Consider the following 52,238-nt stretch of genomic DNA (forward strand, 5'->3'; position numbering starts at 1 on the left):
AGCTAACTGAGCTTTTAAGCATAAATGATCCGACCAAAACGCAGGATCAAAAAAATGAGCTACTTAAAATAATGGATAAAATTTTAAGTGACTACCGCAAAGAGCTAAACATGGCACTTACTAGCCAAACGCTGCTTGAGAAGCAAAATAGCCTTGGCAAAAATACAAATAATTCTGTAAATTTAAGCTCTGTCTTAAATGAACTTGGACTTGCATAAATTCTGGATTTAGGCCACTTGCCTAGATCCAAATTTCTACTTTAAACTCTAAATTTGAAATTTAATATTTTTATCTTAGAAGTTAAATTTAATCTAACGCTGGTTTTTGCTTTGTTTTATCGTTTTTGAGCTTATCTTTTTTAGCTTCAAACTCAGCTATGACATTAGGATCTGGGAATAAATAGCCATCTTCAACCATTAGATCAACGGCCTTTTTAAATGTCGGCAACGCACTTTGCGCACCAAAGTAGTAGTAAGGCTTTTTAGGATCTCTTGCTAAAACACCTATGGTGTAGCTGTTGCCTCTTGTGTCGTTTACGAAGCCAAAAAACGAGCCGTTATAGGTGTTGCTATATCCGCCTTTGCCAGAAGCGATGTGTGCGGTGCCAGTTTTTCCACCTATCTCAAGACCTGGTGTAAATGCCTTTAAGCCAGTACCTTTTTCAACTGTTTTTATCAAAATTCTCTTCATTATCTTTGCGGTCTCTTGCGAGATGACCTGAGCTGGCTCTGCTTTTGGCAGATCGTAGCGCTTGCCGTTTCGCTCAAGATATGCCACCATGTGCGGCGTCACCTCGATGCCTTTGTTGTTAAAGGTGTTATAAGCTTTCAAAAGCTGCATAAATGTCGCTTGAAGGCCGTATCCGTAGCTAACTGTCGCTTTATAGGTCGATGAGTTTAGCTTTGTAACTGTTGGCATCATACCCACTTGCTCGTATGGCAGGTCGATACCAGTCTTTCTTGAAAAGCCAAAATTTAAAAGTCCCTGATAAATTTGTGGGCCATTTAGTCTATCTACTAGCTGGATCATACCGATGTTTGAGCTGTGCACGATGATGTCTTCAGCACTCATAAAAGGCTCTGGGTGGGTATCCTTGATGATCCTTTTGCCAAGCTGATATCGGCCGTTGTATGTGTTTACGAGCTCAAAAGGATTAACTTTTTTTTCTTGAAGCAGTATGGAGAAGATAAATGGCTTAAAAACTGAGCCAACCTCGTACGCATACTCGCTTGCAGTAGAATTTAGCGCGCTATAGTCTTGTTTTCTGATGTTTGAAGGATCATATCTTGAGCTAGAAGCCAGCGCTAAAATTTCACCATTTTTGCTATTCATTATGCAGATGATTAGCTCTTTTGCGTCTAAAAATTCACGTTTTTCGTCTAAAATTTGCTCTAACTTGGTCTGAAATTTTAGCGGTATAGAGAGCACTGCGTTGTAGCCATCGACCCTTGTTGCTAAATTTGAGTCGCTAGTTAGGATTATATTGTTGCCGATATCGCGTGGGCCAAGGATTTTGGCATTTTGTATCGGAGCTAGGTAGTCCTCATAGTATCTCTCAAGCCCTTTTACGCCTTTACTTTTGGTAAGTGCGTCACTTTCTGTTTTGCTCACGTAGCCAATAGCTGGTGTAAGAGCGTCTTTTGACATAAATTTGCGGTTTTGACCACTCTCCATCACGCGCATGCCTTGAAATGATGCAAGGCCAGTTTTTGGGTCAAGATATGAAATTAAGATACCCTTGCGGTTTAGCTTTCTGGAAAGCTCTTGAAGATAGGTAGCGCCCTTTGCGTCGATGCTGTAAGAGAGCGTGACAAGCCCTTTTGTGCCGTTTATGATCTTTCTTACTTTATTTGGATCGTCACCGCTGTAAAGCGAGTAGAGCTTGATAAACATCTCTTTTTTGTTTGGGTCGATGTTTCTGGTGTCAAGCATCACTTTGTAGAGTTTTTGGCTTGATGAGATGCTAAAGCCGTCTTTTGTGACGATGTTGCCGCGGATCGCGGTATTTACGTCGCTTGTTTGAAGCTTAGGAAGCTTTCGCTCGATGCTCGCTCTATAAAATATAACAAGCACAAAGATTGAAATTCCAAAAGTAATTAATAAAAAGAGTATGGTTATTTTTGATTTTCTGGAATTCATTCAATGGCTTAAATTTGCGTTCTTGAAATTTCTTTGTATGCGCTTAGCGCTTTGTTGCGAATTTCTAGCATAAGCTTCATGCTAGTCTCTGCTTTGCCTATCGCGATAGCTGCTTGGTGCAAGTCTTTTACTTCGCCAGTTGCAAGGTCTGCGATGGCTTTATCGGCGTTTATTTGAACCTTGTTTAGCTCTTTTAAAGAGTCGTTTAATGCGTTTTCAAAGCCGCCTTCTTCGCCTGCTTTTGCTATTTTGTTTGAATTTTCGTTTTTATTTAACTTATCTAAATTTATACTATTTATCATTATGCTTGTCCTGAAATAAGTGATATCGCACTTTGTGCTATTGTTTTTGCGTTTTGAAATGACGCTACATTTGCTTGATAAGCCCTTGTCGCCTCGAGTAAGTCAGCCATCTCGATGACTGGGTTTATATTTGGAAATGCGACGTAGCCATTTGCATTTGCGTCTGGGTGGCTTGGGTCGTATTTTAGCTGAAAGTCCTTGTCGTCACGCACCACTTTATCTACGATCACGCTAGTTAGGGCAGGGTGAGCGTTTTTGGGTGAGCTTGGGTCATCGAGTGGATTTTCATAATCAAGCAGACTTTGTGAGTTTTTAAGTTGATTGTTTAAAATTTTATCAAAGTTCATCTCTTTAAAAATGACCTCTTGCCTTCTGTAAGGGCCGCCCTCAGCCGTTCTTGTGGTTTGAGCGTTTGCTATGTTTGAGCTGATGACGTTCATTCTGAAGCGTTGCGCGCTTAGTCCGTATCCGCTAATATCAAAATCATTTAAGTATGACATCATCTCTCCTAGTTCTTAGCACTTGCGTCTATTACGCTTTTAAAGATATTGCCCTGAGCCTTGTAAGCGCTATCAAGGGCGTTTATCATAACTGTGTTTTTGCCCATTTCTGTTGTCTCAACATCAAGATCAACCGTGTTTGCGTCATTTCTAGCCATGTGACCATCACGCAAGAAAATTTGAGCTGTGTCGCTTTTTGGAAAATCAACCGCAGCCATGTGCGCTTCGTTTGTTTTAGCTAAATTTAGTTTTTTGCTCTCTGAAACGTTATAAATTTCATTTGCTTTTTCTCTTAAAACATCTTCAAATCTTACATCCCTAGCCTTGTAAAATGGTGTATCAACATTTGCAAGGTTGCCAGAGATGAGCTTTTGGCGTAGTTCTCTGCCTGCAAGGGCTGATTCGACTAATGGGCTAGATTTTGATCTATCTAAAACAAACATTTAAAATCCTTATAAATTTTCACATTTTTATAAGCAAATGATGTTCCAAATATAAGGCAAATTTATTTTGTTTCATAAATTTTTGCCAAATCTTCTTTCATTTTTGTGACTTTTATGCCGCCAAGATAGTATTTTACTCCGTATTGTCCGCTATCTACGTCTGTTAAAATTTGATATTCGCCGTTTTTTATCACCACCTTAAAAGGTAGTGCGATCTCATGTTTGTATTCAATATCTCTTACGATCTGCTCGGCAAGTCTATCATTTATCTTTTGATCGTTTGTTATGAAGTAGTAGGCATTAAATTTTTGCATAAATTCATGCAAAACATACTCATTTGTGACATTTTCAAAGTGGGTTAGTCCGATTAGTGTAAATTTATCTTTGTTTTCAAGCTGATATTTTGTAAGTTCAGCCGCCTCTTTTTGGCAAGGCGGGCAAAATGTGCCAAAAATGTCGATCATTAAAACCTTATTTTCATCATTTTTGATAGCAAAGCCGTGATCTTTTCTAACCAAAGTAAGCTCCTTGCCGCTTACATCTACAAGTTTGACCTCTTCATTTGGGCTAAATTCTTTAAAATTTGCATTGCTGCTCTCATCATCGCCGCAACCAAAAAAAGCAAATAAAGCGATTATTAAAACGAGTAAATTCTTCATCTTATCCCTTAAACATATCTTTTTATGGCAGCTCTTGCCTCTTTGTCTGCCTCGCGTCTTTTTAAAGTCTCGCGCTTGTCGTGTAAATTTTTACCTTTTGCAAGGGCTAGCCTTGCTTTTACGATGTTTTTATCGCTTAGATAAAGTGCTAAAACAACCAAAGTAAGCCCATCTTGTGAGACTTGACCGAAAATTTTATCGATCTGCTTTCTATGCATCAAAAGTTTTCTGGCTGCTCGCTCATTTGGACGAAATGCGCTGTGTGTGGTTTCAAGATAGCTGATATGGGCGTTTAGTAAGAAAAGCTCACCCTTTATGACGCGCACAAAGCTATCTTTTAAATTTGCTCTGCCAGCCCTTAGAGCCTTGACCTCGCTGCCTTTTAGCACGATGCCAGCCTCAAAGGTCTCAAGTATGCTAAAGTCGTACAAAGCTTTCTTGTTTTTCGCTAGATCTTTTATCAAAATTTTACCTTTTATTTTACGCTAAATACGCTACTGCCGCTGCCGCTTAGAAATTTATCCCTAAACTCATTCATCTGTGGATAGAGCTTAAAGCATGGGGCAAAAAGATCGTTTAGCTCCTCGTTTTTATAAATTTCAAGTAGCTCTTTGCTCTTTAAATTTTGCATCTTTTTTGCAGCATTAACGTCTATGTATTGTAAGAAATTGCTTCTAAATTCTTGATAAACCATCGGTGTGGAGCAAAAAACATTTGGCGTGAAGATATTTAAATTTGGCACTTCATCGTCAAATTCTTCTATGGTCTCGCCTATGCCGCTTACATTTGCTGCCTTGTAGCCACTTACAAAAAAGGCCACATCTGCGCCGATTTTGGAGGCTATTTGCATCAAATTTTCACGTTTTATATTTAAATTTAGCTCGTCATTTACCATAAGTAAAAAAGTGGCGGCGTTTGAACTGCCTCCTCCTAGACCAGCACCTATTGGGATTTGTTTGTTGATGATGATTTTGTGAGAGCTAAAAAACTCATCTAGCTCATTTGAAAAGCCAGCTCTTTTTAGCTCGTCTATCGCTTTTTGGATGATGTTATCTTTTATCTCTTTGTTGTCGCATTCGATAGCAAAAGAATTTGACCTTTCAAAATAAATTTCATCAAAAAGCTGCTCGCAAAGAACAAAACGTGACAAAATTTCGTGGTAGTTGCCTCTGGTGCCAACTACCTTCAAAAATACGTTGATCTTTGCAAAGCTTTTCATTTCTCGATTTTTTTCGCAAGCTCGTGGATATCGGCTTCGCTTGCTTTTTTAGTGGCGTGGATATTTTCGTTTTTAATATCGTTTGCCAGCTCGCTTCTTAGTATCATTGTGTTGCGCGGGGCCTCGATACCAAGCTTAACGGTGCTTTTTGAGATACTTACTACGACGACTTTTATATCGTTACCTAGTAAAATTTCTTCGTTTTCTTTTCTTGCTAAGATTAACATTTTTCTACCTTGTTTAAAGTGTAATTTATAGTATCATCCATGATTTGGATTACGCTCATAAATTTATCATAATTTAGCAAATAAATTCCTTGTGTTTGTGTTTCAAAATCGTTAATTTTTAATTTCTTGCCGTCTAGTATGTTTGCAATATCCCCAAAATACGTATTTTGCTCAATATTTAAAAAATTGCAAATATTTAAAAATTTTTCATTTTCATAGCGAAATTTACCCTCGCTTACCCTCTTTAATGAGCTTAAAGTTACATTATAACCAACTTTTTGCCCAAAAATTTCTGCATAAGAGCGGATGTAACTCCCCTCACTTACACTTAAACGAATTGTCAAAAAAGGGTGTGAGTAGTTTAAAATTTGGCTTTCATAAATTTCCATAGTTTCTGGTTTTAGCTCAAACTCTTCACCGCTTCTTGCTAGCTTGTAAGCTCTTGTGCCATTTACATGTTTGGCGCTAAATTTAGGCGGGACATAGCTTATCTTGCCTATTAGCTCGGCTCTAATGGCTTCAAGTTTTTCTAAATTTAGCTCTTTTACATTTGAAATTTCTATGATATTTTCATTATCCATGCTTGGACTGCTCGCCCCAAGCCAGATCGTCGCCTCATAGACCTTTGGGCTTTTGTCTAAAAATCTAAAAAATTTCGTATATGAGCCAAAAGCGACTATCAGACAGCCGCTCGCAAATGGATCAAGCGTGCCTGAAAATCCAGCCTTTTTAACGCCATACTTTCTCTTTAGTCGTCCTAAAAAGTGGTTTGAGCTCATGCCAGCTGGCTTATTTGCCACGAAAATGGCGTTCATACGGCCTTTTCCACGAAGCTTGACATGATCTCTCTTACATTGCCACCAAAATTTATAGTAAGTTTAAACTCTTTTTTGATCTTGCTAACTGCACTCACCCTGCCGATACCAAAAATTTTATGTTTAACAAGGTCGCCTTTTTTAAATTCATTGCTCTGTTCGATAACCAGCGAGCCATGCGTGATACCGCTCTCGCTTAAAAATCTACTCTTATTTAACCTCGTACGCTGACCTTTGTAAAAGCGCGAATTTGCAAAGCTTAGGCTAAGTGTCCTCTTAGCTCTTGTTATCGCCACGTAAGCGAGCCTACGCTCCTCCTCGATGTCGCTACCGTCGCCAATGAGCGGGAAAAATCCCTCTTCAAGGCCGATCACAAAAAGGTGCTCAAACTCAAGCCCCTTGCTCGCATGCACGCTCATGATGCTAATAGCCTCGTCGCTAATGCCGTCTTGCTCGCTTGTTAGCGTGATCTCGTTTAAAAACTCTTCTAGATCAAAGCTTGGATTTTGCTTGATCTGATCTTTTAAAACAGCGTAAAACTCGTCGATGTTCGCCGCTCTTTCAGCACCATCTGGCAAGCTCTCGTAGTATTTTTTCACGCCAAATTTAGCTTCAAATTTATCTATGAGGTCAAAAACTGAGCTACTTTCTTGAAGCTCTTTTAGGTTGTTTGCAAACTCAAGAAGGGCTGATTTTACCTTTTTACTAAAGGCTTCATCGTTATCAGAGATGTTTGAGATCGCCTCGAAAATTGAAATTTTACCCTCAAAGGCCATTTTCTCAAGCTTATCAAGGCTTACTTTGCCTAGTCCTCGCTTTGGGCGGTTGATGATGCGTCTTATTGAAAAATCATCATTTGGATTATTTATAAGTCTTAGGTAGCTTATGATATCTTTGATCTCGGCTCTTTCGTAAAATTTAACTCCGCCTACCATTTTATAGGCGATCTGCTCTTTGTTTAGCCCATCTTCAAGCGAGCGCGAGAGAGCGTTTATGCGGTATAAGATAGCGATATCTTTTGCCTGCACGCCTTTGCTTAAAAGCTCTTTTATATTTTTTGCGATCTTACCAGCCTCGACGCTCTCATCAAAGCTTTCTATCAAATTTACAGCCTCGCCTTCGCCCTTTGTGCCTACAAGCTTCTTGCCAAGACGGTTGCGGTTATGATCTATCAGTTCGTTTGCAGCCTTTAGTATCGCCTCGCTTGAGCGGTAGTTTTTCTCAAGTCTGATGATCTTTACGTTGCTAAACTGATCTTTGAAATTTAAGATATTGTCTATCTTTGCACCGCGCCAGCCATAAATACTCTGGTCATCATCACCCACCACGCAGATGTTTTCGTGGCATAGACAGAGTTTTTTTAGCAGTCTATACTGAAGGTCGTTTGTGTCTTGATACTCATCGACCATTATGTATTTGTAGCGGTTTGAAATTTCTTTAGCAAGATCTTCGTTTTCGTCTAAAATTTTATATGTAAGCCCCAGTAGATCGTCAAAATCAACAAGGTTGTTTACCTTTAAATAGTCTTCATATTTTTCATAAATTTGCGCTGCTTGCTTATAAAAGTTGTCCTTGCTCTTGTCAAATGAGGAGAAATTTGCGTTTTTATAAACCTCTTCGACGCTTAAAAGTGAGTTTTTATAGTTTGAAATTTCACTTGATAAAATCGCCGTGGCAACTGGACTTTCAAAACTTTTGATGATGCGCTTTTTGTCGTCTGTGTCGATTATGACGAAGTTGTTTTTTCTGCCAAGCTTTTCTATGTAGAGCTTTAAAAATAAAAGTCCAAATTTGTGAAATGTGCAAAGAAGCGGCGAGTAGTTTTTGCCGCTTTGGCTTAGCATCGCCATGGCTCTGCTGCGCATCTCGTTGGCGGCTTTGTTTGTAAAAGTAAGAGTTAGCGTGTTTGCAGCGTCTATGCCGACCTCGCCGATGAGATAGGCAAGCCTAGTCGTGATAGTCTTTGTCTTGCCACTGCCAGCACCTGCTAGTATGAGCATCGCACCATCTATGTGGGTGGCTGCTTCGCGCTGGGCTTCGTTTAAATTTGATAGTAAATTTTCCATTTTTCGCTTTTTAAATTTTCTTTTGATTTTAGCCAAAAATGCTTAAAATTACTATCTTTTCTTAAATATATCTTTATTTTTTGGGTTTTGTAAAAAGACTGAGGCTGATTTTTTAGCGTGATCGACTTGTTTTTCTTTTGGCTTGTGGATAGAGAAATTTACAAGGATCGGGCTATTTTCAACCAAAATTTGAACTACTGCGCCAAGTGGAAATGATACCACTGAGGCAAAATTTTCACTGCCAAAGCCAGCCTCAAAGCTAAGCTCATCTTGCGTTAGCCTCGCACTTTCAAGCGTGTAGCCACCAAGTGAGAACATAATGACTGGCATGCTAAAGCTCCTACTTATCTCATCTGGCAAGCTAGGCTCAAAGCTAACTAGTGGTAAATTTGCCATAACTGAGAAATTTAGCCCCTTTTCAAGTAAAAAATCAATGCACTCATAGACGTGCATATTCATCAAAAGTGCAAATTTCTCATCGTCTAAAATTTCGTCTAACATCTTAATCCTTTGAAATTTCTAAAAACTCATCTACTAGTTTTTTGACCTCGTTTATGCCTATCTGCCAGAAATTTTTATCATCTATGTCAAAGCCAAATTTACCAACAAGCTCCCTTGGGCTGAGGCTCCCACCAAGGCTCAAAAACTCGGTGTAAATTTCGACAAAATTTTTACATTTGCCGCTTTTATAAAGCCCAAAAAGTGCAAGCACAAGAAGCTGCGCGTAAGAGTAGGCGTAGCAGTAAAATGGCGTGTGGATGAAGTGCGGGATGTAGCTCCACCAAATTTTGTAGTAGTCATTTAGCGTGACACTTTTGCCAAACATCTTTTTGCTCTCTCTTAGCCAAATTTTATTTAGCTCATCTAGACTGATCTCGCCTTCATGTGCGTGCACAGCTCGCTCAAATGTGGTGAAATTTATCTGGCGGTAAAGCGTGGCAAATATATCCTCGATCTTGCCAGCAAGCAGCGAAATTTTCTCTTTTTTGCTAAGGTTTTCTTTTACGTGGTCAAAAACTAGCATCTCGCAAAAGACTGAAGCCGTCTCAGCCGTGGTTAGCGGAGTGTCTGAGTTTAGGTAGCTTACGCTATATGATAGCTTTTGATGCACGGCATGGCCAAGCTCATGAGCCAGTGTAAAAAAGTCTCTTCGCTGATTTGTGTGATTTAGCAAAACATAAGGGTGCGTGTCGCTTGATCCAGAGTGAGAAAACGCGCCACCTCGCTTGTTTGGCGCTGGATAAACGTCGATCCAGCCGTCACTAAAGGCGCTTTTGGCTATATCTCCAAATTTAGGTGAAAATGTCCCAAACGCCTTTAAAACTATCTTTTTACACTCATCAAATTTATACTCACCTTCGCTGCTAAGAGGTGCGTATCTATCGTAGTCATAAAGCTTTTTAAGGCCTAAAATTTCTCTTTTGCGCTCGTAAAATTTAGAAACTAAATCAAAATTTTTCTCAGTTACGGCAATTAGCGAATCAACGCTTTTTTTACTGATTTGATTTTCAAGGTGTCGTGGCTCTTCAGGAAGCTTGAAATTTCGCAGCTCGCAGCTCGTTTTTAGATCGGTTTTTATCATATTATATATATAGCCAAGGAGGTGCTGGTGCTTGCTAAGCTCGTTTGAAAGGCTTTTGGCGGCTAGTTTTCGCACGCTTTGGTCGCTCTCATGAAGCTTGGCTAAAATCTCTTCTTCGTTTAAAAGCTCGCCTTTAAATTTAAACCTCATCTTGCTCATGCTCTCATCAAAAAGCCTTGAAAAGCCCTCAGCTCCGGTGCTTGCCGTGCGAAGCAAGACTCTCTCTTCGGCAACGCTTAGCTGGTGCGGTTTTGCTTTGGCGAGGTTGCTTAGATAGTAGCCATATTTTTTAGAGCTTTTTATGATCTCTTCTTGCTTTTTAGGTCTAAACTCATTAAATTTGATCTCAAAAAATATCAAATTTTCATTTGCTTTTGTCGCTATCTCATCGATCTTTGCGTAGAATGCGCCCTTGCTTGTATCTTTGGCAAAATTTAAAAAAGCGTAAGTCATTACTTTTGAAATTTTAGCTATCAAATTTTCATATTCGCCAAATGCTTTTAAAAACTCGTCTGTTTTTAATTTTTCATAAATTTCTAGGTATTTATCTTTAAATTTCTCGCACTCTTTTTGTAAATTTAGTGCGTTTTGCTCGCACTCTTTTTCGTTTGCAAAAAGTGCTTTTAGATCCCAAATTTGCATATTTATCCTTTAAATTTTTGGGACATTTTACAAAAAAATGGATAAAAGTAAAATTTCAGCCAAAATTTAGCTGAAATTTTACTGAGGATTATTCTGAAGTCTCTGAGGCTACGGCTGTAAAAAGCACGTCTGATGAGCTATTTAGCGCGGTTTCAACTGAGTCTTGGATAACACCTATCGTAAAGCCAACTGTGACAAACTGCATAGCGATGTCATTGCCAATGCCAAAAAGTCCGCACGCTAATGGCACTAGAAGAAGTGAGCCACCAGCGACGCCAGATGCGCCGCATGCGCCAAGGGCTGAGATGAAGCAAAGAAGAAGCGCATCGCCAAATGTAACTGTGATAGATGGGATAGAATTTACCGCAGTAAGCGCTAGGATGCTAATAGTAACTGCTGCACCACCCATGTTTATGGTGGCTCCTAGTGGGATAGAGATCGAGTAGAGCTCCTCTTTTAGTCCAAGCTTTTTGCAAAGCGCCATATTTACAGGGATGTTTGCAGCTGAGCTTCTTGTAAAAAACGCTGAGATCGCGCTCTCTTTTAAACAGATCATCACAAGTGGATAAGGATTTTTCTTTGTTAGTGCAAAAACCATCGCTGGATAGACGATAAATGCCACTACAAGCATCGCTCCAACAAGAACTAAGATCAGTTTTAGATATCCTGCAAGTGCCTCAAATCCAGTGTCATGAATGCTGATAGCAACCATACCAAAGATACCAAACGGAGCTAGTCTGATGATAAATTTAACGATATGAGTTACGCCGTCGCTTATATCTTTAAATACTTTTTTGGTTTCAGCTGTGGCATATCTCATAGCGATACCACCACCTATAGCCCATGTGATAATGCCTATGTAGTTACCATTTGCTAGGGCAGTTATTGGGTTTTCAACCATTTTATAAATAAGATCTTTTAATACGTTTGTGATGCCTTGTGGGGCAGACATATCAGCACTTTGCAGACCTTTTAGCGGTATCTCGATAGGAAATAAAAAGCTTGCAATGACTGCCACAACAGCTGCTAAAAAGGTGCCAACAAGGTAGAGCGTGACGATCTTTTGCATGCCTTTTGTATGACCAAAATCTTTTAAAATGATAGAGGTTGCAACTAAAACAAATACAAGAATAGGCGCGATCGCTTTTAGAGCGCCTTTAAATAAATCTCCTAAAACTGAAGCCGAAGCAGCGATAGAATCGGCCGAACTAGCCTTTTCTTTAGCCTCATCAAGCTGTTTTGCTTCATCTTGGCTAAGACGAGTTTTTATAACTTCATCTACGCTTAAGCCACTCTCTTTTTGGATGGTTTGAATTTTAGCTGAGATTTGGTTGTAAGGGGCTGCTTGATAATGTGTGTAAAAGCCAACTAGGGCACCTAGGACGATACCAACTAAAATTTGAACGATCAAATTTCCGTCGGCGTATCTTCTTGCAATGTTTTTAAACATATTCATTTGACACCTTAATAAATTAGTTTTTTGTTGATTCTAGCTAAATGATTTTTAAATATAAAGAAATTTAAAAAGATTAATTGGCTTTTTATATAGATTTGTTACAATTGCACGAAAATTTAACCAAGGAAAAGGACTAAAATGTATCTATTTACTTCTGAAGTTGTAAGTCCAGGTCATCCAGACAAATGCGCTGATATCATCGCTGATAGCATTGTTGATACTATCTTAACGCAAGATCCAAATGGACGCGTCGCAAGCGAAGTTTTTGTCGCTGGAAAAAACATAGTAATAGGCGGAGAGATAAACTCAAAGGTAAAACTCTCTTATAAAGACTACGAAAAGATCGTAAAAGACGCTCTTGCGCATATTGGATATGACGGAAAGAGCAACTTTACAAAAGAGCAGTGCTTGCACCCAGATGATATCGAGGTCAAAGTCTGCTTAAATCAACAAAGCCCAGATATAAATCAAGGCGTTGATCAAAGTGATGGCGAGATCGGAGCAGGTGATCAAGGCATCATGTTTGGCTTTGCAAGCTGCGAAGCGAAAGAATTTATGCCAGCAGCTATAACTTATGCAAGAATGCTTTGTGAAAAAGTATATAAATTTGCCAAAGCAAACCCTGATAAACTTGGCGTTGATATAAAAACTCAAGTTACGATTGATTACGGTAGCAAAGATAACTTTGAAAACTGCAAGCCTCAAAGCATCCACACTATCGTCGTCTCTGCACCTTGCGTAGAGAGCATGAAGATAGAAGAGCTTCGCGCACTAATTCAAAATTTAATAGACGAAACCGGACTTCCAAAAGAGCTATATAATAAAGAAAAAACGATCATTTATATAAATCCAACAGGCAGATATGTAAATCACAGCTCGCTTCACGATAGCGGCCTAACAGGCAGAAAACTAATAGTTGATAGCTTTGGTGGATATAGCCCGATAGGCGGTGGCGCTCAGTCAAGTAAGGACTACACAAAGGTTGATCGTAGCGGACTTTACGCAGCGCGCTGGATAGCTAAAAATATCGTAGCAGCTGGCCTTGCTAAAAAATGTATCGTTCAGATAAGCTACGCAATAGGCGTTGCAAAGCCAACTTCAGTTAGCGTTGATACTATGGGAACTCACGCAAACGGCGTAAATGATGACATGCTTTCAAATTTTGTAAGCGAGCATTTTTCTCTAACACCTCGCTGGATAACAAATAAATTTGGTCTTGATAAACCAAGCAAAGAGACATTTTTATATGCAAAAGTAGCTGCAAAAGGTCAAGTGGGAAATGCAAAATATCCTTGGGAAAAGCTTGATGCGGTTGATACCTTTAAGGCTTTATTAAAAAAATAATCAAAAAAGTGGCTTTATCTAAAAAAGCCACTTTAAATTTCTTTTAAAACTCATCCCAAAATGCTTTTTTGGGCTTTATGATCTCGCTTTTTGAACCATTTACGCTATGATAGACCGCTTTATTATATTTTGTAGCAAGATGTTTTATTAGCACTCTTTGAAGCACAGGTTCGCTACTTGGCACAAACCAGCCGTTGTTTGTGATGGCCACAACAACGTCAAATTCGCCTTTATAGAGCTCCTCTCTTGTCGCTTCATAGCAGATAGCGTTTCTGATTTTAACTCCGTCTATCTCATAGTCGCTAAAATTTTCAGCCTTCTTAAAGTCGCTAGCTCCGCCAAAAAATAGCTTATTTACCGCATCTTGCATAAATTTTGGCAAAGGAATTTCTTCTCCAAATGGCACTAAAAATTTCTTATCCATTCGCCTAAGAGTGCCATCTTGAAACAAAAATGCAGAGTTATAAATTTGCTTATTTTCATAGGCAAGTGCGCCAGCTACGATGGTTATCTTTTTTGAAAGCTCTTTTAGCTCATCAACAAGCAGTGGTTCATTTGTCATAAATAGTGGAAACGCACTCTCGGGCAGCACGATGAGGCGTTTTTGCTCAGCTATGGCGCTGCTTATCAAGTCTAAATTTTCATTTGTAAATTTCATGCGCAAGCTTTTATCCCAGCGCACTCTTTGAGCGACATCGGTGTTTATTAGTTCCACGTCAAATGGCAGAGTCTTTGCCTCGCTACTTTTAAACTGCAAAGCGGCGATCAGACAGATAAAAGCTAGGATAAATTTTAAAAATTTATTATTTAGACTCAAAGAAATGGCTGTTAAAAATATAAATATAAGCCCTCTAGTATTTGGCTCAAAAGCGCCTAAAACAAGCGTTGCTTCAAGGTTAAACCAGTTAAAGCCAAATGGATGCACGTAGCTTATTAAAAATAACAAAACGGCTCTTAGTGCTATAAAGCTTGGAAAAGAGGCTATCCAAAATAAAAGTCCATAAACAATGGCTACAAAGAGGATGACAAATGGTATAAGCCAGACAAGCTCGTAGTAGATAAAGCTAAAGCCGATCCAGTAAAACCACAAAATTCCAGTGAAAAAGCCAGCCGCAAAAAAGCCAGCTCTACTTAAATTTATGATGATGTAAATTCCAGCTAGCGTGAGAAAAGGTGAGATGAAATTTAAAATTTGATTTTCTGCCATAGCTAAAAAAATGAAATTAGAAAGCAAAAAAGCACCGACAAAGGCTTTTATTATAATTTTAGTGCTAAAATGTCCGTTTAAAAATCTTACAAATAAGGAAATCCATGCAAAACGCTGATTTTTTAACATCATTACTACCTCTTGTTGTGCTTTTCGCCATATTTTACTTTTTGGTTATCAGACCTCAACAAAAACAACAAAAAGCCCACGCAGCAATGCTTGCAGCTCTTGACAAAGGCGATAAGATAGTAACTAATGGCGGACTTATATGCGAAGTGATTAAAGCCGAAAATGATTTTATCAAAGTTAAACTTAACGATGATGTAATCGTTCGTATAGCACGCGAGTTTGTAGCTAAAAAGATCGAAGATAAATAATGCGTAACGCAAGAGTTACATATAGGCTGATTATCTTAATATTAGCCTTGATTTTTGGTTTTGGCTTTTCGGTGCCATCTTTTTTTCAGACTCAAAGTGGAGCTAAAATTTCATTAGGACTTGACCTTCAAGGCGGTCTTCATATGCTTCTTGGTGTTGAAACTAACGAAGCCATCCACTCTAAGATCAAGTCAATCGCTGGAAGCATAAATTATTATGCTAAAAAAGAAGATGTGCTTATTGATAAATTTAAGATAAAAGAAGATAGTGTTGATTTTGCGCTGCTTGATAGTGACGAGGCTCCAAAAGTTGATAAGGCACTTGCTGAGATAAAAGGGCTTGATATCAAAAAAGATGGTCTAAACTATCACATCACTCTAACAGAGCAAGAGAGGATTGATACGATCGAGTATGCGATCTCTCAAGCTGTTGAGACCATTAGAAACAGACTTGATCAGTTTGGTCTAGCTGAGCCAACAGTCGCTAGACAGGGTAAAGACAATATCCTAGTCGAACTTCCTGGCATAAAGACTGAAGAAGATGAGCAAAGAGCGAGAGATCTTATTGCAAAGGCTGCTCACTTGCAGCTTATGGCAGTTGATGACAAAAGACAAGATCAGGCAAATACCATGAGCGAGGCTGAGGCCGAAAGCTATGGTGATGTAATCTTTAAAGATGCTAAAAATGACCGCGTAAAATATGTCGTTAAAAATATCCCAGTGCTTGATGGCTCTATGCTAACTGATGCAAAGGTCGCATTCTCTCAGCAAAACAACCTACCGATCATAAATTTTACACTAAATTCAGAAGGCGCTAGAATTTTTGGTGATTTTACTGGAGCAAATGTGGGTAAAAGGCTTGCTATCGTGCTTGACGGCAAGGTCTATTCAGCTCCAGTTATAAACGAAAGAATAGGTGGCGGCAGCGGCCAGATCAGCGGTGGTTTTACCCTTGATGAAGCTCACGACGTAGCGATCGCGCTTAGAAGTGGTGCACTTTTGGCACCTGTGAAGATGCTAGAAAAAAGAAGCGTTGGCCCATCTTTAGGCCAAGAGAGCATCAATCAAAGCATGGTTGCTCTTGCTGCTGGATCTATTTTAGTCGTGCTATTTATGCTAGTTTATTATGGAATTTCTGGAGTTTTTGCAAATATCGCACTAGTTGCAGACGTCGTTATATTAGTCGCTGTCATGGCGCTTTTTGGAGCGACGCTTACTCTGCCAGGTATGGCTGGTATCGTGCTAACTATCGGTATGGCTGTTGATGCAAACGTCATCATAAATGAGCGTATCCGCGAGCTTTTGCGTGAAGGTGTGGCGATAAGAACAGCTGTTCAAAAGGGATATGAGCACGCTATGAGTGCGATCATCGACTCAAACTTGACTACTATCATCACAGTTGCTGTGCTTTATGCTTATGGCACTGGTCCAGTTAAGGGCTTTGCTGTGACAATGGCGATAGGTATCATGGCTTCGATGCTAACGGCCATTTTAGGCACACATGGCATGTTTGATGCGGTTATGGATAAGATAGAAAAAAGCGGAAATACCAGACTTTGGTTTGGTTATAAAAGGAGCTAGAGATGCAAATTTTTACTAAGGCAAAAGTTTATGATTTTATGCGGTTTAGATTTGCTTCATTAGCACTTTCTATATTTTTATTTGTTGGCTCGATCTTTTTGCTTGCAACAAAGGGCCTAAACTACGGCATTGACTTCTCTGGTGGTACGCTTATACAGCTAAAATACGACACCAAAGCGCCACTTGATAAAATCCGCGACGCTTTTGGCACAAATGAAGTGCTTAAAAACGCCTCTGTTACTGAGTTTGGAAGCGAAGATGAGGCTGTTATTAGATTTTCAGGATCAAGCTCAAATTTAACTGGTGACATCGGTACTGAGATAAAGCAAATTTTAAAAGATACTGGAAATTTTGAAGTAAGACGTGTTGATATCGTTGGTCCAAAGGTTGGTGACGAGCTTAGACAAAAGGGCTTGATGGCTCTTGGAATTTCACTAATTGGCGTGCTTCTTTATATCACATTTAGATTTGAGTGGAGATTTGCGCTAGCTGCGATCGCAACTGAAATTCACGATATCGTTATAACTGTTGGTGCTATCTCGCTATTTGATATCGATGTAAATTTAGACACTCTAGCGGCTGTATTAACAGTGCTTGGCTACTCGCTAAACGATACGATCATCATTTTTGACAGGATAAGAGAAGGTATAAAAGAGAGTAAGAGAACTGATATCGAGGGCGTTATCAACGAGTCAGTATCTGCCACACTTTCAAGAACCATTCTAACTTCAGCCACTACGATGATGACTGTTGTTGTGTTATTTTTATTCGGTGGAGATATGATACATGGATTTTCATTTATCCTTATCGTTGGTATCGTTATAGGAACGATCAGCTCGATCTACATCTCTTCGCCATTTCTTATCTGGTTTAAATTTAGCATCGAGCATTTTAGAGCTAGAGAGGCTGAGAAGCAAAGGATCAAAAAAGAGCGTGATAAAGAGCGTGCCATGTTTGAAAAAGGCGTTGTGTAAGGAGGGGTAATGAACTGGGGAAAAGTTATCTACATATTTTTTGCGCTGATGAGTCTTACGACTACGGCGGAGTTTTTATATGATAAAAACGAGATCGCCCTTTTTGTGGCAGCTAGTATAAATTTGGTTTCAACTTTACTTAAGATCGGTGTTAAAAATTTACTATCAGCTGAGCTTTTTGCTAGCTCGCTGGTTGCTGATTTGCACCTTATACCAGCTTTTGTTATTTTGCAAGTCTCTGAAAATGCAACGCTTAGTTACTCTTTAGCTATTGGCGCAGTCATTGCAAATATATTTTCACTGGCCTTGGTACTAATAGAATCAAGCAAATCACAAGAAGAATTTTAGGAGAAAAAATGGCTGAGAAGAGAAAATATGAGCCTTTAAAGATAGAAAAAAAGTGGCAAGAAATTTGGGATAAAAATGAAGAATTTGAACCAAAAGATGATCTAAGCTTGCCAAAAAAATATATCCTAAGTATGTTTCCATACCCAAGCGGACGCATACACATGGGGCATGTAAGAAACTACTCTATCGGCGATGCGCTGGCTAGATCATATAGAAAAAGCGGCTACAATGTGCTTCATCCTATCGGCTTTGATAGCTTTGGTATGCCAGCTGAAAATGCAGCCATAAAACATAAAATTCACCCTAAAATTTGGACTTACGAAAACATCGACTATATGAAAAAGGAGCTTGCAAGCCTTGGCTTTTCATTTTCTAAAAAGAGAATTTTAGCTACATCTGACCCGCTTTACACAAAGTGGGAGCAAAGCTTTTTTATAAAGATGTTTGAAAAAGGGCTTGTTTATAGAAAAAATGCCATCGTAAATTGGTGTGAGTACGATCAAACCGTGCTTGCAAACGAGCAGGTTGAAGACGGCAAATGCTGGAGATGCGGTAATGATGTTGTGCAAAAAGAGCTTCCAGGATATTACTTCAACATCACAAAATACGCTAGCGAGCTACTTGAAGATCTAAAACTTCTTGAAGGTAAGTGGCCAAATCAAGTCATCACAATGCAAGAAAACTGGATCGGCAGAAGCTACGGCTTGGAGTTTAAATTTAGCCTTGATGAGGCTTCAAAAGAGACTTTAGGTGGTAAATTTGACGGCTTTGAGGTATTTACAACAAGACCTGATACGATTTATGGCGTTAGCTACACAGCCCTTGCGCCAGAGCATCCTATCGTAAAAGCGCTTCTTGAAAGTGATAAATTTGATGAAAGCAAGAAGGCAAAGATAAAAGCAATACTTAATCAAAGCCCAAGAGAGCGTCAAGCAAGCGATAAAGATGGAGAATTTTTAGGAATTTACGTCGTTCATCCACTCACAAATGAAAAGGTCCCAGTTTGGGTTGCAAATTTCATACTAGCTGACTATGGCAGTGGCGCTATCATGGCTGTTCCTGCTCATGATCAAAGAGACTTCGAGTTTGCAAGCAAATTTAATCTACCTATAAAACCAGTCGTAAAGCCGCTTGAGGGTGAGAGTGATGACTCTAAGGCGTATTCAGAATACGGAGTTGCTATAAATTCTGAGCTGATAAACGGACTTAGCTCAGAGGATGCCAAAAGCTTTATAATAGAGAAATTTGAAAAAGATGGCCTTGGTAAAAGGATCACAAACTACAAACTAAGAGACTGGGGAATCTCCCGCCAAAGATACTGGGGTGCTCCGATACCAGTCGTGCACTGCAAATGCTGCGGCGTAGTGCCAGAAAAAGAGGAAAATTTACCTATCGCGCTACCTGAAGATGTCGAGATCACAGGCGAGGGCAATCCTTTGGATAAACATCCAACTTGGAAATTTACAAAGTGTCCAAAATGCGGCCAAGACGCGATTAGAGAGACCGATACGATGGATACATTTGTAGAGAGTAGCTGGTATTTTGCTAGATTTGCAAGTGATGAGAAGAGTTGGGGGCAAAAAGCACTTGATGAAAAGAGTGTGAATTATTGGATGAATGTAGATCAGTACATCGGCGGTATCGAGCATGCGATCTTGCACCTTTTATACGCTAGATTTTTCCAAAAGGTCTTAAGAGACCTTGGCTATTTAAGAGATGATGAGCCATTTGAAAATTTGCTAACTCAAGGCATGGTCTTAAAAGATGGCAAAAAGATGAGTAAAAGCAAGGGCAATGTCGTAGACCCTGATGATATCATAAATAGATACGGCGCCGATACAGCAAGGCTTTTTATCCTTTTTGCTGCTCCTCCTCAAAAAGAGCTTGAGTGGAACGACAGCGCAGTTGAGGGTGCGTTTAGGTTTTTAAATAGGCTTTGGGAGAAGGCACAAACTATTAAAAAGATAGATAAACTACCTGAGATAGATCACGAAAGTCTAAATAAAGATGAGAAATTTGCAAGGCTTAAAATTTATGAAGCACTTAAAAAATCAACTGAGGTTTTTGGCGATACGTTTGCTTTTAACACTTTAATCGCTGCTTGCATGGAGGCACTAAACGCTATAAATGCGCAGGATAATGAGGACGTAAATGCTGAGGGCTTTTTCATCATCTTAAATTTACTAGAACCTATCGTGCCGCATATCGCAAATGAGCTTAGCGAAGAGCTTTTTGGCAGAAAAAATTTCACAAAGATAGCTGTAAAAGAAGAGGTCTTTGTAAAAGATAGCATCGCTCTTGCAGTTACAGTAAATGGCAAGAAAAGGGCTGAGTTTGAAGTAGCAGCAAGCGAAAGTGAGAGTGAAATTTTAAAACAAGCTAAGCAAAACGTGGCTAAATGGCTTGAAGGAAAAGAAATTTTAAAAGAGATTTATATAAAAGGCAAATTAGTAAATTTTGTCATTAAAGGATAAATTTTGAGATATTTTTTAGCGTTTTTTATTGCTATATTTATCTGCGGATGTGGCTATAAACCAGTTTCAAAGATCTCGCAGGATTTGGTTGGAGATAGAGTTTATGTTGATGTTATCATCAGCAAAGAAGAGCCAAAAAATAGTGTCTGGATAAAAGACGCCGTAAAAGAGGGCATGGTCGCAAGGCTACATAAATCACTATCAAGCAAAGATAGCGCTGATACTTCGATAATTGTCTCAGTGCAAAATTTAACCTATGAAGCGATAATCTATGATGAATACGGCTATATCACATCTTATAAAGCTCTTTTAACTCTAAACTATAAAACCAAATTTAAAGATGGTCGTGTCATAGATATACCTGCTACTGGCGAGTATGATTTTAGTGTGGCAAGACGTCAAAAGAGCGTAAGATACGCAGATAGTGTCATTAGCGATACTCAAAAGTATGAAGCTATAAAAGAGGCTTCAAAAGAGGCGTTTGATGAGTACATCGCAAATTTAGCTGTAAAAGGATATAAAAATGGCAGCAGTAACCGTTAGTCAAATAGTCAAGGAGGCCTTGAGCGAGATAAAAGATCGCCATTTGATGCTAACGCCAGAAAATTACACCGAAGTTTATAATGAAATTTCTAAAAAATATGGCTTTACAACTGAAGAGAGCAAAAAGATAGAAAAATATATCTCAAGGCTTGGTGATGACTATAAAGCGCAAGCTATAAGCCTTCATATAAAAACGGTTGATGAGTTTGTAGCTTTTATGACTGCTAGGCTCTCCCATGGTGCTAAAAATGGCACAGCCCAAGTGGTCGATGATAAAAAGTTAAAGTCATTAAACGCCTTTGCAAGAAGAATTCTCCAAGCTATCTCTATGCTTCACAACAAAGATGCAAAAGCCCTAGCAGAGCAGGGCATGCAGCTACTTGCTAGAAGATATGATGAGAAAAATCTTGAAGAGATGTGCCTTAAATGGTTTGACTTTGTAAGCTCTTACGATACTGAATTTTTAGACTTTTTGAAATATTATGGCGTGAGAGACTTTGACGATCTAAAGACTATGAGCGCTGAGCTTGAGAAATTCTTATCTCAAAAAAATGAAAACACAGAAGAAAACGCTTTAGTTGAGCTTTTAAATTTTGCGCTTGAGCCTTCTATCACAAAGGAGCTTGGCGAGGAGCTTAGCACCATTAGAAGTGTTTTAAAGCAAAATCCACAAAGCCTAAATAGCAAAGAAATTCAAGATAAGATAAAGGGTTTTGTTGATCGCAGGATAGAAGAGGATAGAAGCGAGATCATCGAAAAAGTTGGCTCGATAAATAATATCTTGCAAAACATAGGCGATAGAATTTCTGACATCGCAGCTAGCTCAAAAAGTAGTTCAGCTAAGGCGCAAAGCATCAAAAACGACCTTAAAAGTGTAAATTTAAATGAAAATAGCATAGATCATGTAAAAAGTATGCTTATCGAGATCGCAGGTGCCTTAGAGATCGAGAGTAAGGAGCTTGGCCTTGAGATGAACAGCAAGCAAGCGACCATTTCTGAGCTTCAAAACAGGGTCACAAGCCTAGAAAAAGAGCTTGAAGCTGCTAAGCTTGAGAGCAAAGAGGACTTTTTGACAAAAGTGGCTACAAAAAGAGCTTTGATGAGTGAAATTCAGCGCATCGAAGAAGCTTATAAGCGCTATGGCACGGACTATTCGATCTGCTTTGTTGATATTGACTTCTTTAAGAAGATAAATGACACATATGGACACGAAGCTGGCGATGTGATCCTTTCTGCCGTGGCTCAGGTGCTTAAGAAAAATGCTAGAAAGGTTGATTTTGTTGGTAGATATGGCGGCGAGGAATTTGTCATTTTGCTACCAAGCACGAGCCTAAAAGATGGTGTTAGATTTGGCGAGAAGCTAAGAAGCATGATCGAAAATTTCAAATTTATCTATAAAAACGAGCGCATCAAGGTCACCATTAGCTCTGGTGTGGCGACAAGAAGTGCAAATTTAAGTGATACGATGACACTTGAGGGCGCTGATAAGATGCTCTATCTCTCAAAAGAGGGTGGCAGAAACCAAGTCATGCCAAAGATAATCGAGGAAAAATGAGCCTAGCGAAATTTCTTGACGGCAAGCCACTTTACTACAAAGAGATCGACTATGGCAGGATCATAAGGGCTTATGATACGATCAAAGGTCATCTAAAACCTTTTAAGATAATCCACATCATCGGCACAAATGGCAAAGGTAGCACGGGCCGCTTTTTAGCGCAAATTCTAAGCCAAAATGGTGCAAAAGTAGGGCATTACACGAGCCCACATATATTTAAATTTAACGAGCGATTTTGGCTAAATGGCGAGGTCGCTAGCGATGAAATTTTAGAGGTGGCTCACGAGCGATTACAAGCTCTTTTGAGTGATGAGTACAAGATAAAAACGAGCTATTTTGAGTATATGACGCTGCTTTCTGCGGTGCTTTTTGAGGGTTGCGACTACTTTGTCTGCGAGGCTGGTATGGGTGGTGTGCTGGACGCGACAAATGTCTTTGAAAAAGAGCTAAGCATCTTTACTCCGATCGGCTTTGATCACACGGCGATACTGGGAAATAGCATAGAAGAAATTTCACGTACCAAATTTGAAGCCATGGGCGCAAGAGCGGTTTTGAGTAACGATATGAACGAGGCAAGTATCGCTATCGCAAAAGAGATCGCTAGCGAGAAAAAAGCGCTTTTAAGCTTTCCAAGAGAAATTTTAACCAAAGAAAATTTAAACGAGATCGCAAACTATGCAGATAAATTTAACCTACCAGAGTTTTTGCGCTCAAATTTAACTCTAGCCTACGCCGCGGCTAAAATTTTAGATAGCAGCATAGATATCAAAAAGCTTGGCTCTTTATCGCTTCGTGGTAGATGTGAAAAGATTGATTCAAATTTATACGTTGATGTCGGTCACAACGAGCTTGGCGCAAAGGCTGTGGCTAAGAAATTTAGCCAAGAAGAGTTTGGCGGTAAGAAGATAACGCTAGTTTATAACTCATTTTTAGATAAAGATTTCAAGGCAGTTTTGGCAGCCCTAAAGCCAGTCGTTGAGAGCGTGTTGCTTTATCACTACCACTGCGAGGGCAGGGAGCTTGGCGGAGAGCTCATAAACAAAGCGCTAAATGAGCTTGAAATTTCGCATAGAGAGTTTGAGTCAAGCGATATGAACGATATAAAAGAGGCAAAAAACGGCAAAATTTACCTAGCATTTGGCTCGTTTCACCTAGCCGAAGCCTTTTTAAAAGAGTACTATGCAAGCAAAGGTCTATGAGTATCTTTTAACACACGCCCCACAAATTCTCATCTGCGAAGATGATAAAGAGGCGGCGCTCTGTGCTGATGCGGCCAGTTTTGCTGGCTTTAGCGCCTTTAAACTACCTGATTTTAGAGCTAAAAAAGGCGATGATCTAAGAAGCTTTAACGAAGAGCTTTTTGAAATTTCATCCGTGCTTAGCAAATACTATAAATTTGATGGCAAAAAGATCATCATAAGCCCATTTAGCACGCTTTTAAACCCACTCCCAACGCAAAAAAACCTAGAAAGCTCAACGATCAAGCTAAAAGATAATCTAAATTTAAACGAATTTGCCGACTTACTCATACGCTTTGGCTACGAGTGCGTCGATATCGTTGAGAGCGTTGGCGAGTTTAGCATACGTGGCGAAGTCGTGGATATTTATGGCGTAAATATGGATGATCCTGTTAGGATTTTGCTCTTTGGCGATGAGGTGGAGAGTATTAGAAATTATAATACCGCCACGCAAATTAGCAACAAAAATGAGCTAAGCGAAGCCGAGATCGTGCCTTTTATCGCAAATCTTAGCAAAGATGAGTTTGAAAAAGTGAGCCAAAAGATCGAGGATATGCAAAGTGACGCCTTGGTGAGTGATCTAAATTCGCTTGGATTTTGGGCGATAGATAGCTTTAGCGACTACTTAAAAGAATTTGACTCAAAGCTGGTTAAGAAGATCGATTTTGAAATTTATGACGCGCCTGAGGAGAAATTTAAGGACATTGAAATTTTGCCTGAGCCAAAGGTCTATAAAGACCTAGAAGTTACTTTAAATTTTGACTTTTTTGAGCTAAATAAGAGCAAAAATATAACCGTTCTTTCAAGAAACGAGGGGCTTTTTAAGGGCTATGAGCTTGACTGCTTTGCCAACGTAAAGCTTGAAATTTCGCCCCTTGTAGTAAATTTAACCTCAAGCGACAAGATCGTAGTCTCACTAAATAAATTTGAGAAAAAAAGGCGAGTAAAACGCTCAAGCCTCGTGGTGGATGAGCTAAAAGTAAATGACTATGTCGTGCATGAAGAGTATGGCATAGGCCGGTTTTTGGGGCTTGAAAAGATCAAGGTTTTGGGCGCGACGAAGGAATTTGTGGTTATCGCCTATCAAAATGACGACAAGCTTCTTTTGCCGGTTGAACATCTAAATTTGATAGATCGCTATATAGCGCAAAATGGCTCTATGGCGGTGCTTGATCGCTTGGGTAAGGCAAATTTTGCCAAGATAAAAGAAAAAGTTAGAGAAAAACTCTTTGCGATCGCCTCAAAGATCGTAGCGATGGCGGCAAAAAGGGAGCTAATCGCAGGCAAAATTTTACAAAAAGAGGACATCTCTTATCTAAATTTCGTCCAAGACGCTGGTTTTTCATACACGAGCGATCAGCAAAAGGCGGTAAATGATATAAAAGATGAGCTAAAAAGCGGCAAGGTTATGGATAGGCTACTTAGCGGGGATGTTGGCTTTGGCAAGACTGAAGTTGCGATGAATGCCATATTTACCTGCATAAAATCAGGCTTTAGCGCACTTTTCTTTGTGCCAACGACACTTCTTAGCTCGCAGCACTACAAGACGCTAAGCCAGAGATTTAGCAAATTTGGCATAAAGGTCTTTAGGTTAGACCGCTTCTCAAGCGCCAAAGAAAAATCAAGCTTGCAAAAAGCGCTAAAAGAAAATGAGCCTATAGTTTGCGTGGGTACGCATGCACTTCTTGGTGTAAAGGCTGAAAATTTAGGGCTTATCGTCGTTGATGAAGAGCATAAATTTGGCGTTAAGCAAAAAGAGCAGCTAAAAGAAATTTCTCAGCACTCACACATCCTAAGTATGAGCGCCACGCCGATACCAAGAAGCCTAAATATGGCACTTAGCAAGATAAAAACATATAGCATTTTAGCCACTCCGCCAAGCTCGAGGCTCGATGTGAGAACAAGCGTGAGAGAGTGGGACGAGAAGGTCGTCAAAGAGGCTATCATGCGTGAGCTAAGACGCGGCGGGCAGACCTTTTACATCCACAACCACATCGCAGACATCGAGCAGACGGCAAATGATCTAAGGAAAATTTTGCCAAAGCTTAGAATTTTGATACTTCACTCAAAGATAAATGCAAAAGTCACTGAAGATGAGATGATGAAATTTGAGCGGGGCGAGTATGACTTGCTACTTTGCACCAGCATCGTTGAAAGCGGCATCCACCTGCCAAATGCAAACACCATAATCGTAGAAAATGCTAATAAATTTGGCATGGCTGACCTGCACCAGCTACGCGGTCGCGTTGGCAGAAGCGACAAGCAGGCATACTGCTACTTTTTGGTGGAAGATAAAAACGCCATTAGCAAAGACGCGCTAAAACGACTTGTGGCGCTTGAAGGCAACTCATTTTTAGGCGCTGGCTCGGTGCTAGCCTATCACGACCTTGAGATAAGGGGTGGGGGTAACATCATCGGCGAAGCGCAAAGTGGTCACATCGAGGCTATCGGCTACTCGCTATATCTAAAGATGCTAGAAGATGAGATCAATAAGCTTCTTAATCAAGACTCCGCAAAGCTTGATAAGATCGATCTAAAGCTTAGTGTAAGCGCCTTTTTAAATCAAGAATTTATAAGAGAAGATAGGCTCAGGCTTGAAATTTATAGACGCCTTAGCAAGTGCAAAGAGGTAGGCGAGGTCTATGAGATACAAAGCGAGCTTGAGGATAGATTTGGCAAGATAGATACATTCACAAAGCAGTTTTTAGACCTTATCATCATCAAAATTTTAGCCCTAAAAGCTGGCATAAAGACGATCTCAAACAGCGAGCAAAATATACTAATAACAAAAAATGATGACGAAAAGATCAGGCTAAAGTCACGCAGCAAGGACGACGACGATGTTTTGGCTGAAATTTTGGTCTATCTAAGAAAGGATAAGAAATGATAGATTGGGGCGTGAAGTACGCAGCGATTTATAGAAGTACAAAAGGGATGTTAAAACCAGTTGAGGATATCGATTTTGTCGATATTGACTCACTTTATGGACTGGAGAAACAAAAGGAAATTTTACTGCAAAACACACTAAATTTCATCGACGGCAAAGAGGCAAATCACGTGCTTCTTTGGGGCGAGAGAGGATGTGGCAAGTCAAGCCTTGTAAGGGCTGTTTTTACTAAATTTTATAAAGAGGGACTTCGTATCATTGAGATTGGCTGCGAGGATCTAAAATATCTTGGCGACGTCATCGATGAGATCAGAAAGAGCGAGTTTAAATTTATCATTTTCTGCGACGATCTAAGCTTTGAAAATGGCAGCAATGAGTATAAATTTCTAAAGCCTATCATGGACGGCTCTATCCAAAAACCGCCTAAAAACGTCCTTTTATACGCCACATCAAATCGCCGTCACCTAATAAGCGAGTTTAAAAGCGAAAATGAAAACTCGCAGCTAATAGACGGCGAAATTCACTACAGCGACGCTACTCAGGAGAAAATTTCGCTCTCAGACCGCTTTGGTCTTTGGATCAGCTTTTATCAAGGTAACTACGATGAGTACCTAAAAATGGTTGATTTTTACTTCAAAGACTACACTGGCGACAAAGATGAGCTTCACACACTTGCTAAAAATTTCGCCACGCTAAGAGCTAGTAGAAGTGGCAGGACTGCAAAGCAGTTTTATCTAACATTTAAAGAAAATTTAAAATGAGATCAACTGATCTATTTTTAGCTCTACTAAATCACAAAAGTAGAAATTTAGACGAGCTAAAATGGCCAGGCGATGGCACTTTTGAGGTTATTTTGGGTGCTATTTTAGTGCAAAATACCAACTGGAAAAATGTAGAAAAAGCACTAACTAATCTAAAAAATGCCAGCAAAGATAGCTTGCAAGGCATTTGCGCGCTTGAAAACAGCGAGCTTGCCACGCTCATAAAGCCAAGTGGCTTTTACAACACAAAGGCAAAACGGCTAAAGACGCTTTGTCTGGCTATAAAAAATGAATTTGGTGACTTTGAAAACTTTAAAGAAAACGCAAGCCGCGAGTGGCTCATAAGCATAAGAGGCGTTGGTGCTGAGACTTGTGATGCGATACTTGCTTATGCTTGCGGCAAGCCTTACATGGTCGTTGATGCTTATGCACTTAGGATAATGGCATATTTTGACTACATTTTTGAGAGCTACGACGAGGCGGCCGAGTGGTTTAGTTCGCTTGATTATGATGAAATTTATAAATTTCTTGATAGCGAGAAATTTGACGAGAGTGAGGTTTTAAAGCTTTATCATGCGCTTATTTTGGAGTTTTGCAAGGAAAATTTCAAAGGCAAAATTTTAAGCCAAAGCGGACAAGAGGTGCTTGATAGCATTAAAAACTAAATTTTTATTTTAAATTTAGCGCAAATTAGGACTTTTTATGTTTTATTTCAAATTCTATGCTAAATTTACGAGAAATTTATATTAGGAGAGGCAATGATATACGACAATATCGTTAAAACGATCGGTAATACACCTATTGTAAAGATAAAAACAGGTGCTGACGAGGCTGAAATTTACGTGAAATTAGAGTTTTTTAACCCAGGCGGCTCTGTAAAAGATAGGATCGCGTTTAATATGATCACAAAAATGCTAGCTGATGGCACGCTAAAACATGGCGACACTATCGTTGAGCCAACAAGCGGTAATACAGGTATCGGCGTAGCTATGTGCGGTGCTGCACTTGGCTTTAAAGTGATCCTTTGCATGCCTGAGAGCATGAGTATCGAAAGACGCAAGATAGTTGCAGCTTATGGTGCTCATCTTGAGCTAACTCCTGCAGCTGGTGGTATGAAAGCGGCGATCGCAAGAGCTACTGAGCTAGCTTCTCAGCCAAATCACGTAATGCTAAGCCAGTTTGAAAACAAGTATAACCCACAAGCTCACGAGCTAACAACAGCTGCTGAGATCGTGGCTGATTTTAGCAAGCTTGATGCCTTTGTAGCAGGCGTTGGTACAGGTGGCACGATAAGCGGCGTGGCAAAGGTTCTAAAAGAAAAAGGCTATGACACTAAGATCATCGCAGTAGAGCCTGAGGCATCACCGGTTTTAAGTGGCGGCAACCCAGGACCACATAAAATTCAAGGCATCGGAGCTGGATTTTTACCAAATACAATGGATATGAGCCTAGTTAGCGAAGTAGAAAAAGTAAGCAACGATGACGCACTAAACGCAGCTAGAGCGATCGCAAAGAGCGATGGTTTGATGATAGGCATAAGTGGTGGCGCTTCTTACGTGGCTGCAAAAAGAGTGGCTAAAAGACTTGGCGCTGGCAAAAAAGTGCTTTTCATAGCTCCAGATAACGGCGAGAGATACCTAAGTACAGAGCTTTACGGAGCGTAAAATTATGTGGGAGAGTCTAAAAGAGCTAGTTCAAACCGTCCGTGAAAAAGACCCATCGGTGCATAGTTGTTGCTTTTTGGCGATACTTATAAACACTCCTGGTATCCATGCAGTTTTGTTTCATAAAATTTCTCATTTTTTATATGAGAAAAAGTGGTTTTTTCTAGCTAGACTCATCTCGCAAATAGCAAGATTTCTAACAGGCATCGAGATCCACCCAGGTGCGAAGATCGGTAGGAGATTTTTCATAGATCACGGCATGGGCGTGGTAATCGGCGAGACGGCTGAGATCGGCGATGATGTGATGATGTATCATCAAGTGACACTTGGCGGCACTGGAAAAGAGTGTGGCAAGCGCCATCCAACTGTCAAAAACGGCGTCACCATCGCAGCTGGTTCAAAGATACTTGGAGCCATAACGATCGGTGAAAATGCCAAGATCGGCGCAAACTCAGTCGTGCTAAAAAATGTCCCCGCAAACGCAACAGTAGTAGGCATACCAGCAAGAGTTGTCAGGGTAAATGGGACGAAATTTGAACCAGAATTTATTATTTAAAATTTAATTTTACTCTCACTACGCCATAAAAATGCAAATTTTTGATACGGCAAATTTACTATCCACTATGCTGCCAGCATTTTTTAGCTTTCGCTGCCTATTATAATATTTGTCATTTTAGTAAATTTGATAACAAAATTTATCAGGCAAAAGTTATATCAAAGATCTTACGTAAAATTTAACCAAAGAAATATAGCTGATACATTTAGCGCAAACTTTTGCTGAGGACATAGCCTACGCTTATAAAAAAGAGTGCCGATAAAAGAAGATGTCTATTGCGACTTTTATATACCAAAAGGCAAGGTCTATGTTGAATTTTGGGGATATGAAGATGATGAGGCGTATCTAGAAAGAGCAAAAGATAGAGCTTTATAAAAAATATGGTCTAAATTTAATAGAGATAGATAACGACAAAATCGGTAATTTAGACGATCATCTGCCAAAAGAGCTTTTGAAATTTGGTGTGAGTTTGAATTTGTAGAAAAAGGGGCGAGCGCCCCTGTGATTATTTTAAAGTTTGGATGTATTCAGCTACTGCTTTTGCATCTTCATCGCTCATTGGAGTAGCGATAGGTTTCATCATAGCACCAAGACCAAATTTATTTGCTCCTGTTTTGTAGCCTTTTAGAGCTGCTTCGATAGCTGCTGCATCAAGTGATGTTAAAGCTGGAACTTTGTTATTGAAAACTTTTTCAGCTTTAGCGCCATGACAGGCAACGCATTTTTTATAGATAGTAGCGCCATCTGCAGCGAAAGCAGCAGTTGAAAGTAGTGCTGCAACACTTGAAACGATTAGTAGTTTTTTCATTTGTCATCCTTTTTAAAAAACGTGCCGGCATTATAATACAAAAATGTAAATTTGCAAGGGGCGGGTTAAAATATTTTGGCTATAATCACCAAATGATAAGAGAAACAGCCAACAAAGCACTTTTTTTAGACCGAGACGGCGTCATAAATGAGGACGCTGGATACGTTTGCGAGATCAAAGACTTTAAATTTATTGATGGCATTTTTGATGCGTTAAGAGAATTTGCTAAGGCTGGCTACAAGCTCTTTGTCGTGACAAATCAATCAGGCATTGGCAGGGGCTACTACACGCAGGAGCAGTTTGACGCTCTAAATAAATTTATGCTTGAAAGCTTTAAAAAAGAGCAGATTTTTATCACCAAAGTCTACTTTTGCCCGCATGCTCCAGAGCAAAAATGCACCTGCAGAAAACCAAATCCAAAAATGATACTTGATGCTTGCAAAGAGTTTGACATAGACCTTGAAAACTCGCTAATGATAGGCGATAAGCCAAGCGACGTCGAGGCTGGCAAAAGGGCTGGTGTGGGCAGAAATTTCTTGCTTGATGGCATAAATTTTAAAGATGTAAGAGATGTTTTAAATAAGCTAAAAAAGGAAAAATCACTATGAATTTAAACGGAAAAAAGATAGTTATAACTGGCGGCGCTGGCTTTATCGGCTCAGCTTTGGCGCACTATTTTGATGAAAACTATAAATACGCTCACGTGCTTGTCGTGGATAAATTTAGAAACGACAAGACATTTAGCAACGGCAATCTAAAAAGCTTTGGTCATTTTAAAAATTTACTTGGTTTTAAGGGTGAAATTTACACTGGCGACATCAACGACCCTGGCACGCTTGAGAAGATAAAAAACTTTCGTCCAGACGTCATCTACCACGAAGCAGCGATCTCTGACACCACTGTAAAAGAGCAAGATGAGCTAATAAAAACAAATGTAAATGCCTTTGTAAATTTGCTTGATATCTGCGAGAGTTTGGGCGCAAAGATGATCTACGCTAGCTCAGGGGCGACTTACGGCAACGCAAAGAGCCCACAAACAGTTGGCGAGTGCGAAGCGCCAAATAACGTCTATGGCTTTAGTAAACTAAGTATGGATAATATCAATAAAATTTACGCAAAGCGCGGCGTGAGCGTGGTTGGACTGAGGTATTTTAACGTCTTTGGCAAGGGCGAGTTTTTCAAAAACAAAACTGCCTCGATGGTGCTTCAGTTTGGACTTCAAATTTTAGCTGGCAAGACCCCAAGGCTCTTTGAGGGCAGCGACCAGATCAAACGTGACTTTGTCTATATAAAAGATATCATTGACGCAAATATAAAAGCGCTTGACGCGCCAAGTGGCGTCTATAACGCAGCTACTGGCAAGGCTAGAAGCTTTCAAGATATCGCTGACATCTTGCAGCGTGAGATCGGCGTAAATTTAGGCAACGAATATATCAAAAACCCATTTATCGGCTCATATCAATTTCACACAGAGGCCGACGTAGCCCCAGCTCGCGAGGCATTTGGCTTTAGCGCGACTTGGAGCTTAGAAGAGGCGATAAAAGACTACTTGCCAGAGATAAAGAGAATTTATAAGGAAGAGATAAATGGCTAAGAGAGTTAAAATTTTAGTAGTCGGTGATCTCATGCTAGACCACTATATCTGGGGCAGCTGCGAGCGCATCTCGCCTGAAGCGCCAGTGCAAGTTGTTAAGATAAATAACGAAACATATACGCTTGGTGGCGCTGGCAATGTGGTGAGAAATTTACTCTCCCTTGGAGCAAACGTGAGCGTGGCTAGCGTTTTAGGAGATGACGAGGCTGGCAAAAAGATAAAAGAGAGGCTTGCCGAGCTAAATGTAAAAGATGAGCTCATACTTACCGAAAAAGGGCGTGAAAGCTCGATAAAAAGCCGTATCATGGCATCTCACCAGCAAGTTGTCAGGATCGATAAAGAGAGCGTTGTCAAGATAAATTTAGAAGATGAGTTCGTCTCAAAAGTCAAAGAAAACCTTGCAAATTTTAAGGCCGTCTTGCTAAGCGACTACGGCAAAGGCGTGCTTAGCGAAAAAGTCTGCCAAGAGATCATAAACGAGTGCGTGAGACTAAATATCCCAGTGCTCATAGACCCAAAAGGTAGCGACTACTCAAAGTATAAAAACGCGACCCTTCTAACGCCAAATAAAAAAGAGGCGAGCGAGGCTACAAATTTAAAGATAAAAGACAAAGTCGAGCTTGAAAAAGCGATAAAACAGCTAAAAGACGAGCTAAATTTGACCTATTCGATCATCACGATCTCAGAAGAGGGCATCGCGCTTTATGACGACAGGCTACACATCTTTGCTGCTAAGGCAAAAGAGGTCTTTGACGTCACTGGCGCTGGAGATACGGTGCTTGCCACACTTGGCTACATGCTAGCAAACGGAGCTGATATAAAAGAGGCGATAAAGATAGCAAATCTTGCAGCAGCCGTAGTCGTGGCAAAGATCGGCAGCGCAACGGCTAGTTTTAGCGAGATCGAGCAGCTGCTAAATAGCTCATTTGGGGCAAATTTCGAGCACAAGCTTAAAAGCGTTGAGGAGCTAGAGGAAATTTTGAGCCAAAAGGACAAGAAAAAGGTCGTTTTCACAAATGGCTGCTTTGATATCTTGCACGCTGGGCACGTAAAATACCTAGCGCGAGCAAGGGAGCTTGGCGATCTTTTGGTTGTTGGGCTAAACTCGGACGCTTCAGTTAAGAGGTTAAAAGGCGAGGCTAGGCCTATAAACTCACAAGATGACAGAGCCTGCGTGCTAAGCGGGCTTGGATTTGTTGATTATGTCGTGATATTTGATGAGGATACGCCTTTAAATTTGATAACAAAGATAAAGCCTGACGTGCTTGTAAAGGGGGCTGATTACAAGGGCAAAGAGGTCGTTGGCAGCGATATCGTAAAAGAGGTCAGGCTGATTGACTTTGTAGAGGGCAAAAGCACGACAGGGATAATAAAAAGGATAAAAGATGTTAAAAACGATGATAAAAAATGAGCTCGAAGCTCACCAAAAGACATTTAGCGAGCATGTAAATTTGCTGGCTAGCTTGGAGCGCGCTTGTCAGATGGTGGCTGATACGCTAAAAAATGGCAAAAAGGTGCTGATATGTGGCAATGGCGGCTCTGCAGCGGACGCACAGCACTTTGCAGCCGAGCTAACTGGCAGATATAAAAGCGAGCGCCAGCCACTACCAGGCATCGCGCTAACTACTGATACTTCGGCGCTTACAGCCATTGGCAACGACTATGGCTTTGACTATGTTTTCTCACGCCAGTTTGAGGCTTTAGCTCAGGAGGGCGACTTGCTCGTGGCGATCTCAACAAGTGGCAACAGCAAAAATGTCCTTGAGGCGATAAAAAGTGCAAAGAAAATGGGCGTATCGGTACTTGGACTTAGCGGCAAAGGCGGTGGTGCGATGAATGAAGGATGTGATCTAAATTTAGTCGTTAGCTCAAGCGATACAGCAAGAATTCAAGAGTCGCACATCTTTTTCATCCACACGATCTGCCAGGCCGTAGATGAGGCTTTTAGGGGCTAAAATGCAAGAAGCGATGGATAAATTTTTAAGTGATCCTAGCCGGCAAAATGAGGTAAATTTGATATCAGCTTTGAAAAAGGCTACTTTTTTTGCTCCAGTGCTTTTAAATCAAGCGCTTGCAAAGCCTGATGGTGGTGTAGTCTATGAGGAGGAGGGCTCAAATATCAAATTTATCCTCCTTGAAGATGAGGGCGAAAAGCTTAGCTATTTTCCGGCATTTACAAGCAAAGAGGCGATGAAGCTTTGGCGAAACGACAGCGAGCAAGAGAGCATAGAGATAGGGCTAAAAGAGTATCTTGCGATGCTAAAAGAGAGCAGTTACACTGGTGTCGTTGTGGATGCTTTTAGCTATGACTTTGTGCTAAAAAGAGAGCTGATAGAAAAAATCCTCGTCTAGTGCGTAATAAAATTTATAAAATTTTACGCATTATTTTATGCAAATGGCTTTGATGAGGTAGATTTAAACCACTGGCTTGTTTAAAATTTATGGGCTAGCCTTTTTGCTGTAAGCTTTGCTAAATTCTATTTTTTGCACGTTTTCTAAATTTGGCACCGCAGACGAGCTGAGGCTAAATTTAGGCTCGTGTTTGATTTTAATAATCTGCAAATTTCATTATCTCGTTCGCAAAATTTAGTTGCGTATATCAAATTTGCGCTTTTATCATTTTGTTTAATGGCTTGTAGGTGATGTGATCAAATTTAATTTAAGATTTAACGCCGTAAGATCGTTATAAATTTTAAATTTTAGTTGGTTAGCAATAAAGATTTGTAGATAAAATTTAGAGTTTTATTGTTTGGAAATTTATATCACAGATGACTCTTTGACTGTGGCTTAAATAAAATTAAATTTTATTCGTTTATGATTTAGATTTGGCTTTTGATAGATCAAATTTACAGCTTTAGTGCCGTATTTTGCTAAGGCTAGAGCTATAAATTTGACTTTAAATTTCTAGTTTTTGCCACTTCAAATTTAACTTCAAAAGCAGCTATGACAAAGCAAAATAGCTAAAACCAAATTTGTAGTTTTGCTCTATTTGTTCTTGAGTGCTTGCTTAAGAGTTGGAGCAAAATTTAGTTTTAAATTAACCTTTGGTAGATCAAAATTTACAGACTAAAACGCTCTATTTGCTAAAAAATTTAGAAAGGTTTTTTATTTGAACGCCACTTTTAAAAAGATAGCCCCTATTTATCGCTGGGAGCTTTAAAATTCTAGCTTTTTCTTTAAATATTTTTGGCATTACGGCTTTATAAAATGGTGTCACTAAGATAAATTCGTTAGCGTAGCCAACGGCGATCTTGCCACTTAGCACCACGCTTGTTTGCTTTGCTAAATTTGCGCTTAGCTCATCTTTTTGAGCCTTGCTTAAAAGCACATTTAGCTCTTTTGCCGCCATATCGACGCCCCGAACGACGTTACTATCATTTTTTATAATGAAAATTTCATCATCCATTTTTGTGATATTTGGCAGCAGATTTTGCCTATCAGCCTCCAAAAACTCAAAGCTTTTTTTCACGCCGCCAAAATACTCGTTTAAAAACGGCTCACTAAAATTTAGCCTCACAAAGCTTCTTTTAAGCTTGCCCTCTAAATTTGTCTCATCGACAAAATAGTGCAATCCTCGCTCGTCAAGGTAGTTTTGAAGCTCTTTTTTGCGTAAATTTAAAAGCGGTCTAACCAGCCAAAAGTGCTCTCTCCTCTCAAGCTCGCTCATACCAAAGAGCTCTTTTAGCCCAGCGCCCTTGCCAAGCTGCATCAAAAACCACTCAAATTTATCATCAAACTGATGCGCTAAGATCAAATTTTCATAGCCATATTTTTGGCAAATTTCACCAAAAAACTCATATCTCGCTTCACGCGCGTTTTTTTCAAAATTTGACTTACCTAAATTTACGCTTTTTATGTAGATTTTTTTGCCAAATTTGCTAGCAAGCTCTTTGGCGCTTTCAACTTCAAATTTACTCTGCTCTCTAACGTTGTGATCGACTATGGCTAGATCAAATTTAACCCCAGCTTTGTCTAAAATGTAAAAAAGTGCGGTGCTATCGATGCCGTGCGAGAAGGCAAGCAGGTTTGCGCCCAAGCTTAGCCTATCAAGCACATTTTGGCTTATCATTTTGCTTTTTTAATGATGGTGGCGACTAGTTTTTGATCAACCACGTCGCTGACCTCACAAAGGTAGAGCGAGCCGATCTCAAGCTCCTTTACCTTGCTTTCATTTATTAAAATTTCGCCGTCTATATCTTTGTCCCAGATATCTTTTTTGGCTGCGTAAAACATCTCGCCCTCGCTGCTTTCACCCTCAAGCGATGCGTAAATTTGCTTGCCAAGCTCTTTTTGCAAGCTCTCGTTTATCGCTTTTTTGGTGATTTTTTCTATCTTGCTTAGCCTTTTTGAGATGATCTTGGCTGGGATTTGCTCCATTTCAAAAGAGGCTGTGTCCTCTTCTTTTGAGTAGGCAAAGGCGGAAATTCTATCAAATTTAAACTCTTCTAAAAACTCGCAAAGCTCCTCAAAATCCTCCTCGCTCTCGCCTGGATGACCCACGATGACACCAGTTCGTAAGAATGAATTTTTGGCATTTCTCATCAAATTTAAAAGCTCTTTGATCTTTTTAGCACCACTTCCACGCTTCATTATTTTTAGCATATTTTCGCTGATGTGCTGGATGGGCATGTCAAAGTAGTTGTGAAAGATAGGCGAAGCGATGATGCGCGAAATGAGCTCTTTGCTGGTCGTGCTTGGGTAGAGGTAAAGTATCCTAGCACTTCTTACGCCATTTATCTTTTCTATCTCGTCTATTAAATTTATTAGTCCGTCGCTAACGCCATGATCGCGCATATATGAGCTTGAGTCTTGGGATAAAAAGCTAAAGTCGTAGTAGCCTTTTTTGACTAGATTTTTGACCTCATTTACGATGTTTTCAAGCGAGCGTGAGTTTAGCTTGCCTTTAAATGTCGGTATCGCGCAAAAGCTGCACTTTTGGTTACAGCCCTCTGAAATTTTGATGTAGGCGTGGTAGTTTGAGCCAGTTATCACGCGCTCTTCGTTTGCCTGCAGATAAGTCTCTGGGCTAAATAAATTTTGCTTTTTCAAGATGATCTCATCAATCTTGTCATAATCAGCCACGCCGGTAAAGAGATCGACCTCTGGCAGTTCTTTTATGAGCTCATCTTTGTAGCGCTGCATAAGACAGCCAGTCACTACTAGCAAAGAGCCATTTTTACGTGCTTCGTGCATCTCAAGTATAGTTTGTATGCTCTCTTCTTTGGCGGATTTGATAAAGCCACAAGTATTTACGATGATGACGTCTGCGTCGCTGATATCGTCCGTGATATCGTAGTTTTGCAAGCGTCCCAGCATGATCTCAGAATCAACTAAATTTTTATTACAACCAAGCGAGATTAGATGAAGTTTTGGCATTTTTAGATCCAGATGTTGTCTATTAGCCTAGTTTTGCCTACAAAGGCGGCTACTAAGATGATGGTGTTGCCTTTTTCTACCTTTGAAATTTCGTTTAAATTTCTATCCGTAACCGCGACGTAATCAACTTTTAGTGGCTCAAGCACCTCAAGCATGTTTGCCTTGATCTCGCTTGCATCCTCTTCGCCGTTTTGGATCAAATTTTGTGCTTTATTTAGCGATCTTGAAAGCCTTAGCGCGTTGCATTTATCTTCGTCGCAGATATAGACGTTTCTGCTTGAAAGTGCTAGACCGTCTGGCTCTCTAACGATATCGCAGGCAACTAGCTCGATGTTTAGGAAAAATGTCTTTATCATATTTTGCACGATGATGAGCTGCTGAGTGTCTTTTTTGCCCATATAGACACTATTTGCACGAGTTAGGCGAAATAGCTTGTTTAGCACTCTTAAGACGCCATCAAAGTGTCCTGGTCTAGTTTTGCCCTCTAAAATGGCTGAAAATTTCTTTGGAGCGACGATGAGAGGCTCATCTTCAAAGTAGAGCTCTTTTTCGTTTGGGATGAAGATAGCGCTAACACCGTTTTGCTCGCAAATTTGGATGTCGCTTTGCTCTTTTCTCGGGTATTTTTCTAGATCTTCGCCTGGTAGAAATTGAGTTGGATTTACGAAAGTTGAGACGATGCTTATCTCATTTTCGCTCACACATTTTTTGATAAGGCTAATGTGTCCGTCGTGAAGTGCGCCCATTGTCGGGACAAAACCGATCTTGCCGCTTGCGTTTGAGACGAATTCCTCAAGTTCTTTTATAGTTCTTATAATTTGCATATTTGACTCTTTTTATCTAAAATTTAACTTGGCATTGTAACAAAAAAGGATTAAAAGGGCGTAAATTTAAAAATGTAAGCAACTTTTGGCTAAAATCGGCAAAAATTTATGGAGAAAAACTTGGATAGTTACGAATACAACGAGCTTTTAAAGAAGCTACAAACAAAAGTTGAAAACATAGGCTCTATCGTAAAGCCTGACGAGATAAAAGCTAGGCTAAAAGAGATCGAGGCTATAGAGCAAGACCCTGACTTTTGGCAAGATATCGCAAGAGCTGGGGCATTAAATAAAGAAAAGACAAAAATTTCAAACATGCTTGCTAAATTTAGCGACGCTCACCAAGCAGTTAGCGACGCAAAGGAGCTCTTTGAGCTAGCAAATTCTGAAAATGATGAGGAGACTATAAATTCTTTATTTGAAGATGCTAAAAATTTAGATGAAAAGATAGTAAATTTAGAAATTTCTATGCTTTTAAGTGGCGAAGACGACGGCAAAAACGCGATCGTATCGATCCACCCAGGAGCTGGCGGCACTGAGAGCAACGACTGGGCGAGCATGCTTTATAGGATGTATCTTAGATTTTGCGAGCGTGAGGGTTTTAAGGTCGAGACTCTAGACTTTCAAGAGGGCGAAGAGGCTGGACTAAAGGATGTGAGTTTTATTGTAAAGGGTGAAAACGCCTATGGATATTTCAAAGCAGAAAATGGCATCCATAGGCTCGTTCGCACAAGCCCATTTGACAGCGCAGGACGTCGCCACACGAGCTTTTCTAGTGTCATGGTAAGCCCTGAAGTAGATGACGATATCGAGATCGAGATCGAAGAGAAAGATCTGAAGATAGACACTTATAGAGCTAGTGGCGCGGGCGGTCAGCACGTAAATAAAACGGAGTCGGCCATCCGTATCACGCACATACCAACTGGCATCGTCGTGCAGTGCCAAAATGACCGCAGTCAGCATAAAAACAGAGCCACAGCGATGAAGATGCTAAAGTCACGTCTTTACGAGCTTGAGCTGATGAAGCAACAAGAGGCTAGCAACAGCGTCGAAAAGAGTGAGATCGGCTGGGGTCATCAGATAAGATCGTATGTGCTTTTCCCATACCAGCAGGTCAAAGACAACCGCAGTGGCGAGGCATACTCACAAACTGATGCGATACTTGATGGAGATATCAAAAAGATGATAGAGGGCGTCTTAATCGCTCAAAAGGCTGAGGCGTAGGAGCTAAAATATAGCTAGCTGTTAAATTTATGCGTTAAAATGCTATAATCACAAAAAACAAAAAGGAAGAGAATGCCAAAATTAGACGAAGCCAAAGAGCGCTTGGGCATGCTAAAATTTTGGCTCGGAATTTTTGTTACAATATTGGTTGGTCTTATTAGCTGGATTTTTACACACTACAAAGACTATGCTGATAAGCTAGAATTTTATAGTGTTTGCATGTGTGCAGCTCTTTTATTGATTTTGATATTACTTGGCAATGCAAAGTCTAAAAAGATATTAAAAGAGATAAAAGATTTAAAGAAATAAAGGATAAAAATGGGAATTTTTGTATCTGTTCTTATGATAGCAAGTGTGATTTTGATTGGATATTCAGCTCTAAATTCTGTTGAAACTAATTAAGAGCTAAAATTTCATCTCTTTTAGCTTTGTGCATGCCTCTTCTTTGCCTTTAAAGCAAGCCTCGTCAAGATAAATTCTAGCTTTTTTATAGTCATTTTTACCAAGATATATAAGCCCTAGATCGTAGCTAGCTTCACTTGAACCAAGGCTTGTGGCTTTTTCGTAAAAATATATCGCTTTTTCTAAATTTTTATTGACCCCAAGGCCGTACTCATAGATATATCCAGCGCTTCTTAGTCCATCTATATTGCCATATCTGCCAGCTGTCTCAAACCAAAAAAGTGCCCTTAAGATATCTTTGCTAAAGCCTTTGCCGTCACGAAAACAAACGCCAGTTTGCTGCATGGCTAGGACATTGCCATCTTTTGCGTAGTCGTAAAATCTCTTGCAAGCCTTTGGGTAGTTGCCCTCGTTATATAAGTAGATGGCGTCTGCTATTTGCTCTACTTCAGGATCAAGTGGTGGCTCGCTAAGACCTAAATTTTGCGAAATTTGCTCTGCCGAACAGCCCCAAAATAGCAAAATGCTAAATAGAAAAATGATAAATTTTTTCATATTTGTCCTTGAAAATTTAGGCGATTTTATCGAATTTTATCTTATAATGATCGCAAATTTAAGCAAAAAGGAACGATATGGATCATAACGCACTTTTGACACAGCTTGGCTACAACGTAGATGAAACGACCACTGAGCATATGCGTAGAATTTTAAATAACACTGACGGCCTTTTGCCAAAGAGTGTGATCGAGCTAAACGATCATCTAAAGCCGCACCTTTGCTTTGTAGCGATGAGCGGGAGCGAGGATAGGTTAAAGATAAAAAACGTTGCGACCGTCAAAGAGATAAAAGAGAGAGTTGATGAGATCATCAAAAGCTGGGCAAATAAATACAAAATGGATATCAAAAAGATAAACGAAACTACATACTACATAATAGGAAAAATTAAATGAAATATGACATTGTTATTATTGGATTTGGTAAGGCTGGCAAAACACTAGCTGTAAAGGCTGCTGCGCTTGGCAAAAAGGTCGCGCTAATCGAGAGATCGCCAAAGATGTATGGAGGCACTTGCATAAACGTGGGCTGCATACCGACAAAACGCCTAATCACAGCTTCAAAAGAGGCGATATATGCAGACAATAGCGTTGAAAACGAGTATTACACGCTTAGCATCGAAAACAAAAATAAGCTAATCTCAGCTTTAAATTCTAAAAACTACGCGATGCTAAATGATAAAGAAAATATAGACGTGATCGATGGTGTCGGCTCGTTTAAAGATAAAAATAGCGTCTTAGTTACAACCTCAAACGGCGAGCAAAAAGTCGTTGAAGGCGAGTTTATCATCATAAACACTGGCTCAAAAGAGGCGTATGCACCATTTGAGATAACAAACTCAAACGTCTTTTCAAGCAAAACTTTGCTAGATCTAAAAAATATGCCAAAGCATCTTGTCATCGTTGGCAGCGGCTTCATCGGCATCGAGTTTGCATCGATGTTTGCAAATTTTGGCTCAAAAGTGACCATCGTTGGACGCTCACCACTGCTAAAAAACGAAGATGAAGACATAGCTAAAAGCGTAAAAGATGCGCTAAACGTGCAGGGCATCGAAATTTTAGAGGGCTGCGAGATAGAGAGCCTAAAAGATAATGCGCTAAATTTCAAACAAGATGGTGAAGATAGGATCATCAAGGCAGATGCGTTCTTGGTGGCGCTTGGCAGAGTGGCAAATTTAGATGATCTAAATTTAAAAGAAGCTGGCGTCGAGCTAAATGAAAAAGGCTTTATAAAGACAAATGAGCGCCTTCAAACAAATGTGTCAAACATCTACGCAGTGGGCGACGTGCGTGGCGGAGAGCTTTTTACTTACACTAGCTTGGATGATTTTAGAATAGTTTTCTCGCAAATTTTTGGCGATAAAAAACGCACCACACAAAACAGAAGCATCCACGCAAATGTGCTATTTACCGACACTCCACTAGCAAGAGTTGGCGTAAATGCAAAAGAAGCTAGCAAGCTTGGGCTAAATTTCAAGGAGCTAAAGCTTAGCATGGCGGCAGTGCCAGGAGCAAAGGTGCTAAATCACGATGTGGGCATGCTTAAAGCTATCGTTGAAGCAAGTAGCGGCGAGATCTTGGGGGCGAGCTTTCACTGCATATACGCAAATGAGCTCATAAATGAGATCGCCATCGCTATGAATTTAAAAGCAAATGCAAATTTCTTTAAAAACCAAATTTTCACTCACCCAAGCATCAGTGAAGCGCTAAATGACTTGTTTGGACAATTTTAAAAGGACAAAAATGAAAAAATATTTACTACTTTTAACTGCTCTATTTTTTACAGGCTGCTTAAATGTCATCGGCATCGGCGAGACGCCAAGACAAGACGACACATGGCAGCAACCAAAAGATGAAAAAGTAGTGCAAAGCAAAGAGGAAATTTCAAAAAATGCGATAGAAATTTTAACTCCAAAGTGCGAGAACGGCGATGCTGAAGCTTGCAACGACTTGGGCGTAAATTTTGAGCTTATGAAAGAGTATGACAATGCTTACGCAAACTACAAAAAGGCTTGCGATGCGAAAGTGCAGCTTGCTTGCTCAAACCTTGGCACGCTCTATGAAAACGGTCTTGGCGTAAAAAAAGATCCAAAAAAAGCGGTCGAAATTTACAAAGATAGCTGCAACAGTGGCGGTGTGCAAGCTTGCTATCATCTAGGCAATGCCTACCGCAAGGGCGAGATCGTCAAACAAGACTACTACCTAGCGATGGAGGCCTACACAAACGCTTGCAACGCCGGAGATCTGCCAAGCTGCGCAAATATCGGTGCGATGTATGAGCTAGGGCTTGGCATGAACAAGGATGAAAAGAGAGCTTATGGAATTTACAAAGTCGCTTGCTTTCGCGGTCTAAACAAGGCGTGCCCACAGATGAAAAGACTAGGCGCAAAGCTTGGCATGTGAGTAGGAAAATAAGTGAAAAAAGTTTTAAATTTTGGGCTTATCGTAGCTGCTAGCTTTATGCTAAGTGGCTGCTGGTCGTGGCAAAAGATGGTAAGCTTTGGCTTTTGGCAAAGTGATGAGGAGGCTAGGGCGGAGCGTCTTGAGCTTGAAAAAGAGAAGATGGTGCAAAACTGCGAGAGCGGAAATAGCATCGACTGTAACAACCTAGCTGTAAATTTTAGCAACGAAAAGGACTTCGTAAAGGCAAAAGGCTACTATGAAAAGGCTTGCAACGCTGGGCTTGCGACTGCTTGCTCAAATTTAGGTCAAATTTATGAGCAAGGGCTAGTTGATGAGCAAAAAGATATCGAAAAGGCTCTAAAGCTTTATAAACTAGCTTGCGATAGTGGCGACGGCGTTGGCTGCTACAACGAGGCAATGGGACTAAAGTCATACATCGAAAGCGAAAATTTAAAAACTCATAAGATAGATAGAACCAAGGCTGAGGCTAGAGTTTTAAAGCTTTTGGCAAAGAGCTGCGAGCTTGAGTATGCGCAGTCGTGCTTCTTGCTTGCAAAGCTAAGCGGCGATGAAACGAAGGCAGACGCACTTTATAAAAGAGCCTGCCAACTTGGCAAATGCGTGGATAAAAAGTAAGAATTTGTGTAGCTTAAATTTATAAAAGCTACACAAAGTTAAATTTAGTTTGATCCGCTAAGTCTATATCCCATGCCTGAGATGTTTTTGATGAGGTCGGCGTCAGTTTTTGCTCTTATCTTTTTGATAGTCATTCTAAGTGCTTCGTTACTCATCGACTTCTCACTCCAGACATAGTTTTCTATCACTTCATAATTTACAACTTTTTCTATATTACTCACAAGTAAAAAGAAGAGTTTTGCCTCGTTTTTTGGCATCTGCACCTCTTCACCATTTTTAAAAAGCTGTTTGCTTGTCATATCGTATTCATAAATTTCTTTAAATTTGATCCTATTTTCAAAAAGATCTTTTGTTGCCATCATGTTCGTGATTTGAAGCTCTCTTTAATGGTGGTTACATGTCTAAGTATATAGTGATATCAGCCTCACCTATCGAGTAAGAGTATGACATGGCTTGGTGTGATATTTTGACTTAGAAGCTTTTTGTATAGTTTTACAACCTTGCTTTGTGCGCCAGTATCTGCGTGTAAGAGCTTGTTTGGCACCTTGCAACATGGTGGTGGCTCTAGCTGGTTTTTATATCCATGCCTTTGTTAAGGGCACAGCAATTTTAAATTTGATGCGGAGAAATTTATTAAACTTGGTTACTTTAACCCAAAAACTTTTATGTTAAAGGTCGTGTGTATCTTGTCGTTTTCGCCTTTCATGACAATAGGAAATTCGGCTTTTATGATGCTATCGTAGCTGCTAAGTGCGTCTAAAAAGTCATAAAATTTCTGCGGGGTTTTTAGTGAGCTAGTGACGTTTAGGCGGTATCTAAAGAACTTCTCAGTTGCATTATTTTCGCCTTCTTCTATCTTACTAAGGCTTACCTCGCTAAAAAATTGCGATGCGAAATTTATAAATTTATCCTTATCAAAAGCTGTATCATAGGCCAAGATGATAGCACCATCTTTTTGTCTTGTCACTTCAAGCGCTTTAAATTTAGCTTCAAATTCGTTTTTTACCTTCGTGTATGATGAGGTTTGCGAGTAGTTTTGTCTTGAGAGACTTTTAAATTCTTTTATATTTGGCACGATAAAGCCAAATATCATTATGAAGCAAACTATGATAAAAGCAAATATAAAAAGTAAAAGCTTTACAGGGTCGATTTTTTCTAAGCTTGTATCTTTTTTACTCATTATATCCCTCAGAATTATCAATCTTATTTGTGCTTATAAAGCCGTACCAGCCGTTTTTGCTCTGATAAAAGCTAGTGTTTGATGTGGTGAAAATCGACCTTAGTGGTGATGCTAAGAGCTGGTTAAAGACATCTTTTGTAGGCGTTATGCCGCGGATGATGAGCGAGTTTTTATCCATAAAGACCTCTTCAAGCGTGATGCTATCAGGCACAAGGTCAAAAAGATTGTGCAAGCTTTGCTTTAGGATAGAATTTGACGTGAAAATATCATTTGCCGAGTCTATCTGCACGCCAAGTCTGGCTGAAATTTCATCAGTATCAACTATTTTTTGACTAAGCTCTTTTTGCTCATTTGCTAGAAATTCTATATTTTTCTTGGTTGAGTAGTTTTTATAAACGATAAAGAAATTTGCCACCAAAAGCACCACAAAAACAAAACCTATGAGCGTTAGCCAAAGCTTACTAAAGATAGATAGAAGCGGTCTTGGTTCTGGAGTGATGAAGCTAAATTTCATAATGTTATCTCTTCTTGCATGATCTCATTCATGATGTGATTTGTGTTGATCGGATAGCTTGATGTCTCCACAAATAGCTCTGATTGCAGGTATTGTAAAAAGGTCGCGCTTGTTTTTGTGTTTTCAAAAACGATGATCTGCTCGATAAAATCGCCACCGTAGATCGGATTTTCATAAAATTCTTTCATAGCCTTTGCAATGTAGTCAAACATCTTCATATCGCGCCCAAAGATCGCTACTGATTTTTCGACATTTGTCGAAGCTGGCATGTTTAGCTCGTAGTTTAGATCTTCAAATTCTTTTGGCTTATCATCGCTTAAGAAATCATCCAAACTCTTAAAATCATCAAGCGCCGTTGCACCATCTTCTTCTTTGACGATAAGGTTGTCGATGTCTGTTATATCCTCTTCTTTTAGGCTCTCGATCTCTTCGTTGCCCTCTTCAGCGTCACTCATATTTAAAAATGTAGAGAGCTTCATCTGCTTGTCTTTAAATATCGCAAGTGCAAAAGAGTGCGAGTGAATGTAGAGATATAGCGTGGTTTTAGGTGAAATTCCACGCTTTAAAAGCTCGTGAAAGAGCAGGGCGATAGGTGAGTAGATAAGATCGACGCTGCCTTGCCCAAAGAGGTTTTTATATCTTCTTATAGAGTTTAAATTTGCATATATGCTCCAGCTATCTTGCATCACAAGGCTGGTTAAATTTTGCGTGTTTATGCTAAATTTTTTGTACTCGTCAAAGTTAGCAGTAGGCAGCGCACCTTGCGAGTCGTCGTTAAAAAAGACAGAAATATAGACGCCAAAGTAGCTCTTTTCTTGCTCTTCTATGTATTTTATGACCTTTTCATCGACATTTTCGATGTTTATGTCTGTAAATTTAGCATTTGTGGTTTTTATAAGCTTGCCATTTCTAAAAACCTGACCGTAGAAAATGCACTCATTGCCCTCGATCACGACGCTTAAGAAAAGGTTTGAAAAAAGCTTTTTGATGCTAAAAGACATAACTCTCCTAAATTTAGTGCATTATTTTTGATATGTTAGCTAAAAAGGGATTAAATAAGTTTAAAACAGCTCGTTTTTTAGTTTTACAAACGCCTCTTTCATCTTCAGAGCTTCGCTTTTTAGGCCATCATCAAGCAAAGCAGAATTTCTTAAGCTTTCAAAATCCTCTATCATCACATCACACATCATTTTGATGCGCTCATTATCAGCCTTACTAACGCCACTTTGGCTCATTTTTTTGATGCGCTCTAAATACTCTTTGCCGTTTTTTATGTATGAGCTAAATTTTATCGCTGCCTTGCTTTGATTAAGCGTGGTGGCGGCCATTTTGTTGTAGATGTCTAGATCAAGGGCTTTTTGGCTTAAATTTAGAGCCTTTTCATACTCTTTACTCTTGTAGTAAAATTTCGCTTCAAGAGCGAGTTTATAGGAGTTGTCGCTGTAAAAAAATAGCCCAAATAAAGCTACTATGAAAATGGCTATAAAGATAGAAATTTTATTTTTCATAAATTTCGTCCAAAATTTCTCTTATCTCGTCGCTTATTTGCGGATTTTTATGCGCATATTTTTTCCACCAAATTTTTAAATTTGACCTAAAGTCCTCTTTGTTTTGTAACACGCTCTTGCCGCCGTCATTTTGTGAGGCTTGCCAAAGCTCGTTTTGTATCTTCTCTTTTGCCTCTTTGTGCTCTAAATTTGCCACACTAAAAGGGGCTGAGAGGCTAAAATTTATAGTTGAAAATGGCTTTGGAAGTATCATCTTATCCCAGCTTTTAAACTCCCAAAACGAGTTTGCTTCGAAATTTAGAGCATAAATTTCGCAAGATGACTTTTGTGCGATCACCGCAGCTCCATCCGCTACGCTGTGTCTTGGTCCGCGTGGGCCATCTGGCGTGATGATGACGTCGTGACCTTGTTTTATCTCTCTTAGGGCCTCTATAAGCGCCCTTGCGCCGCCTTTTGAGCTGCTGCCTCTAATGGTACCGATGCCAAAAAATTTGATTATTTTAGTGATGAGCTCGCCGTCTTTGTGATCGCTTATTATCACCTTACCTTGTTTTCTGTTTTGGCTGCTCCACCAGCGTCTGTAAGCAAAGCTCATAAAGCTAAGTCTGCCGTGCCAAAAGACGACGACGCAGCCATTTTGTGGTAAGAAATTTGGAGTGTAGCTTTTTTTGCAGGTTAGAAAAATGAGCCACATCAAAATGTATATGAAAAAGACGCCAACATTTAGGGCGACCTTTTCAAGGGTGTTTTTAAATTTGCAGCTCGCCATACAAAACCATTCGTTTTGGGTTTGTGATCTTTACTTTTTGCGTAGTGCCAAGAAGCTCTTCGCTGCCATCAACTTGAACTAAAAAGTTGTTAAAACTTCGCCCCGCAACGCCGCCATTTGCCCTTAGCTCTTCAAAATATACATCAAAAATTTTATCTTTTTGTGCCGCCACGATCTCGTCTAAAATTTCGCTGTGGCGATTTTGCAGGCGTGTTAGCCTTTCTGAAGCGGTTTTATCATCTATTTGATTTGTAAAAGTAGCTGCTTTTGTAAGCGGACGAGGCGAATACTTAAAGCTAAAAATTTGCTCAAATCTAACTTGCTCAAGCACGTCCATCGTATCTTCAAATTCATTGTCGCTCTCGCCTGGAAATGCGACGATGATATCAGTTGAGATGCTTACGTCCGGGCACATCTTTCTAAGTTTTAGTGCGCGGTCTAAAAACCACTCTTTTGTGTATCCGCGCTTCATCTCGCGCAAAACTTTGGTGTTTCCGCTTTGAAGTGGCATGTGCATCGACTTGCAAATTTTTGGGTTATTTGTGAAAATTTCAAGAAATTTATCATCCATATGAAGTGGGTGTGGGCTTGTAAATCTTATCCTCTCAACGCCCTCTATCTCGCTTATCTTCACTAACAGGTCGCTAAAATCGATATTTTCTTGCGCGCCTGAAAATCTTTTGCCGTAGTTATTGACATTTTGCCCTAGTAAAAATATCTCTTTTGCGCCGGTGCTTGCAGCCTTTTCTGCCTCTTTTAAGATGAGGCTTGAGGGGATAGAAATTTCATCGCCTCTGGTGTGTGGGACGATGCAGTAGGTGCATTTTTTATCGCAGCCGATCGAGATGTTGATGTGGCTTTTGTATGGCGAGCCTCTAAATTCGCCAAATGCATATTCGCTCTCGTCGTGGTTGATATCGGTTGAGATAAATTTAGGCGTATTTACCGCCTTTGTGATCTTGCTAACATTTCTTGCGCCAAGGACAAAATCAACATAAGGTGCGCGCTTGAAAATTTCACTACCCAAATGGCTTGCAGTGCAGCCGCAAACGCCTATCTTTGCACCTCTTTTTTTGGCTTTTTCAAAGGCTCCGACCTCGCTAAAGAGCTTATGAACTGGCTTTTCTCGAACCGAGCAGGTATTTATAAGGATTAAATCAGCTTCTTCGATGTTTTGTGTTAAGGAGTAGTCTTCTTTTTGTGAGAGCTCGGCTATGATATGCTCGCTGTCACGAACATTCATAGCACAACCTAGAGTTTGGATAAAGAGTTTTTTACTCATTAAAGTATATGCACTTCATACATATAATCGCTATCATCAAGTCCGTATTTCACGGTTCTGTGATAAACGCTTAGCCCTTTTTCTTCAAAGTGCTCGACTAAGGCGATTAGTTGTTTGTGCGTGTTTTCTTTATCAAAATAGAAAATTTTCTGACCCTCTTTTTCGACAGCTGCCTCTATCTTTTCTAGTGAAATCGTTTTTGGTTTTGCGTCTAATTCGGCTCTTGCAAGTTTTAGCTCCATTTTTAATCCTTTCAAAATCTTAAATTTTAATCGGTCAATATACCCAAATCATCATAAAAAAAGGATTAAATAAAAGTTAATAACAAGCTTAAAGTTATTAAAAGTATGGCTTATGTATAATTTCAAAACTTCACGAAAAATCCCCGAAATTTATCGTCACAATGGAGAAAAAATGGAAAGAATTTCAGATATCATCGAGTCAATTGCAAATGAGAAAAATTTAGAGATGGAAGATGTAAAAGAGCGCGTCATAAGAGCCTTGATAAACACTGCAAAAAGGGTTTATGGAGAAAACTATGAGTATGACGTGAGCATCGATGCTAATAAAAATTTAAAGCTTTATCAAAAAATTTCAATCGTAGCAAACGACGATGAGAGGCTTGCTGAAGACAATGAGCACTTTTTAAGCTTAAAAGAGGCTAAAAAGATAGATAGTGGCGTAGAGATCGGCGATGAGCTCACTTACGAGCTAAGCCTTGATAACCTTGGCAGAACCGCAGCTCAAACGCTTCACAAAGAGCTTGAGTATCACATCCAGCGCCTAGTAGAAGAGAAAATTTTACAAAAATATAATGAGATGAGCGGTCACATGGTCTTTGGACCAGTTGTCAGAGTCGATAACGATGAAAACACATTTATTGAGATAGACGAGCTTCGTGCCATCTTACCACGAAAAAATCGCATAAAAGGCGAGAAATTTAGAGTGGGCGATGTGGTAAAAGCGGTCATTAGAAAAGTTTTTACAGATAAAAATTTAGGCATAAAGGTCGAGCTTTCAAGGACTTCACCTAAATTTCTTGAAGCGCTGCTAACTTCAGAGGTGCCTGAGATAAAAGATGGCGGCATCATCATCCAAGGAAGTGCGAGGATTCCTGGAGAAAGGGCTAAAGTAGCACTCATCTCAACCACTCCAAACATCGATCCAGTCGGCGCAACTGTCGGCACAAAGGGCGTTAGGATAAATGCTGTAAGCAAAGAGCTTCATGGTGAGAGCATCGATGCGATTGAATACACCACTGAGCCAGCGATCTTGGTAGCTCGCGCTATGGCACCTGCTATCATCACATCTGTAAAGATCGAAGAAAACAAGGCGATCGTGACACTTGCGAGCGAGCAAAAAAGCAAGGCGATCGGTAAAAATGGCATAAATATCCGCCTTGCAAGCATGCTAACTGGCTATGAGATCGAGCTAAATGAGCTTGGCTCAAAAACTAGCAGCAACGGCGAAAATGGCGAAATGGTTAAAGATCTAAAAGCACTCTTTGGTGATAACTAATGAAATTTCAAATAAGAAAAGCAACGAGAGCTGATATAGACGTGATCTGCGAGCTTGTAAGAGAGCTTGCGAGCTATGAAAAGATGAGCGATCAAGTCACTTTTACAAATGAAATTTTTGCAGACTCCATCTTTAATAAAAATCACGCAAAAGCCCTTATCTGCGAGAGTGAGGGCAGGGCGATAGGATATGCTATCTATTTTTACACATTTTCTACATTTTTAGGGCTTGGCGGAATGTACCTTGAGGACATCTACGTCAAAAAAGAGTTTAGAAATCAAGGCATCGGCAAGGCATTTTTTAAATTTCTAGCTCAAATTTGCAAGGATGAAAATTTAAAAAGGCTTGAGTGGTGCTGCCTAAACTGGAATGAGCCAAGTATCAAATTTTATGAGAGCATGGATGCTAAAAATCAATCTCTTGAGTGGAGAACCTACCGCTTAGACGGCAAAAATTTAGAAAATTTATTAAATTTATAGCTTATTTTAAAAGAATGATAGTTGGCTAAAAGCTCAAATTTGCTTTGAAATTTGAGCTCGCGAATTATTAAAATTTATATGTATATCCCATATAAAGACCGACATTTGTCTCTTTTATTTTTGCATTGTTATATTTTGTTATAGAGCTATATTTTGTTCTATCAGCTTTTAAACCAAACTCAACCGCATTGTTTTCGTTGATAGAGTACTCAGCACCAATTCTTGCACCTAGCATCCAGCCATTTATACTAGCTTTTTCAGAGCCATCATAAATATCAAATACATCCATTTTGAGCTTTGAGTAGCCAGTGTAGCCACCAAGAACTAGTTTAAGATCTTTTGCTACGCTTGGAGTGTAGTCAGCTCCTACTATAAATTTATGTGTTTTCCATTTTACTATTGTGCCATCTTCGTTGCCAAGTGACTTTTTAGCTTGAAAGTCATATATGTAAGCTCCATAAACTCTAGCTACATCAAAGTCATAACCAGCTTTTATGCCAAGACCTGGTTGTGCTTTTTTGACTTTTGATGTGCCTTTGTCGCTTAAGTTTGATCCAAAAGAGTAGTCTCCCTCAACTCCAACAAACGCTCCTTGCGCTAAAGCAGCGGCACTAGCTAGGCTTAAACCTAAAGTAACCTTTAAAACTACATTTTTCATTTTTACTCCTTATTTAAAAAATGTTACACGGTTATTTTAGGTTTTCTTATATTAAATAAAGTTTAAATATTCAATGAAATTAATAAAAAACATAAAATAATTCAATTGTTTTCTTATCAGAATAAAATTTATAAAATCACTCAAAAAGAAGGAGTGTAAAGTGGCTAAGATGACAAAACGTGATATGGCTTATCATTTAGACGTTGATGTCGCAACGCTTTACAACTGGCGAAAACACAAGCCAAACCTTTATCGTATCGTGATGCTTGGGTTTAAATTTGATGAGCTTATCGAGCAGAGCAAAAAAACTTGTAATGAACTTTGTGAATATGAAAATTTGATCAATCAAGATATAGAAAAATTTAGTAAGTGATTTATAAATTTAAAGTGAGATGACGTAAATTTTTAAAAGGTGGTTAGCCCACCTTTTGTTATTTTATCGGAGTTAGTTCTGTATCTTTATGGCTTAGTTTTATTTCCTCGCCTTTTATACATCTTGGGTTTAGCGTTTCTAGTGTTGCTAAGAATTCTGTCGCATTTTCGTCACCTATCTCTCCATATTTTTGTTCACCGTAATAATAAGGTGTCCCTTTTGCTATGCTATTTTTTATAACCTTGTAATCGTCTGATTCTTTTTCGTTAAATTTTTCTAGATCAACTTTTGTATCTTTATCGACTATCAGATAGCCTTTTCCATTTTCTTCTAGTCTTGATTGGTCCTTTATATAGTCGTATTTGGTCGTATAGCTTACCCTTTTATAGACTTTCACTTCACCTTTAAAGTGCTTGATACTACCCATATCAGCTTTGCAAATTTCAGCCAAAGTTGTTGGCTCACCACATCCAGTTAGAGCAAGAGCAAGTGTTGCTGTAATGCCTAAAAAAACGACTTTTGTTTTCATATTTTTCCTTTTTGTATAAGTTAGAAATTTGGATTTTACAAAAAAAAAAAAA

60 protein-coding genes (1 of these 60 only partly in view) are annotated in these 52,238 nt (G+C 39.6%); 30 read left to right on the plus strand and 30 right to left on the minus strand.

What is annotated here, in order from left to right:
- Positions 1–218 carry the end of a response regulator gene (locus tag FZ945_RS04920; RefSeq protein WP_103558542.1) on the plus strand. It extends 244 nt beyond the left edge of the window, so the window shows 218 of its 462 coding nt (coding positions 245–462); the start codon falls outside the window, past its left edge; its stop codon occupies positions 216–218.
- An 88-nt stretch (positions 219–306) separates the two neighbouring features.
- Here FZ945_RS04920 and FZ945_RS04925 read toward each other — a convergent pair whose 3' ends face one another.
- The 13 genes from FZ945_RS04925 to sstT form a co-directional block, all read right to left on the minus strand.
- On the minus strand, positions 307–2,139 hold the full coding sequence (locus tag FZ945_RS04925) for a peptidoglycan D,D-transpeptidase FtsI family protein (protein ID WP_148802938.1): 1,833 nt from the start codon (positions 2,137–2,139) through the stop codon (positions 307–309).
- An 8-nt stretch (positions 2,140–2,147) separates the two neighbouring features.
- Positions 2,148–2,441 (minus strand): flagellar hook-basal body complex protein FliE, encoded by a 294-nt coding sequence (gene fliE, locus FZ945_RS04930; RefSeq protein ID WP_002941937.1) that lies wholly within the window; start codon positions 2,439–2,441, stop codon positions 2,148–2,150.
- Positions 2,441–2,941, minus strand: coding sequence for a flagellar basal body rod protein FlgC (gene flgC, locus FZ945_RS04935; protein ID WP_148802940.1), 501 nt, complete (start codon positions 2,939–2,941; stop codon positions 2,441–2,443). The genes fliE and flgC overlap by 1 nt, the downstream gene beginning before the upstream one ends.
- 8 nt (positions 2,942–2,949) lie before the next feature.
- Positions 2,950–3,384, minus strand: coding sequence for a flagellar basal body rod protein FlgB (gene flgB, locus FZ945_RS04940; RefSeq protein WP_009294075.1), 435 nt, complete (start codon positions 3,382–3,384; stop codon positions 2,950–2,952).
- Positions 3,385–3,446: 62 nt separating this feature from the next.
- The gene (locus tag FZ945_RS04945) at positions 3,447–4,043 is read right to left on the minus strand and encodes a thioredoxin domain-containing protein (protein WP_009294074.1); all 597 of its coding nucleotides are present in this window, start codon (positions 4,041–4,043) and stop codon (positions 3,447–3,449) included.
- Between the two features lie 8 nt (positions 4,044–4,051).
- Positions 4,052–4,504: an SsrA-binding protein SmpB gene (gene smpB, locus FZ945_RS04950; protein ID WP_148803158.1), complete on the minus strand. Its 453-nt coding sequence runs from the start codon at positions 4,502–4,504 to the stop codon at positions 4,052–4,054.
- 14 nt (positions 4,505–4,518) lie between these two features.
- Positions 4,519–5,262, minus strand: a complete 744-nt coding sequence (locus FZ945_RS04955) for a 4-(cytidine 5'-diphospho)-2-C-methyl-D-erythritol kinase (RefSeq protein ID WP_148802942.1) — start codon at positions 5,260–5,262, stop codon at positions 4,519–4,521.
- A complete protein-coding gene (gene csrA / locus FZ945_RS04960) occupies positions 5,259–5,489 on the minus strand; it encodes a carbon storage regulator CsrA (protein ID WP_002941828.1) in 231 nt (76 codons plus the stop codon). Before csrA ends, FZ945_RS04955 begins: the two co-directional genes overlap by 4 nt.
- Positions 5,483–6,304, minus strand: coding sequence for a tRNA pseudouridine(55) synthase TruB (gene truB / locus FZ945_RS04965; protein ID WP_148802944.1), 822 nt, complete (start codon positions 6,302–6,304; stop codon positions 5,483–5,485). The genes csrA and truB overlap by 7 nt, the downstream gene beginning before the upstream one ends.
- Positions 6,301–8,370, minus strand: a complete 2,070-nt coding sequence (locus tag FZ945_RS04970) for an ATP-dependent helicase (RefSeq protein ID WP_148802946.1) — start codon at positions 8,368–8,370, stop codon at positions 6,301–6,303. Before FZ945_RS04970 ends, truB begins: the two co-directional genes overlap by 4 nt.
- 51 nt (positions 8,371–8,421) lie before the next feature.
- The gene (locus FZ945_RS04975; RefSeq protein ID WP_148802948.1) at positions 8,422–8,871 is read right to left on the minus strand and encodes a hypothetical protein; all 450 of its coding nucleotides are present in this window, start codon (positions 8,869–8,871) and stop codon (positions 8,422–8,424) included.
- Position 8,872: 1 nt separating this feature from the next.
- Positions 8,873–10,594 carry a M3 family oligoendopeptidase gene (locus tag FZ945_RS04980; protein WP_148802950.1) on the minus strand — a complete coding sequence of 574 codons (1,722 nt, stop codon included), beginning with the start codon at positions 10,592–10,594 and terminating at the stop codon, positions 8,873–8,875.
- Positions 10,595–10,682: 88 nt separating this feature from the next.
- Positions 10,683–12,050: a serine/threonine transporter SstT gene (sstT, locus tag FZ945_RS04985; protein WP_410369043.1), complete on the minus strand. Its 1,368-nt coding sequence runs from the start codon at positions 12,048–12,050 to the stop codon at positions 10,683–10,685.
- A gap of 138 nt (positions 12,051–12,188) precedes the next feature.
- Here sstT and metK point away from each other — a divergent pair, with 138 nt between their 5' ends.
- On the plus strand, positions 12,189–13,394 hold the full coding sequence (metK, locus tag FZ945_RS04990; protein ID WP_021084435.1) for a methionine adenosyltransferase: 1,206 nt from the start codon (positions 12,189–12,191) through the stop codon (positions 13,392–13,394).
- Positions 13,395–13,437: 43 nt separating this feature from the next.
- Here metK and FZ945_RS04995 read toward each other — a convergent pair whose 3' ends face one another.
- Entirely contained in the window at positions 13,438–14,730 is a 1,293-nt protein-coding gene (locus tag FZ945_RS04995; protein ID WP_187424162.1) for an apolipoprotein N-acyltransferase, read from the minus strand.
- Between FZ945_RS04995 and yajC the strand changes: the two genes are divergently transcribed.
- The 14 genes from yajC (at position 14,706) to FZ945_RS10135 (ending at position 29,933) form a co-directional block, all read left to right on the plus strand.
- Positions 14,706–14,978, plus strand: a complete 273-nt coding sequence (gene yajC, locus FZ945_RS05000; RefSeq protein WP_002941849.1) for a preprotein translocase subunit YajC — start codon at positions 14,706–14,708, stop codon at positions 14,976–14,978. The genes FZ945_RS04995 and yajC overlap by 25 nt on opposite strands.
- Entirely contained in the window at positions 14,978–16,558 is a 1,581-nt protein-coding gene (gene secD, locus FZ945_RS05005) for a protein translocase subunit SecD (protein WP_107804870.1), read from the plus strand. The genes yajC and secD overlap by 1 nt, the downstream gene beginning before the upstream one ends.
- A 2-nt stretch (positions 16,559–16,560) precedes the next feature.
- A complete protein-coding gene (gene secF, locus FZ945_RS05010; protein WP_021092267.1) occupies positions 16,561–17,532 on the plus strand; it encodes a protein translocase subunit SecF in 972 nt (323 codons plus the stop codon).
- A gap of 9 nt (positions 17,533–17,541) precedes the next feature.
- Positions 17,542–17,880: a DUF6394 family protein gene (locus FZ945_RS05015; RefSeq protein WP_002942000.1), complete on the plus strand. Its 339-nt coding sequence runs from the start codon at positions 17,542–17,544 to the stop codon at positions 17,878–17,880.
- Between the two features lie 8 nt (positions 17,881–17,888).
- Complete coding sequence (leuS, locus tag FZ945_RS05020; protein WP_148802954.1) at positions 17,889–20,354, plus strand: leucine--tRNA ligase; 2,466 nt, start codon at positions 17,889–17,891, stop codon at positions 20,352–20,354.
- 3 nt (positions 20,355–20,357) lie between these two features.
- On the plus strand, positions 20,358–20,897 hold the full coding sequence (gene lptE, locus FZ945_RS05025) for an LPS assembly lipoprotein LptE (RefSeq protein WP_107856264.1): 540 nt from the start codon (positions 20,358–20,360) through the stop codon (positions 20,895–20,897).
- A complete protein-coding gene (locus FZ945_RS05030) occupies positions 20,878–22,452 on the plus strand; it encodes a GGDEF domain-containing protein (RefSeq protein ID WP_148802956.1) in 1,575 nt (524 codons plus the stop codon). The genes lptE and FZ945_RS05030 overlap by 20 nt, the downstream gene beginning before the upstream one ends.
- Entirely contained in the window at positions 22,449–23,651 is a 1,203-nt protein-coding gene (locus FZ945_RS05035; protein WP_148802958.1) for a glutamate ligase domain-containing protein, read from the plus strand. The genes FZ945_RS05030 and FZ945_RS05035 overlap by 4 nt, the downstream gene beginning before the upstream one ends.
- Positions 23,632–26,577, plus strand: a complete 2,946-nt coding sequence (gene mfd / locus FZ945_RS05040; protein ID WP_148802960.1) for a transcription-repair coupling factor — start codon at positions 23,632–23,634, stop codon at positions 26,575–26,577. The genes FZ945_RS05035 and mfd overlap by 20 nt, the downstream gene beginning before the upstream one ends.
- Positions 26,574–27,338 (plus strand): ATP-binding protein, encoded by a 765-nt coding sequence (locus tag FZ945_RS05045; RefSeq protein ID WP_148802962.1) that lies wholly within the window; start codon positions 26,574–26,576, stop codon positions 27,336–27,338. Before mfd ends, FZ945_RS05045 begins: the two co-directional genes overlap by 4 nt.
- The gene (locus FZ945_RS05050; RefSeq protein ID WP_148802964.1) at positions 27,335–28,003 is read left to right on the plus strand and encodes an endonuclease III domain-containing protein; all 669 of its coding nucleotides are present in this window, start codon (positions 27,335–27,337) and stop codon (positions 28,001–28,003) included. Before FZ945_RS05045 ends, FZ945_RS05050 begins: the two co-directional genes overlap by 4 nt.
- A 93-nt stretch (positions 28,004–28,096) precedes the next feature.
- Entirely contained in the window at positions 28,097–29,002 is a 906-nt protein-coding gene (cysK, locus tag FZ945_RS05055; RefSeq protein WP_009294054.1) for a cysteine synthase A, read from the plus strand.
- A 4-nt stretch (positions 29,003–29,006) separates the two neighbouring features.
- A complete protein-coding gene (epsC, locus tag FZ945_RS05060) occupies positions 29,007–29,558 on the plus strand; it encodes a serine O-acetyltransferase EpsC (RefSeq protein ID WP_148802965.1) in 552 nt (183 codons plus the stop codon).
- A 252-nt stretch (positions 29,559–29,810) separates the two neighbouring features.
- Positions 29,811–29,933 carry a hypothetical protein gene (locus FZ945_RS10135; RefSeq protein WP_258030317.1) on the plus strand — a complete coding sequence of 41 codons (123 nt, stop codon included), beginning with the start codon at positions 29,811–29,813 and terminating at the stop codon, positions 29,931–29,933.
- Positions 29,934–30,063: 130 nt separating this feature from the next.
- Here FZ945_RS10135 and FZ945_RS05070 read toward each other — a convergent pair whose 3' ends face one another.
- On the minus strand, positions 30,064–30,366 hold the full coding sequence (locus FZ945_RS05070; RefSeq protein WP_009294052.1) for a c-type cytochrome: 303 nt from the start codon (positions 30,364–30,366) through the stop codon (positions 30,064–30,066).
- 92 nt (positions 30,367–30,458) lie between these two features.
- Here FZ945_RS05070 and gmhB point away from each other — a divergent pair, with 92 nt between their 5' ends.
- Genes gmhB through FZ945_RS05095 form a run of 5 tightly spaced genes read left to right on the plus strand, consistent with a single transcriptional unit; the run spans position 30,459 to position 34,312 of the window.
- Positions 30,459–30,974 carry a D-glycero-beta-D-manno-heptose 1,7-bisphosphate 7-phosphatase gene (gmhB, locus tag FZ945_RS05075; RefSeq protein WP_148802967.1) on the plus strand — a complete coding sequence of 172 codons (516 nt, stop codon included), beginning with the start codon at positions 30,459–30,461 and terminating at the stop codon, positions 30,972–30,974.
- Positions 30,971–31,960, plus strand: a complete 990-nt coding sequence (gene rfaD, locus FZ945_RS05080) for an ADP-glyceromanno-heptose 6-epimerase (protein ID WP_009294050.1) — start codon at positions 30,971–30,973, stop codon at positions 31,958–31,960. Before gmhB ends, rfaD begins: the two co-directional genes overlap by 4 nt.
- Positions 31,953–33,371, plus strand: coding sequence for a D-glycero-beta-D-manno-heptose-7-phosphate kinase (gene rfaE1 / locus FZ945_RS05085; protein ID WP_148802969.1), 1,419 nt, complete (start codon positions 31,953–31,955; stop codon positions 33,369–33,371). The genes rfaD and rfaE1 overlap by 8 nt, the downstream gene beginning before the upstream one ends.
- On the plus strand, positions 33,346–33,915 hold the full coding sequence (gene gmhA / locus FZ945_RS05090; RefSeq protein ID WP_148802972.1) for a D-sedoheptulose 7-phosphate isomerase: 570 nt from the start codon (positions 33,346–33,348) through the stop codon (positions 33,913–33,915). The genes rfaE1 and gmhA overlap by 26 nt, the downstream gene beginning before the upstream one ends.
- A gap of 1 nt (position 33,916) precedes the next feature.
- Positions 33,917–34,312, plus strand: a complete 396-nt coding sequence (locus FZ945_RS05095; RefSeq protein ID WP_148803162.1) for an SseB family protein — start codon at positions 33,917–33,919, stop codon at positions 34,310–34,312.
- A gap of 87 nt (positions 34,313–34,399) precedes the next feature.
- On the opposite strand, the gene FZ945_RS10140 is transcribed toward FZ945_RS05095, so the two are convergent.
- The 4 genes from FZ945_RS10140 to panC all read right to left on the minus strand — a co-directional run bounded on the left by FZ945_RS10140 (position 34,400) and on the right by panC (position 38,160).
- Entirely contained in the window at positions 34,400–34,522 is a 123-nt protein-coding gene (locus tag FZ945_RS10140; protein ID WP_262367161.1) for a hypothetical protein, read from the minus strand.
- Between the two features lie 514 nt (positions 34,523–35,036).
- A complete protein-coding gene (gene tilS, locus FZ945_RS05100) occupies positions 35,037–36,029 on the minus strand; it encodes a tRNA lysidine(34) synthetase TilS (protein ID WP_148802974.1) in 993 nt (330 codons plus the stop codon).
- Positions 36,026–37,336, minus strand: a complete 1,311-nt coding sequence (gene rimO / locus FZ945_RS05105) for a 30S ribosomal protein S12 methylthiotransferase RimO (protein WP_148802976.1) — start codon at positions 37,334–37,336, stop codon at positions 36,026–36,028. The genes tilS and rimO overlap by 4 nt, the downstream gene beginning before the upstream one ends.
- A gap of 2 nt (positions 37,337–37,338) precedes the next feature.
- Positions 37,339–38,160 (minus strand): pantoate--beta-alanine ligase, encoded by an 822-nt coding sequence (gene panC, locus FZ945_RS05110; protein ID WP_148802978.1) that lies wholly within the window; start codon positions 38,158–38,160, stop codon positions 37,339–37,341.
- Between the two features lie 120 nt (positions 38,161–38,280).
- On the opposite strand from panC, the gene prfB reads away from it, so the two are divergent.
- Both prfB and FZ945_RS05120 read left to right on the plus strand, forming a co-directional pair.
- On the plus strand, positions 38,281–39,381 hold the full coding sequence (gene prfB, locus FZ945_RS05115; RefSeq protein ID WP_103640127.1) for a peptide chain release factor 2: 1,101 nt from the start codon (positions 38,281–38,283) through the stop codon (positions 39,379–39,381).
- Positions 39,382–39,453: 72 nt separating this feature from the next.
- A complete protein-coding gene (locus FZ945_RS05120; protein ID WP_021085456.1) occupies positions 39,454–39,690 on the plus strand; it encodes a hypothetical protein in 237 nt (78 codons plus the stop codon).
- Positions 39,691–39,786: 96 nt separating this feature from the next.
- On the opposite strand, the gene FZ945_RS05125 is transcribed toward FZ945_RS05120, so the two are convergent.
- Entirely contained in the window at positions 39,787–40,338 is a 552-nt protein-coding gene (locus tag FZ945_RS05125; protein ID WP_148802980.1) for a tetratricopeptide repeat protein, read from the minus strand.
- A gap of 77 nt (positions 40,339–40,415) precedes the next feature.
- Here FZ945_RS05125 and FZ945_RS05130 point away from each other — a divergent pair, with 77 nt between their 5' ends.
- From FZ945_RS05130 to FZ945_RS05145, 4 genes are read left to right on the plus strand one after another with little or no spacing between them, the layout of a single operon-like run.
- Entirely contained in the window at positions 40,416–40,733 is a 318-nt protein-coding gene (locus FZ945_RS05130) for a type II secretion system protein (RefSeq protein ID WP_103620644.1), read from the plus strand.
- Positions 40,730–42,070 (plus strand): dihydrolipoyl dehydrogenase family protein, encoded by a 1,341-nt coding sequence (locus FZ945_RS05135; RefSeq protein ID WP_148802982.1) that lies wholly within the window; start codon positions 40,730–40,732, stop codon positions 42,068–42,070. The genes FZ945_RS05130 and FZ945_RS05135 overlap by 4 nt, the downstream gene beginning before the upstream one ends.
- Positions 42,071–42,080: 10 nt before the next feature.
- Positions 42,081–42,740, plus strand: coding sequence for a tetratricopeptide repeat protein (locus tag FZ945_RS05140; RefSeq protein WP_148802984.1), 660 nt, complete (start codon positions 42,081–42,083; stop codon positions 42,738–42,740).
- Positions 42,741–42,752: 12 nt separating this feature from the next.
- Entirely contained in the window at positions 42,753–43,376 is a 624-nt protein-coding gene (locus FZ945_RS05145) for a tetratricopeptide repeat protein (RefSeq protein WP_103575803.1), read from the plus strand.
- 44 nt (positions 43,377–43,420) lie between these two features.
- On the opposite strand, the gene FZ945_RS05150 is transcribed toward FZ945_RS05145, so the two are convergent.
- From FZ945_RS05150 to FZ945_RS05185, 8 genes are all read right to left on the minus strand, one after another.
- Positions 43,421–43,735 carry a winged helix-turn-helix domain-containing protein gene (locus FZ945_RS05150; protein WP_187424163.1) on the minus strand — a complete coding sequence of 105 codons (315 nt, stop codon included), beginning with the start codon at positions 43,733–43,735 and terminating at the stop codon, positions 43,421–43,423.
- 284 nt (positions 43,736–44,019) lie between these two features.
- Entirely contained in the window at positions 44,020–44,556 is a 537-nt protein-coding gene (locus FZ945_RS05155) for a hypothetical protein (protein ID WP_148802988.1), read from the minus strand.
- Entirely contained in the window at positions 44,549–45,070 is a 522-nt protein-coding gene (locus FZ945_RS05160) for a PilN family protein (protein ID WP_148802990.1), read from the minus strand. Before FZ945_RS05160 ends, FZ945_RS05155 begins: the two co-directional genes overlap by 8 nt.
- On the minus strand, positions 45,067–46,071 hold the full coding sequence (locus FZ945_RS05165; protein ID WP_148802992.1) for a DUF8341 domain-containing protein: 1,005 nt from the start codon (positions 46,069–46,071) through the stop codon (positions 45,067–45,069). Before FZ945_RS05165 ends, FZ945_RS05160 begins: the two co-directional genes overlap by 4 nt.
- Positions 46,072–46,131: 60 nt before the next feature.
- Entirely contained in the window at positions 46,132–46,578 is a 447-nt protein-coding gene (locus FZ945_RS05170; protein WP_148802994.1) for a hypothetical protein, read from the minus strand.
- Positions 46,568–47,347, minus strand: a complete 780-nt coding sequence (locus FZ945_RS05175) for a lysophospholipid acyltransferase family protein (protein ID WP_148802996.1) — start codon at positions 47,345–47,347, stop codon at positions 46,568–46,570. Before FZ945_RS05175 ends, FZ945_RS05170 begins: the two co-directional genes overlap by 11 nt.
- Positions 47,328–48,629 carry a tRNA (N6-isopentenyl adenosine(37)-C2)-methylthiotransferase MiaB gene (miaB, locus tag FZ945_RS05180; protein ID WP_148802998.1) on the minus strand — a complete coding sequence of 434 codons (1,302 nt, stop codon included), beginning with the start codon at positions 48,627–48,629 and terminating at the stop codon, positions 47,328–47,330. Before miaB ends, FZ945_RS05175 begins: the two co-directional genes overlap by 20 nt.
- Entirely contained in the window at positions 48,629–48,871 is a 243-nt protein-coding gene (locus FZ945_RS05185) for an HP0268 family nuclease (protein WP_002941786.1), read from the minus strand. Before FZ945_RS05185 ends, miaB begins: the two co-directional genes overlap by 1 nt.
- Before the next feature lie 172 nt (positions 48,872–49,043).
- Here FZ945_RS05185 and nusA point away from each other — a divergent pair, with 172 nt between their 5' ends.
- Together nusA and FZ945_RS05195 are read left to right on the plus strand one after the other, a co-directional pair.
- Positions 49,044–50,147, plus strand: a complete 1,104-nt coding sequence (gene nusA / locus FZ945_RS05190) for a transcription termination factor NusA (protein WP_148803000.1) — start codon at positions 49,044–49,046, stop codon at positions 50,145–50,147.
- Positions 50,147–50,626 carry a GNAT family N-acetyltransferase gene (locus FZ945_RS05195; protein ID WP_148803002.1) on the plus strand — a complete coding sequence of 160 codons (480 nt, stop codon included), beginning with the start codon at positions 50,147–50,149 and terminating at the stop codon, positions 50,624–50,626. The genes nusA and FZ945_RS05195 overlap by 1 nt, the downstream gene beginning before the upstream one ends.
- A 67-nt stretch (positions 50,627–50,693) precedes the next feature.
- Here the strand turns inward: FZ945_RS05195 and FZ945_RS05200 are convergent, their stop codons facing one another.
- Entirely contained in the window at positions 50,694–51,284 is a 591-nt protein-coding gene (locus FZ945_RS05200) for an outer membrane beta-barrel protein (RefSeq protein WP_148803004.1), read from the minus strand.
- Positions 51,285–51,444: 160 nt separating this feature from the next.
- On the opposite strand from FZ945_RS05200, the gene FZ945_RS05205 reads away from it, so the two are divergent.
- On the plus strand, positions 51,445–51,657 hold the full coding sequence (locus FZ945_RS05205; protein ID WP_002941953.1) for a transcriptional regulator: 213 nt from the start codon (positions 51,445–51,447) through the stop codon (positions 51,655–51,657).
- Between the two features lie 58 nt (positions 51,658–51,715).
- On the opposite strand, the gene FZ945_RS05210 is transcribed toward FZ945_RS05205, so the two are convergent.
- Positions 51,716–52,186 (minus strand): hypothetical protein, encoded by a 471-nt coding sequence (locus FZ945_RS05210; RefSeq protein WP_148803006.1) that lies wholly within the window; start codon positions 52,184–52,186, stop codon positions 51,716–51,718.
- Positions 52,187–52,238 lie beyond the last annotated feature (52 nt).

This window comes from Campylobacter concisus, assembly GCF_902460535.1.
GTDB lineage: Bacteria > Campylobacterota > Campylobacteria > Campylobacterales > Campylobacteraceae > Campylobacter_A > Campylobacter_A concisus_AS.

Bases quoted from the DNA above. Each gene is read 5' to 3' on its own strand.
- FZ945_RS05070 (WP_009294052.1), bottom strand. From the start codon at position 30,366: ATGAAAAAACTACTAATCGTTTCAAGTGTTGCAGCACTACTTTCAACT.
- epsC (WP_148802965.1), top strand. From the start codon at position 29,007: ATGTGGGAGAGTCTAAAAGAGCTAGTTCAAACCGTCCGTGAAAAAGAC.
- FZ945_RS05155 (WP_148802988.1), bottom strand. From the start codon at position 44,556: ATGAGTAAAAAAGATACAAGCTTAGAAAAAATCGACCCTGTAAAGCTT.
- cysK (WP_009294054.1), top strand. From the start codon at position 28,097: ATGATATACGACAATATCGTTAAAACGATCGGTAATACACCTATTGTA.
- FZ945_RS05195 (WP_148803002.1), top strand. From the start codon at position 50,147: ATGAAATTTCAAATAAGAAAAGCAACGAGAGCTGATATAGACGTGATC.
- FZ945_RS04995 (WP_187424162.1), bottom strand. From the start codon at position 14,730: ATGTTAAAAAATCAGCGTTTTGCATGGATTTCCTTATTTGTAAGATTT.
- FZ945_RS05210 (WP_148803006.1), bottom strand. From the start codon at position 52,186: ATGAAAACAAAAGTCGTTTTTTTAGGCATTACAGCAACACTTGCTCTT.
- tilS (WP_148802974.1), bottom strand. From the start codon at position 36,029: ATGATAAGCCAAAATGTGCTTGATAGGCTAAGCTTGGGCGCAAACCTG.
- FZ945_RS05095 (WP_148803162.1), top strand. From the start codon at position 33,917: ATGCAAGAAGCGATGGATAAATTTTTAAGTGATCCTAGCCGGCAAAAT.
- FZ945_RS05130 (WP_103620644.1), top strand. From the start codon at position 40,416: ATGGATCATAACGCACTTTTGACACAGCTTGGCTACAACGTAGATGAA.
- FZ945_RS05035 (WP_148802958.1), top strand. From the start codon at position 22,449: ATGAGCCTAGCGAAATTTCTTGACGGCAAGCCACTTTACTACAAAGAG.
- FZ945_RS05045 (WP_148802962.1), top strand. From the start codon at position 26,574: ATGATAGATTGGGGCGTGAAGTACGCAGCGATTTATAGAAGTACAAAA.
- FZ945_RS05150 (WP_187424163.1), bottom strand. From the start codon at position 43,735: ATGGCAACAAAAGATCTTTTTGAAAATAGGATCAAATTTAAAGAAATT.
- secD (WP_107804870.1), top strand. From the start codon at position 14,978: ATGCGTAACGCAAGAGTTACATATAGGCTGATTATCTTAATATTAGCC.
- FZ945_RS05170 (WP_148802994.1), bottom strand. From the start codon at position 46,578: ATGAAAAATAAAATTTCTATCTTTATAGCCATTTTCATAGTAGCTTTA.
- flgB (WP_009294075.1), bottom strand. From the start codon at position 3,384: ATGTTTGTTTTAGATAGATCAAAATCTAGCCCATTAGTCGAATCAGCC.
- sstT (WP_410369043.1), bottom strand. From the start codon at position 12,050: ATGAATATGTTTAAAAACATTGCAAGAAGATACGCCGACGGAAATTTG.
- metK (WP_021084435.1), top strand. From the start codon at position 12,189: ATGTATCTATTTACTTCTGAAGTTGTAAGTCCAGGTCATCCAGACAAA.
- FZ945_RS05135 (WP_148802982.1), top strand. From the start codon at position 40,730: ATGAAATATGACATTGTTATTATTGGATTTGGTAAGGCTGGCAAAACA.
- FZ945_RS05015 (WP_002942000.1), top strand. From the start codon at position 17,542: ATGAACTGGGGAAAAGTTATCTACATATTTTTTGCGCTGATGAGTCTT.
- FZ945_RS05160 (WP_148802990.1), bottom strand. From the start codon at position 45,070: ATGAAATTTAGCTTCATCACTCCAGAACCAAGACCGCTTCTATCTATC.
- FZ945_RS04980 (WP_148802950.1), bottom strand. From the start codon at position 10,594: ATGCAAATTTGGGATCTAAAAGCACTTTTTGCAAACGAAAAAGAGTGC.
- FZ945_RS04975 (WP_148802948.1), bottom strand. From the start codon at position 8,871: ATGTTAGACGAAATTTTAGACGATGAGAAATTTGCACTTTTGATGAAT.
- rimO (WP_148802976.1), bottom strand. From the start codon at position 37,336: ATGCCAAAACTTCATCTAATCTCGCTTGGTTGTAATAAAAATTTAGTT.
- miaB (WP_148802998.1), bottom strand. From the start codon at position 48,629: ATGAGTAAAAAACTCTTTATCCAAACTCTAGGTTGTGCTATGAATGTT.
- panC (WP_148802978.1), bottom strand. From the start codon at position 38,160: ATGCAAATTATAAGAACTATAAAAGAACTTGAGGAATTCGTCTCAAAC.
- FZ945_RS04945 (WP_009294074.1), bottom strand. From the start codon at position 4,043: ATGAAGAATTTACTCGTTTTAATAATCGCTTTATTTGCTTTTTTTGGT.
- FZ945_RS05185 (WP_002941786.1), bottom strand. From the start codon at position 48,871: ATGGAGCTAAAACTTGCAAGAGCCGAATTAGACGCAAAACCAAAAACG.
- FZ945_RS05125 (WP_148802980.1), bottom strand. From the start codon at position 40,338: ATGAAAAAATTTATCATTTTTCTATTTAGCATTTTGCTATTTTGGGGC.
- fliE (WP_002941937.1), bottom strand. From the start codon at position 2,441: ATGATAAATAGTATAAATTTAGATAAGTTAAATAAAAACGAAAATTCA.
- leuS (WP_148802954.1), top strand. From the start codon at position 17,889: ATGGCTGAGAAGAGAAAATATGAGCCTTTAAAGATAGAAAAAAAGTGG.
- secF (WP_021092267.1), top strand. From the start codon at position 16,561: ATGCAAATTTTTACTAAGGCAAAAGTTTATGATTTTATGCGGTTTAGA.
- rfaE1 (WP_148802969.1), top strand. From the start codon at position 31,953: ATGGCTAAGAGAGTTAAAATTTTAGTAGTCGGTGATCTCATGCTAGAC.
- rfaD (WP_009294050.1), top strand. From the start codon at position 30,971: ATGAATTTAAACGGAAAAAAGATAGTTATAACTGGCGGCGCTGGCTTT.
- flgC (WP_148802940.1), bottom strand. From the start codon at position 2,941: ATGTCATACTTAAATGATTTTGATATTAGCGGATACGGACTAAGCGCG.
- FZ945_RS04955 (WP_148802942.1), bottom strand. From the start codon at position 5,262: ATGAAAAGCTTTGCAAAGATCAACGTATTTTTGAAGGTAGTTGGCACC.
- FZ945_RS04925 (WP_148802938.1), bottom strand. From the start codon at position 2,139: ATGAATTCCAGAAAATCAAAAATAACCATACTCTTTTTATTAATTACT.
- FZ945_RS05165 (WP_148802992.1), bottom strand. From the start codon at position 46,071: ATGTCTTTTAGCATCAAAAAGCTTTTTTCAAACCTTTTCTTAAGCGTC.
- mfd (WP_148802960.1), top strand. From the start codon at position 23,632: ATGCAAGCAAAGGTCTATGAGTATCTTTTAACACACGCCCCACAAATT.
- FZ945_RS05140 (WP_148802984.1), top strand. From the start codon at position 42,081: ATGAAAAAATATTTACTACTTTTAACTGCTCTATTTTTTACAGGCTGC.
- gmhB (WP_148802967.1), top strand. From the start codon at position 30,459: ATGATAAGAGAAACAGCCAACAAAGCACTTTTTTTAGACCGAGACGGC.
- csrA (WP_002941828.1), bottom strand. From the start codon at position 5,489: ATGTTAATCTTAGCAAGAAAAGAAAACGAAGAAATTTTACTAGGTAAC.
- gmhA (WP_148802972.1), top strand. From the start codon at position 33,346: ATGTTAAAAACGATGATAAAAAATGAGCTCGAAGCTCACCAAAAGACA.
- FZ945_RS05175 (WP_148802996.1), bottom strand. From the start codon at position 47,347: ATGGCGAGCTGCAAATTTAAAAACACCCTTGAAAAGGTCGCCCTAAAT.
- truB (WP_148802944.1), bottom strand. From the start codon at position 6,304: ATGAACGCCATTTTCGTGGCAAATAAGCCAGCTGGCATGAGCTCAAAC.
- FZ945_RS05200 (WP_148803004.1), bottom strand. From the start codon at position 51,284: ATGAAAAATGTAGTTTTAAAGGTTACTTTAGGTTTAAGCCTAGCTAGT.
- yajC (WP_002941849.1), top strand. From the start codon at position 14,706: ATGCAAAACGCTGATTTTTTAACATCATTACTACCTCTTGTTGTGCTT.
- nusA (WP_148803000.1), top strand. From the start codon at position 49,044: ATGGAAAGAATTTCAGATATCATCGAGTCAATTGCAAATGAGAAAAAT.
- FZ945_RS05030 (WP_148802956.1), top strand. From the start codon at position 20,878: ATGGCAGCAGTAACCGTTAGTCAAATAGTCAAGGAGGCCTTGAGCGAG.
- FZ945_RS05120 (WP_021085456.1), top strand. From the start codon at position 39,454: ATGCCAAAATTAGACGAAGCCAAAGAGCGCTTGGGCATGCTAAAATTT.
- FZ945_RS05050 (WP_148802964.1), top strand. From the start codon at position 27,335: ATGAGATCAACTGATCTATTTTTAGCTCTACTAAATCACAAAAGTAGA.
- FZ945_RS04970 (WP_148802946.1), bottom strand. From the start codon at position 8,370: ATGGAAAATTTACTATCAAATTTAAACGAAGCCCAGCGCGAAGCAGCC.